Consider the following 57,671-nt stretch of genomic DNA (forward strand, 5'->3'; position numbering starts at 1 on the left):
AGCACTCGGCCAACTCTCACTGGCCTACCCCGACCGAATCAACAAATACCTATAAGCCCAACCGCCCCACTTACACAAAAAACTTGACAGGCTCGCTCCCGACGGGATGGCCTGGGTGAACCTGTTCACCACCGCCCCATTAGCGGAGACGATCTTCGACGCGATCCGGGCACAGTCGATGCGGTTGCAATCCCCGGCCGAACCCCGGACCCTGGCCCAGTTGGATGCTGACATCGTCGTTGACGGGTTGATCGAATCATTCACCGGTGAGTTCTCCACCCCCGACCCGACCGGCACCCGCATCTTCGGCACCGGCCTCGGCACCTACCGCTACAGCACCGAACCACCCACCGACACCAACACCAACACCAACAGTGACGCTGACGCTCACGTTGACGCTGACGCTGACGCTGGCACTCACGTTGACGCTGACGCTGGCGCTCACGCTGGCAGCGCTGCTGGCGGTGTGGTGTTAGGGACATCGGGGGCGACGGTGTATCGGGTGTCGTGTGCGGGGCCGGGTGTTGACCCGGTCCGGCCGTTCCGGAAGATCGTGCCGACCGTGATGGTCACCGTTCCCGTGTTGACGTTACTGGGGCAGAGTGTTGAGCCGGGGAATCTTGACGGGTACGGGCCGATCGACCCGCAAACCGCTCGGGACCTCGCCGCCCAGGCACCGGAGTTTCACCGGATGCTCACCCACCCCGAAACCGGGGTCGTGCTCTCCCTCGGCGCCACGAAATACACCCCATCAGCAGCGATGCGACGATTCCTCCGCTACCGAGACGGCTACTGCCGATTCCCGGGCTGTAACCGCAGGGCGGTGACCTGCGATATCGACCACACCGACCCATTCAGCACCGGCGGTTGCACCGATATCGACAACCTCGCCAGCCTGTGCCCGAAACACCACAAAATGAAACACGAAACCCAATGGCAGGTTCAGCAACTCGGCAACGGCACCCTGAAATGGACCTCACCCCAAGGCCGCGAATACCTCACCCACCCCGAAAACCCCGCCCGAGGACCCATCCCACCAGTGGCCACGGCCAAACCGGGCAACGGCGAAACGGTGAACTCACCGTCGAACGGTGAAACAATGACCGACGCCCAACAGGAGAAACAACGACTGCGGGGTGTTTTCACACGACTCGATGAACGCCTGAAGAAAAATAGGCACCGTCAGGACGACACATTCGATGACGGAAACGGAGACATGGTCGAGCCGAACACCCCGCCGTTCTAGACCGAAACCCAGCCGTTCAGGTTGAATGCCACGTCGATGAGAGTCACCGAAGACGAGCGAGCGAGGTGCCGATCCGATCAAAAACGTCGGAATCAACCTCGACGCCCGCTTGTCGCAAAGTGAGAACCGCGGCGCCAACGACTCCGTCAGGAGCATGTCGCACCTCAGGCGTAAATCCTTCGGCGCGCAGCGTAGCGATGACCCGGTCATGGATAACCGGCTGCGCCGTGAGCACGCTCCCGCCCAGTACCAGGGGGCCAGTGAGGTCGGCCGCAGCCATCGCAAAGAAGAGGCCAGCGAGTGCGGAAACTGCATCGTCCAGGATTGCGCGAGCGACAGCATCCGTCGTCGCTTGAAAAGCGAGCGGGGCGAACCTCGACAGCTCGATAGGGCGCAGCTGATAGAGCTTCTCCACAAGATCTCGGAGCGACAATGGCCTGCCGTCGACACCACGCTCGCGCGCATTGTCGATGCCGACGGCGTGGAGGACGAGCGGAACCAGCTCCGTCTCTTCACCGCGCCCATCGAGGCTCGCGATGGCGGCAGTGACGACCCGGTGCCCGATCCAGTAGCCAGAGCCAACATCGCCCAGCAACCAACCCAGGCCATCGGCGGTGCGTTCAACACGCCCGTCATGTACCCGAATTCCTGCCGCTCCGGTGCCCGCGACCATCGCGTAGCCGTCACGTTGCCACGTTCCTGACGAAAAAATCGCCAGCAAATCGGATGCCACGTCGACCGTGGCCGGAAAACCGCGCGCCGCCAACGGACTCGAGACCCACTCGCGCGAGCCCGACACGCTCATGCCCGCCATGGCAATCACAGTTGTGGAGACGGACGTCGGTGGAAGACCGGCAGCATCGCTCGCTGCTTCAGCGGCAGCGAGGATCGATGCGGCCGCTCGATCGGGTCCGGACGAGATCGGATTACCTCCGGCGGCAGAGCCATAACCGAGACAATGCCCTGTTGAATCGAGCAAAACTGCACGGGTGGACGTCCCGCCGGCGTCTATTGCGAGCAGGTTAATCATTCGTTACGACTTTGTGATCTTTGCATCATTGCCCTTCGAGTCCAGTAAGAATACTTTTCAAGCAAGCTCCAATCCACTGAAACGGATTTTCATGTCAACGATGACATCAGGTAGAGAGGCATTACGTATGTCGGCTCGCATTCAGGCAAATTTGCCACAGATGTCGAGCGTCATGGTGAAAATTGCCGAGCTTCTGCTCGAACACCCGACGCTCCCTTTGGAGCAGTCCATTACTGAGCTTGCCGAACAGGCGGGTACCTCGCCCGCAACCGTTACCCGGTTCTGCCGCCTCATCGGCTTCACGGGATACGTGCAATTCCGGGTGGGCGTGGCCAGTGACATCGGCCGCGGAGACGCCCACGAATCCTGGCGAGCTGACATCGGCCGTGCATTTGCGCCGGAAGACACACCCAACGAGGTGCTTGGAACCCTGCTCAACGCGCACATCCGCTCGCTTGAGACAACCGCACGGCTCATGGACCTCGACGTTGTCGTCGAGGTGGCACGCGCGATTGCCAACGCACCACACGTCGACATTTACGGCATCGGTGGCAGCGCGGGCATGGCCTCTGAGATGCAGGCACGGCTGTACCGCATCGGTATCAATGCCCACTGCTGGTCTGAGGTGCACGGTGGCCTCACGAGTGCGGCGATCCTCGGCGAGGATGCGGTGGCCATTGGCATCTCCAACACTGGTCGAACCGAAGAGACCATCCAGATGCTGTCACAGGCGAAATCGTCGGGTGCCTTCACGATTTCGCTGAGCAATAGTCCGACAACGCCCCTCGCTGAGGTGGCCGATGTCAACGTGATCACGGCTGCACCCGAGCAGTTCCTTCAGCCGGACGACCTTTCGGCGAAGCACGCGCAACTGTTCGTGCTCGACATGCTCTACCTGCTCGTCGCGCAGCAGGACTCGATCGACACCGCTGCGAAGCTCGCAGCAAGTGCCATGGCGGTGTCGGAACACCGCCGCCCGGCCCGACGGGATCTGACTCCCTCTCAATCGAAAGGCGGGGACCGATGACGGACCTTGTTCAGGACCTGCTCACCCAGGCAACCACCCGACTGGAGCGGCTCGCCGCGCTGGCCGGCTCTGGCGGCCTCGACCCCGCCGTCGACCTGCTGGTCGACGCACTCGACGCGGGCGGTGTCTTGCAGGCGTTCGGAACCGGTCACTCACAAGCCTTCGCCATGGAGATTGCCGGTCGCGCCGGCGGGCTCATTCCCACCAACCGTATTTCGTTGACCGACCTGGTGCTCTACGGCAGCCGGGACGTCTCTGATCTCGGTGGCTCGACACTCGAACGAGACCCGGCTGTGGTCGACGAGCTCTTCGACGTCTCGATCGTTCATCCGGAAGATGTCTTTCTCATCGCATCGAACTCCGGTGTGAACGGATCTATCGTCGGGTTCGCCCTCGCCGTCAAAGAACGAGGGCACAAACTCATCGCCGTGACGAGCCTCGAGCACACTCACTCGGTCGAACCCAAGCACCCGAGCGGCAAAAGGCTGAGCGACGTGGCCGATGTCGTCATTGACAACCTGGCACCGTTCGGCGACACCACGCTCGAGTTGCCGGGTGGCATTGGCGTGGGCGCGATCTCGTCGATCACATCGGCGTTCATCGCCCAGTTGCTCACCGTCGAGGTGTCTCGAAAGATCTCCGAGAGGGATGAGGTTCCACCCCTCTATATCTCGGCGAACATCCCCGCCGGGGATGCGCACAACAGCGCACTGGAAGAGAAATACCGCGGCAAGATCCGCAGAGTCGCGTAACACACCCCCCACAGCTGATCAGGGACTAACCCCGATTCAGCGAAGACAGCGAAAGAGAAGGCACACCACAATGATGAATCTAGATAACGTGGTCACCGATCGCCGGAATGTGCTCAGGGGCGCAATAGCCGCTGCAGTATTGATTCCCCTCGGTGGTTCACTCATGTCGTGCGCGACTGGCGGACCAACGGGCGGAGGCGCCGCGGGAACGGTTTCAGCGAAGAACCCGTTCGGCATGGCAGACAACTCCACGATCGACTCGGTCATCTTCGATGGCGGCTACGGCGTCGACTACGTCGAGTACGCCGCGAAGATCCTTGAGAAGAACCATGATGGCTCCACCGCCAAGGTGGCGTCGAGCACCCAGATTGGTACCGAACTCCAGCCCCGGTTCGTCGGCGGCAACCCGCCCGACCTGATCGACAATTCGGGAGCGCAGTCGATTGGTTTCAACACCATCCTCGACCAACTCGAGGACCTGCAGGATGTCATCGACGCCGACAACCTCGAAGGCGACAAGATTGCGGACACGCTCTACGGCGGAGTGCTCAAGCCGGGCACCTTCGACGGCAAGCTCGCCGCCATCAACTATGTGCTCACGGTCTACGGAGTCTGGTACTCGTCCAGCCTGTTCGAAGAGAACGGCTGGACACCTCCGACGACATGGGCCGAAGCGCTCGAACTGGGTGCAAAGGCCAAAGCGGCAGGGAAGTACCTGTTCGTCTGGGGTAAGGAAGCCGCGACGTACTACCAAACCCTCGCCATTGAGTCCGCCATCAAGGAAGGCGGCGACGAGGTCCGCCTCGCCCTCGAGAACCTCGAGGAGGGCTGCTGGTCGTTGCCTGCCGTGCAGAGTGTCTTCGAAGCGATGCACGAAGTCGTCGCGTCGGGCTACATGAAGCCGGGAGGATCGGGAACCCAGTTCACTGCGGCCCAGGCCCAGTGGAGCAACGACCAGGAAGCGCTGCTCTACCCGTCGGGGTCCTGGATTGAGAACGAGATGAAGGACAACACTGCGGAGGGCTTCGCCATGAAGGGCTTCCCGGCAATGGTCGTCAGCGAGTCCGCCGCTATGCCGGTCGAAGCGCTGCACTCAACGGCTGGCGAACCGTTTATTGTCCCTTCGCAGGGCAAGAACGTCGCTGGCGGCAAGGAACTCCTCCGCACGATGCTGTCGAAGGATGCCGCGACGAACTTCGCCAAGACGAAGCTCGCCCCAACGATTGTCAAGGGACTCGTCCCCGCCGACGGTTTCGGATCAACGGCCCTTGTCTCCCAAACCGACATGCTCGACGCTGCAGGCGAAAACATCTTCACCTGGGGCTTCGTCGACCTGTACGGCACCAACGCTGACCAGCTTGTCGTGTGGAACACGTTCCTCGACGGCAAGTCCGACGTCGCGACCCTTACATCGAGCCTTCAGGCCATCACCGACAAGGTGAGGGAAGACGACTCGATCAACAAGATCGAAATCAAATGACAGCGGCCGGTGCGGACCCAGGTGCGGCTATCGCCGCAACCCTGGGCCCCTCCGGCGGTCGAAAGGCCGCCGGGGGGCGCCGGCGCAAACTCACATTCGACTACGTGAGTTTCATGGTGGTGTTCCTCGGACTGCCGCTGGCGATCTTCCTCATCTTCGTGATCTGGCCGTTCCTTCAGGCCGTGTTCTACTCGCTGACGGACTGGTCGGGGTTCACGCCCGATATGAACCTCATCGGGGTTGAGAACTACATTCGGCTGCTCAACGACGACATCTTCATGAAGGCGCTGGGCAACAACGTCCTCCTGGCCATCGTCGTTCCCCTTGTCACGATTGTCCTCGCGCTCGCACTTGCGACGTTGGTCACCGTCGGCGGACCCAGTCACGGACCAATCCGGGGGCTGCGCAACTCCAGCTTCTATCGCGTCGTGTCGTTCTTCCCCTACGTGATCCCGGCCATCGTCATCGGCATCCTGTGGAGCCAGATCTACAACCCAGCCGGACTGCTCAACGGCCTGCTTGGGCTCATCGGCCTCGACATGTTCGACTCGTTCGCATGGCTCGGTGACGAGCGCACGGCTATGGGCGCCACGATCTTCGTCATCGTCTGGAGCTTCGTCGGTTTCTACATGGTTCTTTTCGTCGCGGCGATCAAAGGCGTTCCCGCTGAGACCTACGAAGCAGCACGCATCGACGGCGCCGGACGTATGCGCACCGCACTGTCGATCACCATCCCGCTCATTCGCGACAACATCCAGACCGCATACATCTACCTCGGAATCATGGCCCTCGACGCCTTCGTCTACATGCAGGCACTCAACCCGGGCGGCGGACCCAACAACTCCACCCTCGTGATGAGCCAGCAACTGTTCCGCACAGCGTTCAACAAAGGCGAGTTTGGCCAGGCCAGCGCCATGGGTGTCGTGCTCGCCATCGTCACCCTGATCTTCGCGGCCATCGTCTTCACAGTGAACCGCGTCACCGGCGGCAGAGAAGAAAAGGGCCGCTCATGACCACCGAAGCCATCACCACCCGTGGCGCGAACCGACACGATCGCAAGCAGCAGGCACACGAGCACAAGAGCCCGTCCTCAAGCAAGCGGACATTTGATCGCAAGCCGGTCAACACGCCCGGCGACAAGGCCGTCGGCGCACTTTCGCACACCGCCCTCGTCATCTGGTCACTCATCGTCATCCTTCCGCTGCTGTGGACATTGATGACGAGCTTCAAAACAACGAAGGAGATCTTCGCCTCCCCGTTCTCACTGCCCGCGAGCTGGAACTTCAACAACTACGTTTCGGCGTGGACCCAGGAAGGTATCGGCAACTACTTCCTCAACACGGTCATCGTTGTTGGCTTCGCCCTGGTCATCGTCATGGTGCTCGGCGCGATGTGCGCGTACGTGCTCGCGAGGTACAAATTCTTCGGCAGCCGCGCTATTTACTACCTCATGCTCGCCGGCCTCACCTTCCCGGTGTTTCTGGCGATCGTCCCGCTGTTCTTCGTCCTGCGCAACATCGGGCTGCTCAACACCCTGCCCGGCCTCATCCTCACCTACGTCGCGTTCGCACTGCCCTTCACGGTCTTCTTCCTCTACTCCTTCTTTAAGGGGCTCCCGGATGAGATCGCCGAAGCGGCAGCGATCGACGGAGCGGGGGAGTGGCGCACCTTCTTCCAGGTGATGTTGCCGATGGCGAAGCCCGGAATGGCCTCGGTTGCCATCTTCAATTTCCTCGGGCTGTGGAACCAGTTCCTGCTGCCCGTTGCGTTGAACACCAACAAGAGCAACTACGTCCTCTCGCAGGGCATGGCGTCGTTCGCCTCGTCAGCCGGTTACGCGGTCGACTTCGGTGCGCTGTTCGCGGCCGTCGTCATCACGATCGTTCCCGTTCTCGTGGCCTACGTCATCTTCCAACGTCAGCTGCAGGGATCGGTCAGTCAGGGGACGATGAAGTAGGCGTCGTTTAAGAGAAACCAGCGGATGCTTCGGCGCCCGTCAGCGAGACGGCGTACTGTCACGCAGAACGACGGTGGTTGTGATGGTGTCGTTGGCCGTGTCATCCGTTGAGAGAGCGAGCGCGATCGCACGACGTCCGACTTCGACGAGCGGAATGTTCACCGTGGACAGCGGGGGTGTGACGTCGCGCACGGTCGGAATGTCGTCGAATCCCGCTACCGCGATGTCCTCGCCCGGAACGATGCCGGCCTCACGCAGGGCCGAGAGCGCGCCCACCGCCATCACATCGCTGACCGCAAAGATGAGTTCGGTGTCGTCGAGACCCTGCGCGAGAAGGGCGTTGGCGCCGTCGAATCCGCCATCGCGGGTGAACTCGGTCGCGACGATGCGGTTTTCGGGGATCTCGATGCCGCTTTCGGCGAGCCCCTCGACGAATCCGCTCAGGCGGTCACGTGCGGTGAGCAGTGTGCGTGACCCGGTGATGGCCGCGAACCTGCGGTAACCGAGGGCGACGAGCTCACGTGCGAGCTGCTTCGCACCTTCGGCGTTCTCGATGGCAACGGTTTCGAACGGCAGCTCATGCTGGCTCACGAAAACCACGCGCCCGCCCGTCGCCTCGAACGCCTGCAGCTCGGAGATCAGGGCGTCCTGGTCGGTCTCTGTCGATGACCGCGACCCGGCGAGGATCATGACGCGGGGACGCTGGCCGCGCAGGGCCCGAACGAGCTCAAGTTCGCGAGCGGTTGAGCGTTCGGTGACAGCCATGGTGACGACGAGCCCCGCCTCCTCTGACGCCCGGATCACCCCGGCCGCGATCGACGAGAAGTAGGGGTCAGCAATGTCCGCGACGAGCAGTGCCACAGTGTTCGTGCCACCCTTTGCGACCGCCTGTGCCGAGAGATTCGGGGTGTAGTTGAGTCGCGCTGCGGCGTCGAGCACCCGGCTGCGGTACGACTCATGCACCTTGCGCTCACTGCCGTTGAGGGCACGCGACGCTGTCGCGAGCGAGACCCCGGCTTCCCTTGCCACATCGTGAAGAGTGACCGGTGCCTTGCGCGAAGCGATCTCCATGAAATTTCCTTCCGACCCGCGGTTCATCCCTCGAGCGTGCTGGATGCCATTGTGCCACGCGTGTCGGTCGGAGCAGGGGAAGCCAACCGCAAGCCGGAGAACGCTTTCCCTGTTACGCTGGCATCCAACTTCGCCGAGGAGGGCACACCGTGAGTACTGCAGCACCGACCAATTCCCCCCTGCGAGCAGCGCTCGTCGGGACCGGATCCGTCGCCCGACTGCACGCCGAAGCGCTTGCCCTCCTGCCGCACGTCGAACTCGTCGCGGCCGCCGACCCCCTACCGGGCCGGGCGGCCGAGTTCGCGTCGACCCACAGCATCCCTGCTGCCTTCGAGTCGCTCGAGGAGCTGCTGACCGCCACCGACGTTGATGTCGTGCACCTTTGCACCCCTCCCGGAGGGCACGCCAAACAGACCCGGTTGGTCTTCGAAGCCGGCGCCCACGTCATTGTGGAGAAACCGCCGGCGCTGTCACTCGCTGAGGTTGATGAGATGACGGATGCAGCCCGTACGGCAGGCAAATACCTCGCGGTCGTCTTCCAACAGCGCACCGGAACGGCGGCGACCCACGTCAAGGCGTTGCTCGATTCCGGTGCGCTCGGCCGGCCACTGCTTGCCACCTGCTCCACCCTCTGGTACCGGGGAAGCGACTACTACTCCGTACCGTGGCGCGGAAAGTGGGACACCGAGGGCGGCGGGACGACGCTGAGCCACGGCATCCACCAGGTCGACCTGCTTGCCTATCTCCTGGGTGAGTGGGCCACGGTCAACGGTCAGCTCTGGCGCCTCGCGCGCGATCTTGAAACCGAAGATGCGTCAACCGGAACCATCGTTTTCGAATCGGGTGCCGTGGCATCCGTTCTCTCCAGTGTTGTGTCGCCACGCGAGGCCAGCGTCATCCGGATCGACACCGAGAACGCCACGATCGAACTGGAACACCTGTACGGTCACGGACACGCGAACTGGCGGATCACACCCGCAGCGCACGTCAGTGAAGCGGATGCTGCGGCGTGGGAATTCCCGGATGCCGAGGAACCGAGTGGTCACGATGCGCTGCTGTTCGAGGTGTATTCCGCGCTGGCACAGGGGGACCCGCTCCCGGCGGTCGCGGCCGAACCGACCCGCGCGCTGGAGATTGTTGCGGCGCTCTACGCCTCGGCCCGGGAAGGAATCTCGGTGGACCGGAGCCGGGTCGTCGACGAGCCCGCTCTCCGCGGCGGGATGCGGTCCCCGGTCACCGACCTGCGCCCCGACGTCCGCCCGGGATTAGACACCACAGCGGACCGAGAAGTGGGCCCGGTGTGAACGAGATTCTTCGTTTTGATGGTGTGGGCGCACGCTCGTTTCGCCTCGGCGAACGTGAACTCGCCCGCTATGTGACCGAGCGCGATGCTCCGGCGCTGGAGTCGCCGCGGCCGTACCTGCACCCGATCTCGACGCTCGGTGGCACGGTGGTCAGCGGATACCGACCGGCTGATCACGACTGGCACTGGGGCCTCTCGATGGCGATTGCCAACATCGATGTTCCCGGTGAGGAGCTGCCGGTCAACCTCTGGGGCGGAGTGACCTATACCGAGCATGGCTACGTGCAGCTCGACAACAATGGTGACCAGGTGCACGAGGGCTGGGGTGAGGGTGGTGCCGAGAGCGCGGAGAGTGCCGAACGGCTGACCTGGCGGACGGCGTCCGGGCGGGCGTTCCTGCGAGAGTCCCGTACATTCGACGCCCGACGACTGGACCTGGACGACGGCAGCCGGCGGAGCGCATGGCGACTCGATGTCACGAGCGAGTGGACCAACCTCGCCGACGGCACGGTGCACTTCGGCAGCCCCACAACCGCTGGGCGCGACAACGCGGGCTACGGCGGCTGGTTCCTCCGTGCCGCACCCGAGTTCTCGACCGCATCCGTGGTGTCGCCGAGCGGTCCGGTCGACGTCGATGCGGCCATGGGGCAGCGGTTCGCCTGGCTAGCACTCGCGACCGACTCCGCAACGGTCGCGCTCGCCGCGGACCCACACAACCCCGTGGCCGAATCACCCTTCTTCGTTCGCACCGAAACGCCGATGCTCTGCGCGGCTCCGTTCTTCTTCCAGAAATGGCCACTGGACGCTGGCGCCACTGCGCTTTGGCGGTGGAGCCTGCTCGTCTCCGACGGTCGGCTTGATAGTGCGGCGATTGCCGGGCTTGTCGTTGCCTCCGCGGGATCCACAGAACCGAACGCGACCGGGGTGTGAGCGCACCGATCTTTGGCGACCCGGTCTTCGACGGTGCGACAGATCCGTCGGTGATCCGCAACGAGGCCACCCGCGAGTACTGGATGTTCTACACCCAACGCCGGACATCAGCGGTTGAGCCGGGTGTTGCCTGGGTGCACGGCAGCCGGATCGGTATTGCCGTGTCGGCCGACGCCGGCGCGACCTGGCGATACCGCGGTGTTGTCGACGGGCTCGACCCGGCCGATGCGCCCGGCCCGAACACCCACTGGGCACCCGAGGTGATCCGCGACGGCGATCGTTACCGGATGTACCTCACCTGGATCGCCGGTATTCCCACCGAGTGGGACGGGCACCGGCGGTCGATCGTCGAATTTGAGAGCACCGACCTGGAGAACTGGACCCGCATCCGCGCGATCCCGCTGAGTTCAAACCGGGTGATTGACGCCGCCATCGCCCGCACCGGCGACGGCCGATTCCGGCTCTGGTACAAGGACGAGGCCGACGACTCCACCACCTGGGCAGCGGTGGGTGACGACCTCAGCGACTGGCGCGTCGAGGGACAGGCAATCGGCGGAGCTCCGCACGAGGGACCGAACGTCTTCGAGCTGGGCGGCTGGTTCTGGATGCTGACCGACGAGTGGCGCGGCCAACGCGTTCACCGTTCGGCTGATGGACTGAGCTGGCAGCGACAGGGGCTAATTCTCGACGCAGCGGGCAGGCATCCGCTCGATCATCAGGTCGGCCGGCACGCCGACGTTGTGAATCGAGGGAACGATGCGGTGGTGTTTTATTTCACACATCCGCATTGGGATGGAAGCGAAATAGCGGATGCCACGGGGCACGACGCGAGGATCAGCGTCGTCTCGGTCGCGAGGGTCTGGGTCGACGCTGACGAGCTGCGCTGCGACCGCAACCCTGAACTTCCGCTGCTCTTGCCGTAGCTCGCGCTGGGACTAGCGTCCGAGGACCCGACGGAAGAACGCGAGGTGCTCGGCATCCTGGAATGGACCGCCGTTCTCGTGGCCGTTGTACGGATAGACCACCATCTCCTTGTCACCCGCGTACGCGTTGAATGCCGCGTACACCGTCGATGGCGGGCAAATGTCGTCGAGCAAGCCGACCGAGAACAGGGCTGGCAATGTGGCGCGTGCCGCGAAGTTGACGCCGTCAAAGTAGGACAGCGTCTCGAATGCACGCTCCTCGGAGTGTCGACGGGTGCGGAAGTAGCTCACGAGCTCGGAGTACGGTGCCGTGTTCACCAGTTCGGTGGCGCGGCGCACATGCGACAGGAATGGCACGTCAACGATGGCTGCGATTGGGGTGTGGCCGACCACGGTGGGGGACAGCGCCGCCGCTGCGAGACAGATCGCTCCACCCTGGCTGCCACCGGACAGGATCACCCGGCTCGGGTCGACAGCGGGGTGAGCCTCGACTGCCTCAACGGCGCGAACGGCATCGGTGAACAGGCGGCGGTAGTAGTAATCAGAGGGATTCTCGATGCCCATGGTGAGGAAGCCGCCGACGTGCGGGCCGCCGACACCCGGGTCCGGTGTCTCGCCGGTGCGATGACCGGCGCCCTGGCCCCGGAGATCCATCACGAAGTGCGCGATACCGGCGGACGGAATTCCGGTCCATTCGCTGAGCAAACCGCGACCGCCCCCGTAGCCGATGTAGCTCACGACGGCCGGAAGTGCCTCGGTCGCGTGGCGTGGCCGCAGCATCCAGCCCTTGATCGGGTGGCCGCCGAACCCGGCGAAAGTCACGTCCTCGGTGATCAGCTCGGTATAGCCAACGTCGACCTCGTCCCACTGAGTGTTGAGGTCGAACTCCCGTGCTTCGGCGAGGGTATCGGCCCAGAACGTATCAAAATCGCTCGGCTCCACACAGGCGGGGTTGTAGCGTTCAAGCTCGGCGAGCGGCAGATCAAAGTGCGGCATCGGGGTAGCGTAGCAGTGCACTCTGCATCGTTGTAATTCCATCGTGCGACGTGTGTGTCCGGTCTCAGTTGACGATTGGATCGATTCAACCTATAGTGACGGATAGCGCTTTCCCGAGCGCTCATCCCCCTAGCTCGGAATACAACGACGTTATCCAGGAGGACAACGATGTTCCACAAACGCACTCGGAGTACTCGACTCGCGGTCACAGCAATCACCGCCGTCGCAGCCCTCGCCCTTACTGGATGCGCAGCATCCGGCGGCGACGCTGGCAAGAGCGATTCCAACGAAAAGGTCACCCTCAACTTCACCTGGTGGGGCAATGACGACCGCGCCACCAAATACAACGACGCCATCGCGCTGTTCGAAGAAGAAAACCCGAACATCTCCATTAACGGAACGTTCACCGACTACCCGTCCTACTGGGAGAAGCGCACCACCGAAGGGGCCGGCGGTGGACTGCCCGACGTCATGCAGTTCGACTACTCCTACCTTCGTGAGTACGGCGAGCGTGGCCTCCTGCTCGACCTGACCGACACCGACATCGACACCTCGGGCATCGAAAAGTCGGTTCTGCAGACCGGTCAGCTCGACGGCCAGACGTTCGCTCTGGCAACCGGAACCAACTCCTGGGCGCTGTTCCAGAACGTTGACCTGCTCACGAGCGTCGGCGCCGAAGAGTACGCCGGCGGTACCGACTGGGCCGACTACGACAGCTTCATCGCCGACGTGACCGCGAAGGGCAACGGCACGGTCTACGGCGGCACCGACTACACCCAGCGCATCCAGATGTTCGAGCTCTGGCTGCGCCAGCAGGGCAAGGATCTCTTCACCGAAGACGGCGAGATCAACTTCACCGAGAAGGAACTGACGAAGTTCTGGGAGTCGGGCGCCGACATTCGCGACGGCGCGGGCATCCCGCAGCAGCGCCTCGAGGAGCTCAACCCGATGTCCGGACTCGGCGCGGGCGAAGCTGCAAGCGAGACCAGCTGGGACAACTTCCTGGCCGGCTACCTCGGTGACTCGGGCGCAACAAGCATCTCGATGGTTGCACCCCCCACCTCCGACGACTCGGTGAAGGACCTGTACCTCAAGCCGGCTCTGCAGATGGCAGCCTCCGCCTCGACGAAGCACCCCGACGCAGCGGCAACATTTATCGACTTCATGATCAACAACGAAGAAGTCGGAGCCATCTTTGGCGCGAGCCGTGGAATCCCCGCATCCGAGACCCAGCGTGAAGGCGCTGGCCTCGAGGGTGCAGATGCTCAGGTTTCCGAGTACGAGGACACCATCGCCGACCGTATCGGTGACGCTCCTCCGGTTCCGGTCATTGGCTACGGAGCTATCGAGCAGGACTTCTGGGACCTCGGCAAGTCGATTGGTCTCGGAGCGGTCACCGTTGAAGACGCTGTGAAGCAGTTCTTCGACGAGACCAGCATCACCCTCGGAAACTAGAACCACTCATGATCACGGAGCCGGCCACCATGCCAGACACGAACGGGATCGCCGTCTCCGGCGCTCGCCCGGCGGGAGACACCCGCCGGGCGGCAGCGCCGGGTACCCCGGCGAAACGCAGGAACAAGGTCTCCCGCGACAACCTCGCCGGATACCTGTTCCTTTCGCCATGGCTGGTCGGCTTCGTTGTCCTCACGCTCGGCCCCATGCTCGTGTCGCTGTACCTGTCGTTCACGAGCTACAACCTCTTCACCGCACCGCAGTGGATCGGTTTCGACAACTTCACACGGATGGCCCAGGACGATAAGTTCTGGCAGTCCGTTCGTATCACCCTGATCTACGTGCTCATCGGCACCCCGATCAAACTGGCGGCCGCACTCGGCGTCGCCATGCTGCTGAACTACCGCAGCAAGGGCTCCGGTTTCTTCCGCTCGGCCTTCTACGCTCCGAGCCTCATCGGCGCGAGCGTCAGCGTCGCCATTGTCTGGCGCGCCATGTTCTCCACCGACGGCCCGGTCGACGGGGCGCTCAACATCTTCGGCATCGACATCGGTGGCTGGGTCGGGATCCCGTCGATGATCCTGCCCATGATGATCCTGCTCGCGGTCTGGCAGTTCGGTGCCCCGATGGTCATCTTCCTCGCCGGTCTCAAGGGTGTTCCGCCGGAACTCTACGAAGCCGCATCGATGGACGGTGCCGGCGCCTGGCGCCGCTTCGTGAGTGTGACCCTGCCGATGCTCTCACCGGTCATCTTCTTCAACCTGCTCCTCGAGATGATCAACGCGTTCCAGGTCTTCGCCTCTGCATACATCATCGGATCGGGAACCGGTGGACCGGCAGGGGCCACCAACTTCTACACCGTCTACCTCTACACCCGCGCGTTCACCAACAACCAGATGGGTTATGCCTCTGCCATGGCCTGGGTACTGCTGCTCGCCGTCGGAGTGATCGCCTTCTTCCTGTTCCGTTCGTCCAAGGGATGGGTCACATACGCAGGAGACACAAAATGACCGCAACAGAACTTCCGGTTGCAACACCTCCAGCCGTTCCGGTTGCACGGCGTCGTCGCAGCCCGCGCAAGACCGGTGCGACGATCGTGTGGATCGTGGCCATGGTGCTGCTCGTTGCTCTCGTGCTCTACCCGCTGGTGTGGATGCTTTCGGCATCGTTCAAACCGAACGTGGAGTTCGGCGGCAACAACAACTTCTTCCCCGAGAACCCAACGATCAACAACTACCTCAAGGTGCTCGAGGGCATCGCAGGTATCCCGCTCTGGAAGTTCTTCTGGAACTCGCTGCTGCTCGGCCTCGGCGCGGTCGTGGGAACCGTCATCTCGTCATCGATGGCCGCGTACGCCTTCGGCCGGATTGAGTTCAAGGGACGCCCGGTCTACTTCGCCATCATGATCGGTACGCTCCTGCTGCCGTTCCACGTGCTGATCATCCCGCAGTACATGATCTTCCGGAACCTCGGCATGATCGACACCTTCTGGCCGCTGCTGGTTGGCAAGTTCCTCGCCACCGAAGCCTTCTTTGTTTTCCTCATGGTGCAGTTCATCCGCAACCTGCCCCGGGAACTCGACGAAGCAGCCCGCATCGACGGAGCAGGACACCCGAGGATCTTCTTCTCGATCACCCTGCCGCTCATCAAACCGGCGATCATCACGTCGTCCATTTTCGCGTTCATCTGGAGCTGGAACGACTTCCTCGGCCCGCTGCTCTATCTGAACTCACCGGAAAAGTACCCACTGCCCCTGGCGCTCCGGATCTACAACGACCAAACCAGTACCTCGGACTATGGAGCAACCATTGCCATCTCGGTCCTGGCCCTGCTGCCGGTGATGCTCTTCTTCATCATCTTCCAGCGGTTCCTCGTCGACGGTGTCGCGACGCAGGGGCTCAAGGGATAATCAGTTCATGTCGAGACGATCAGCGGATGTCGCGGCCCGCGCCGCGCGAGCAGACGGGTCCGCTGCCCGATGGCCAGGAGCGGCCGGTGCGTTCGCGCTCTTCGGTGAGGTGCTGTGGGTCGGCGTCCTCGTCACCGTCTCGGGAATCTTCGTACTGACCCTCCCGGCAGCGTTGGCTGCGGGAAGCGGACACCTGCGGCGATATCTCGCCGCGGAGGAGGCATCCGTTCGAATCTTCTTCCGTGACCTGAAGAAGGCGTTCGTCGGCTCCCTGGCGATCGGTGCGATCGCCGTTGCGGCGGTGCTGCTGTTGACCCTCGACCTGGCCCTCTCGCTCAGCGGACTGCTGCCGGGAAGCCAGCTGGTCTTCATCGCCGGGCTGATTGGGCTCGTCCTGGTCGGGCTCGTGCTCGTTCGCTCGGCCGCGCTGTGGCGAGCAGAGGCGGGCTGGCCGACCGCTCTGCGCGAAACGTTGCCGTCGCTCGGCGCAGATCTCGTTGGCGCGCTGTATCTCGTCGTCGCGCTGGGGCTCGCCGTTCTGTTGACCTGGCAACTCGCGCCGCTCGTGATCGCCGGGGTGGGCTGCCTGGTCTTCGCCTCGGTCGTCGTTCTCGAACGCAAGCGCGCACGTGATGAGGCGCGCGCCGCGCTCGATGTCTAGTCGGTGGTCGTCGCGTGGGCTTCCCGCCAGATGACACTGCGGGTGAGAGTGGCGCCGCTGATGCCATCGAGCGGGTGCAGTGCCTGCCGTCGTCGTCGATCGGCGTCCGCCGGCAGGTGAATCGGCGACTCCGGTGACAACGGCACGATCTCGACGGTGAGCATCGCGTCGGCGGGGATGTCGGAAAGAAGCACCGTCCACTCGGATCCGTCCCAGAACCGGTCGGCGATGACCGTGCCGTCGACGGCCAGCCGGCCCACGTCTCCTTCCCATTGCAGGGTAAGCACGAGGTTGACGCCGTCGTCTGGCCGCCGGGCATCCGGGGGAAACTCAAGCAGGTATGTCGACGCGGGCGCTTGATCGTCCGGGGCCGATGAGCGACCCGACACACTGCCGTATTCGGTCGGAGGGGGTGGCGCCTGCGTGAGCGGGGTCACGACGGCCTCCGTCATGAACGGGGCAGCATCGCTGTGCGCGGAGAACGCGACGAAAACCAAGGTCCGCTGCGCCGGCACGTAGCGCTCCACGGCAGGGCGATCGGAACTCCGTGCCACGAGTCCGTCGGCATCGGTCCAGATCGGTTCGGCGCTCAGCACGAGTTCGCGGCCGGTGTCGGACTCGAGAACCCAGGCGTCAGCTGCGCGGGCGGCGGGCAGGATGAGGATGTCAGCTGAGCCGTCGTTCACCGTGAGGGTGACGCAGTCGCTGCTGTCGAGCGTCCAGTAGTTCCCACAGTGCTCGATCGAACCGACCGACTCGGGCGCTACGGCGAGGGAGGCGTCGCCGGTAAGGGCGAGCTGCACCGGGATGCCCGGTTCTGCCTGAAGGACGAGGGTGGGCCGGTTGCCGTCCTGGTCGAGGAGCGTCAGGAGAGACGCCGTCGCCCACTCGAGGCGCTCAGAGCCGATGTGAAACCGCAGCGGCCAACGTGCCAGCGTGCCCGACGGAATGTCGATCGGTCCGGTGGGGAAGGTGACCCGGTCGTTACCGAGATTGATATCGAACTGCACACCCGGTACCGGTGGCAATGGCACGTGTGGCTGGTGCCACCCGATGAACAGCACTCCGCTCGCTCCGTCACTTCGCAGGGCCCAGCGCAACGTTGTCGTGTCGTCGACGTCGCGAGGACGGACGTCGGGGAGGGTCGATGGCATCGTCGACAGTGAACCGCCGAAGGCTCGCAGAAAGGCGTGCTGGGAGCGGAGAGCCGCGAAGCTTTCGTTGAGCTGACCGGAGGCGGAGATCGGCGCCGCGAAGTCGTAATCGAATCGCGGCAGGTCATTGGGATAGCCGGTGGCATGGCTTTCCTGCATACCGGAGATTCCAGCGGGGTTCGTTCCACCCGCGAACATGTAGTAGCCCTGCCAGGCTGAACCATTACCGATCTTGGTCTGAGCGACGGCCGCGATGTCGAGAGCCGACGGTCGGGGGCGACGGTGGTACGCGGTCGCCATTCCGCCACCAATTTCACAGGTGGCCGGCGGGAACACGGTGCCAATGAGAGCCTCACTGCCTCCAGTCTCCTCCACAGCGACGTTCCGGAGGTCAGCACCAATGCCCGGGTCATCCCACGTGTGGGAGAAGAAGTAGTGTGCGCGAAACGTTGGATCCCACGGGGAATCTGCGTCCACCCAGAACCCGTCACCGTACCCGCCGTACAGGGGAAGGACCTCACCGGTGGGAAGCTGGGCGCTTCCCCACGCCGTCGCCGTCCAGACGGGAGCGTTGAGTCCTGCCTTGCGGGCCAGGTGCTTGAGCGTCCGGATGTGCTCGGGCTGGTCGTAGAGCTCGTTCTCGAGCTGGATTCCGATCACCGGTCCGTCGGTAGCACAGAGGGGAGCGAGCTCGTCGCCCAGCGCGCTGAACCAGCTGCGCACGAGCTCGAGGTAGGCGGGGTCATCGGTGCGGAGCCCCACGCCCGAGGCCTGGACCCAATCGGGGAAGCCGCCATTGCGCACCTCTCCGTGGCACCACGGCCCGATTCTCAGGACCACGTCGAGTCCGATTTCGCCGCAGAGCTCGACAAAAGCGGCGACGTCGAGATTACCGTCGAACCGCACGTTGCCCCGGGTTTCCTCATGGTGGATCCAGATGAGGTACGTGGCCACAACGGTGATGCCCCCCGCCTTCATCAGACGGAGCCTCTCCTCCCACTGGTCGCGCGGAATGCGGCTGTAGTGAATCTCGCCCGACACAGGAATTGACGGGATGCCATCGATTTCGACGAAGTGATTGCTCAAGCGAATGTGCTCGGAACGGTCTACCTCAGTGGTCATAGCCGGCCTGCTGAGGGCCCTTCGTCGGGGGCGATACGTCGCGGTGTGCAGCTGCGAACTCCGTGGCATCCGCTCTCTTCCTTCGTGAATAAATGTCCGGCGACGTCAGCGTCATCTGGATGGTCGGCGCTGACCTAACGGGTAGGCTTGATGAATCGATTCACGACCATAGTGACAGACATTTCACCTCAATGACGAAGGGCAGTGCCGACATGCATTACGGCGGAGATTACAACCCCGAACAGTGGCCGGAGGCGATCTGGCCCGACGACGTCGCTCGGATGCGCGAGGCCGGTGTCACCATGGTCAGCCTGGGAATCTTCGCCTGGTCCCGCATCCAGCCCGAGGAGGGCGTGTTCGACTTCGACTGGCTCGACCGGGTCATCGACCTGTTGCACGAGGGCGGCATCGCCGTCGACCTAGCGACCGCGACCGCATCGCCGCCGCCCTGGGCGAGCGCGAAGTATCCGGAGATACTGCCGCAGGACGCCAACGGTGCGACCTACTGGCCGGGAAGTCGCCAGCAGTTTGCCCCGTCGTCGCCGGTCTATCGCCGACTGGCCGCAGAACTGGTGACCGCGATTGCGGAACGCTACGCCGAGCATCCGGCCGTCGTCATGTGGCACGTGAACAACGAGTATGGCTGCCACCTGAACGCCGACTTCTCGGACGCTGCGCGTGATGCGTTTCGGGCCTGGCTCGAGGTGCGCTACGGCAGCATCGACGCCCTCAACGATGCCTGGGGCACCTTCTTCTGGTCACAGCGCTATGGCTCGTTCGGCGAGATCTATCCGCCTCGGAAAGCGCCATACAGCCACAACCCCGGTCAGCTGCTCGACTTTCACCGGTTCACCTCCGACGCGCTGTTCGAGTGCTACCTCATGGAGAAAAACATCATTCGGGCGGCCGGGGCTGTGCAGCCGATCACCACAAATTTTATGGGTGCGTTCAAGCCGGCGAACTACTGGCAGTGGGCCCCGGAGATGGACGTCATCACCGACGACGCGTATCCCGACCCCAACGATCCCGAATCGTTCCGGGCCTCGGGCTTCCAGCGAGACCTCATGCGCTCGCTCAAGCCCGACGTGCCCTGGCTGCTGATGGAGCAGGCCACGAATGCGCTCAACTGGCGGCCGACCAACGCACCGAAGGCACCGGGCCAGATGGCAGCGCTGAGTATGCAGGCTGTCGCGCGCGGGGCAGACGGGATCCTCTTCTTCCAGTGGCGGCAGTCGCAGGCAGGGGCGGAAAAGTTCCACTCCGCGATGCTTCCGCACGCCGGCACCCGCACCCGCACCTGGCGTGAGGTGGTCGCTCTCGGTTCAGAACTCGCCGAGCTGCCCGCGCTTCCTGCCGGCTTCCGTGACGCCCGCGTTGCGATCGTCTTCGACTGGGAGAACTGGTGGGCGATCGAGAGCACCGATCACCCGATCGTTCTCAACTACCTCTCACTCGTGCAGGGTTGGTACAACGCGGCATCGAAGCTGCACGTGCAGATCGACTTCGTGCGCGCGTCCGACGACCTCCGCGGGTACCGGGTCGTCGTCGCGCCGCAGCTCTACCTGTTGACCGATGCGGGAGCCGCGAGCCTGCGTGCCTTCGCCGAGGCCGGCGGAGACCTGCTCGTCACCGCGTTCAGCGACGTCGTCGACGAAGCAGACCGGTTCCGTGACGGCGGCTACCTCACCCAGCTCGGCGAGGCCCTCGGCATCTGGCTCGAGGACTTTGGCGCCCTGGTCCCGGTCGGATCCGCCGGCCTCGGCCAGCAGCTCGCGCCGATCACGACGGAGTTCGGAGAGATCACCGGCACCCTCCTCGCCGAGGAAATCCACGTGGACACCGCAACGGTGGTGGGCGCCTTCACCGGCGGTCGCCTCGATGGCCAGCCCGCACTCACCCGGAATGCGGTTGGATCAGGCCGCGCGTGGTATCTCGCGACGATTCCGGATGCCGCTGGCACAGCATCCGTTCTGGGTCACGTTTTGGAGGCGGCGGAGATCGCACCGCTTCTCGACGGGCTTCCTGACACCGTTGAGGTGGCCCAGCGGGGCGACGTGCTCACTGTGATCAACCACGGAACCGAGGCTGTGACGGTGTCGGCGAAGGGCACGGTCGACTTGCTCACCGGCGACACGGTGACGGCGTTCGAGCTCGAGCCATTCGAATACCGGATGGTGCGCCGCTAGGGCTGTCTCGCGTTCAGCCGGTGGGGGTGCCGGATTCGCACAGGCACGGCGCAACCCGGCCTGACGGTGTTCCAGTGCCGCGACGACACCGGGGGAGCTGTCTCTGGACGTCACCCGCGTCACTGGGACAGCGCAGTTCGTTCGAGCTAGGCCGTTCACATGCCGCAAAACCGCGTTATGCCCCGGGCACAGCGCGGTTTTGCGGCATCTGAACGCGGCGGGGCGCCCGGGCCGAGCTGTTATCGGCCCGGTGTGAGTGCCCAAGCTCAGTGCGCGCGGTACTGCTCCCGAATCACCGGACGGAAGTCGACGGGCGGCTCGGCCGTGATTGACAACGGCCAGTTTGGTCGCTGACCGGTCAGCGCCCACGCGGCCTGCGCCGCAGCACCGGTTGCGACGTACTCACCGGGCTTCGGGATGACAACGGGCACATCGAACACCTGCGCGGCAATCTGCTGCACGGCCGGGTTCTGCGCCGCGCCGCCGACGATGAGGATGCGCTGGGCATCGACGCCCTGTGCCCGAACAGCGTCGAGTCCGTCCGCGAGCCCACAGAGCAGGCCCTCGATCGCGGCGCGAGCCAGGTTGGGCCGGGTCGTCGAACCGAGGGTCATGCCGAACAAGGTCGCCGTCGCGTCGGGCCGGTTCGGCGTGCGCTCACCCTCAAAGTAGGGCTGGAGCACGAGTCCATCAGCGCCGGGTTCGGCGGAGAGCGCGAGTTCACCGAGGTCATCGTGGCTCACGCCGAGCAGGCCGGCGATCGAGTCGAGGATCCGCGCGGCGTTGAGTGTGGCGATCAAGGGCAGGAAAAGCCCCGACGCATCGGCGAATCCGGCAACGGTGCCCGAGGCATCCATTGCCGGAGTGTCGGTGACGGCAAAGACCGTGCCACTGGTTCCGATGGAGACGACGACGTCGCCAGCCGCAGCGCCGAGGCCGAGTGCCGCGCCCGCGTTGTCGCCGGCGCCTGGCCCGACCAGGGTGCCGTTGGTCATCAGTCCGGCCTGCTCGCCCGGTCCGAGCACTCGAGGCAGAATCGCCGAGTGCCCAAGCGCGCGCACAAAGAAGGCGAGGTCGTATTCACCGGTGACCGCGGACCAGTATGCGGTCCCCGACGCGTCGGAGCGGTCAGTGGTCAGTTCTTCAAGCACCGGACCGAGTTCGGACTCGTCGACAGGGCCGAACCCGCGCAAGCGCCAGGTCAGCCAGTCGTGGGGGAGGGCGACGGCGGCGACACGGGCCGCGTTCTCCGGCTCGGCATCGCGCAGCCAGCGCAGCTTGGTCGCCGTGAACGACGCCACCGGCACGACCCCGAGTCGCGACGCGTAGACGTCGGCGCCCACCTCGGCGATGAGGTCCCGCGCGGCCTGTGCACTGCGGGTGTCGTTCCAGAGCAGTGCGTCGCGAATGACGCGGCCGTCGTCATCGAGCACCACCATGCCGTGTTGCTGGCCACCAACGCTGATCGCGGCCACGTCGTCGAGACCCCCGGCGTCGGCGATCGCACTCTGCAGTGCGTCCCACCAGGCGGAGGGCGCCACCTCCGTGCCAGCCGGGTGCGAGGCGCGGCCCTGCCGCACGATTTCGCCGGTATCGGCATCCGTAACAACGATTTTGCAGCTCTGTGTCGACGAATCGACTCCCGCGACGAGGGTCATGGGGTCCCTTTCACACATGAGAGTGCGGACTCCGACGCCAGGTGCTCGCCACAGCGTCGAAATCCGCAACTCGATCTATATAAGCAGAGCGGATGCCACGCCAGATTCCGTTATAAAATCTGCCGCGGCATCCGTTTCGCGTGACTTACCGAGCGTTCAGCAGGTGCTCGAGAGCGAGCTGCTGAAGACGCACGAAGCCGAAGCCCTTGCCGTTGAAGTAGGCGTTGGGGTCGAAGTCCTCGTACGCCGAACGGTCGGCGATGAAGTCGTCGTAGCTCTCGCCGTCGCCGAGTGTCGGGGTGGCAAGCTCGGTGACGCGCGATGCCGCAAGCGCCTCCTGCACCTCGGGGTCTGCGCGGAACGCGGCAGCGCGCTCCTTGAGCAGGAGGTAGGTGCGCATGTTGGCTGCTGCTGAGTCCCAGACGCCGTTCTCGTCTTCGGTGCGGCTCGGCTTGTAGTCGAAGTGACGCGGGCCGTCGTACGCCGGTCCACCGTTGGGGCCGCCGTTTTCGAGCAGGTCAACGAGCGAGAATGCGTTCTGCAGGTCACCGTGACCGAAGACGAGGTCCTGGTCGTACTTGATGCCGCGCTGGCCGTTGAGGTCGATGTGGTAGAGCTTGCCTGCGTCGAGCGCCTGGGCGATTCCGGCGGTGAAGTTGAGCCCGGCCATCTGCTCGTGGCCAACCTCGGGGTTCACACCGACGAGTTCGGGGCGGTCGAGCGTGTTGATGAACGCGATCGCGTGGCCGAGGGTCGGCAGCAGGATGTCGCCGCGTGGCTCGTTCGGCTTCGGCTCGATGGCGAAGCGGATGTCGTAGCCCTTGTCTGTGACGTAGTCGCCGAGCAGGTTGACGGCCTCGCGGTAGCGGGCCAGTGCCTGGCGGATGTCCTTGGCTGCGTCGTACTCGGCGCCCTCGCGGCCACCCCACATGACGAAGGTCTTGGCGCCGAGCTCGGCGGCCAGGTCGATGTTGCGCAGCACCTTGCGGAGGGCGAAACGACGCACGTCGCGGTCGTTGGAGGTGAAGCCACCGTCCTTGAAGACCGGTGCGCTGAAGAGATTGGTGGTGACCATCGGAACGACGAGGCCGGTGTCGGCCAGTGCGCCCTTGAGGCGGTCGATCTGCGTCTGGCGCTCGGCGTCGGTCGAGCCGAAGGCGAAGAGGTCGTCGTCGTGGAAGGTCAGGCCGTAAGCGCCAAGCTCAGAGAGCTTTTCGACGGCGTGAACCACGTCGAGGTTGGCGCGGGTCGGTCCACCGAACGGGTCGGTTCCGTTGTAACCAACGGTCCAAAGTCCGAAAGAGAACTTGTCGTCGCGGGTGGGGGTAAGACTCATGGTCGTGCTCCGATTCAGCATCGTTGATGATTTGTTGGATGTAAGAACATATTACATGACGGATGTGATTCGGCTAGCCCCGCAGGCGGCATCCGTCCGAAAAGTTCCAGCCCAAAACATATCCCCTCTTCGGGTGCCAACGGCGGTTCCGAGCAATCGACTGCGGGAAAGGGCTTTCATCACGATTGGGTTTGTTGCGGCGAGTTTTTCCGGAAATCAGTGGATTAACCGTCGCGGCATGGGATATGTTCTCTCCGTCAACAAAGGTCGCTGAGCGGCCCGAGCATCACAGCGATGTCCCGTTACAAGGAGGTAACCCCACGACAGTTGTGCCCATGGACGTTCGCGTCGATGGTCAGAACGATGTGGACACGCCTTCTGTTGATGCCACCGCCCGGCGGTGCATCGACACGAACTGGCAGCATTCAGAGAGGAAAGCAACCACAATGTCCATGACCCGTAAACTTCTCGCCGTTGCGGCAACAGGAGCAGTACTCCTGTCGCTCGCGGCGTGTTCAAGTGATTCCGGCTCCACCGGCGGCGGCGACGCAGCCGAGGGCGGCACCGAGTGCAACGTCGGCATCTCCATGCCCACCCGCAGCCTTGAGCGCTGGATCAACGACGGCGAGCAGCTGCAGAAGGCGCTCAAGGACGCCGACTGCACCGTTGACCTGCAGTACGCAGACAACAAGACCGACCAGCAGATCAGCCAGATCCAGAACCAGATCGCCGGCGGTGCCAAGATTCTCGTGATCGCAGCCATCGACGGTGAAGTTCTTGCACCGGTCCTCGAAGAGGCCAAGAAGCAGGATGCAACGGTCATCGCATACGACCGCCTGATCAACGGCACCGAGAACGTCGACTACTACGCGACCTTCGACAACTACAAGGTCGGCCAGCTGCAGGGTGAGTTCATCGCCGACCAGCTCGACCTCGCCGGCGGCGCTGGTCCGTTCAACCTCGAGCCGTTCGCCGGAAGCCCCGACGACAATAACGCCAAGTTCTTCTTCTCCGGTGCCTGGGATGTTCTGCTTCCCTACGTCGAGAAGGGACAGCTCGTTGTTCCGTCCGGCAAGGCTCCCAAGTCGAACGACGAGTGGGCATCGATCGGAATCCAGGGTTGGGCATCTGACAAGGCACAGTCCGAAATGGACAACCGTCTCTCGTCCTTCTACTCGGGCGACCAGAAGGTTGACGTCGTTCTCTCCCCGAACGACAGCCTTGCCATCGGCATCATCGCGTCGCTGCGTTCCGCTGGATACGCACCGGGTGAGGACTACCCGATCATCTCCGGTCAGGACGCCGACAAGGCCAACGTCAAGGCCATCCTCGACGGTGAGCAGTCGATGACCGTCTGGAAGGACACCCGCACCCTCGGTGAGCGCGTCTTCACCATGATCGAGTCGATTGTTGCCGGCGAAGAGGTCGAGGTCAACGACGAGGAAACCTACGACAACGGTGAGAAGGTCGTTCCATCCTTCCTCCTCGACCCCGAGGTTGTCGTGAAGGACGACGTGCAGTCGAAGCTCGTCGACTCCGGATTCGTCAAGGCAGGGGACGTCGGGCTCTAACCCGAACGCACTCGCGGCCGGTCCCGTCTTCGGCGGGACCGGCCGTTTCCCCTGACCCGGATGCCGGGTCACAGCTTTAGAACAGGAGGCAGCCATGGCTGGAACGACCATCCTCAAGATGAACGACATCAGCAAGGACTTCAGCGGGGTCAAAGCACTCGATGGCGTATCCATCGAGGTTCGACGCGGTGAGGTTCACGCGATCTGCGGTGAGAACGGAGCGGGCAAGTCCACGCTCATGAAGGTGCTGTCCGGGGTCTACCCGGCGGGCAGCTTCGACGGAGATATCGAGTTCGAGGGCAAGAAGGTTGCCTACCGAACCATCAACGACAGTGAAGCCGACGGCATCGTCATCATTCACCAGGAGTTGGCTCTCAGCCCCTACCTGTCGATCGCCGAAAACATCTTCCTCGGCAACGAGAACCAAAAGAGGGGAGTCATCGACTGGAACAAGACCAATCGTGAGGCCGCCCTTCTCATCGCCCGAGTGGGCCTCAGTGAGAACCCAGCCACGAAGATCCTCGAACTCGGCGTTGGTAAGCAGCAACTGGTCGAGATCGCCAAGGCGCTCTCCAAACAGGTCAAGCTCCTCATCCTCGACGAGCCCACTGCGGCGCTCAACGATGAAGACAGCGCCCACCTGCTGAGCCTGATCGAACAATTGCGCGGCCAGGGCATCACCTGCATCATCATCTCCCACAAACTCAAGGAGATTAAGCGCATCGCAGACACGGTCACCGTCATCCGCGATGGCAAGACCATCGAAACCATCGATATGGCGGGACCGGATGCCACGGAGTCACGAATCATTCGATCGATGGTTGGGCGTGACCTCAATAATCTTTTCCCCCCGCGCGACCCAAAGATCGGCGAGGAAGTGCTTCGCGTCGAAAACTGGACGGTGTTCCATCCCGTCGATACCGCCCGCAAGGTGGTCGACGACGCGTCCTTCACCGTGCGCGCCGGCGAAATCGTCGGCTTCGCCGGGCTGATGGGCGCCGGTCGCACCGAGCTCGCGATGAGCCTCTTCGGTCGGTCGTACGGCACCAACATCTCGGGCACCGTCTATAAGAACGGTCAGGAAATCCAGATGCGCACTGTCGACGAGGCGATCCGCAACGGGTTCGCCTACGCGACCGAAGACCGCAAGCGCTACGGGCTCAACCTCATCGGGGACATCACCCAGAACGTGTCTGCCGCCGCGCTCGGCAAACTGGCCCAGCTCGGCGTCATCGACCGCAATCGCGAGTACAAGGTCGCCGACTCCTACCGCTCCAAGATGAACATTAAGGCGCCAAGCGTCTCGTCGATCACCGGCAAACTCTCCGGCGGCAACCAGCAAAAGGTCGTGCTCTCGAAGTGGATCTTCACCGGTCCGGACGTGCTCATCCTCGATGAGCCCACGCGTGGCATCGACGTCGGCGCCAAGTACGAGATCTACGGCATCATCAACGAGCTCGCCGCCCAGGGCAAAGCCGTCGTGGTGATTTCGTCCGAACTGCCCGAACTGCTCGGACTCGCCGACAGGATCTACGCCATCTCCGAAGGCAAACTCACGGGAGAGGTGTCCCGCGAGGACGCATCCCAGGAAACACTGATGCACTACATGACCGCGGGAAAGGACTGAGCCCGATGAGTACCACCACCACACCCACCCCTGCACCGACAAAACGCAGGATCCCCAAACTGTCTGTAAACCTGCGCCAGTACGGAATTCTCGCGGCGTTGGCCATCATCGTCATCCTGTTCCAGGTCATGACCGACGGGCGCCTCCTGCTGCCGGGTAACGTCAACAACCTGATCCAGCAGAACGCCTACGTTCTCATCCTCGCCATCGGCATGGTCATCGTCATCATCGCCGGACACATCGACCTTTCGGTCGGTTCCGTGGTGGCCATGGTCGGCGCGGTCGCCGCGATCAGTATGAACACCTGGGGGCTGCCCTGGTGGGCGGCCGTCGTTCTCTCACTCGTCGTCGGTGCAGTCGTCGGCGCCTGGCAGGGATTCTGGGTCGCCTTCGTCGGCATACCGGCATTCATCGTCACCCTCGCGGGCATGCTCATCTTCCGCGGCCTCACCCTCGTCCTGCTCACCGGTGGAACGATCTCCGGCCTGCCGCGCGAGTTCCTCGCCATCGGTGGCGGCTGGCTTCCCGCCTTCCTCGGCGAGGTCGCCGGACGCGATGTCCTCACCCTCGTCCTGGGTCTCCTGACCGCAGCGGCCCTCATCCTGCAGCAGCTCCGCAGCCGTGCCGTGCTCAAGAAGCTCGAACTGCCTCGTGAACCGCTCGTGTCGATGTGGGTGAAGAACGGTATTGCCGCTGTGGCCATCCTCTGGTTCGCCTGGCTGCTCTCCGACTACAGCGGAACGCCGATCATCCTCATCATCCTGGCCGTGCTCATCCTGCTCTACACCTTTGTGCTCAACCGCACGGTGTTCGGCCGTCACGTCTACGCGATGGGTGGCAACCTGTTTGCTGCCGTCATGAGCGGTGTGAAGACGAAGTGGATCAACTTCTTCATCTTCGTCAACATGGGCGTCCTCGCCGGCCTCGCCGGTGTCGTCTCCACAGCCCGTGCGGGCGGCGCCGTCGCTTCGGCCGGTCAAAACTACGAGCTCGACGCAATTGCCGCCGTCTTCATCGGTGGGGCCGCCGTTCAGGGTGGCGTTGGTACCGTGGTCGGGGCCGTGATCGGTGGTCTCGTCATGGGTGTGCTCAACATGGGTCTCTCGATCCTGTCGGTGGACGCCGCCTGGCAGCAGACAATTAAGGGGCTCGTTCTCCTGCTCGCCGTCGCGTTCGACATCTTCAATAAGCGGCGTTCGGGCGGCAACTAGTCGATTCGAAACGTCGAGCCGGCACAACGACATACCGAGGGGTGGTGAGTGGTGATGAGTATCGCGCCACCAACCCTCGGTATTCGCGGCGGCACCTCAAACGACCAGCTTCGGCGCTACAACCTGTCGATGGTCATGACGATGCTCCACCACGCGGGAGGTTGCTCCCGCGCTGAACTCACGCGGCGCACCGGCCTCAACCGATCGACGATCGCCGCACTGGTGGCCGAACTCAGTGAACTCGGCATGGTCTACGAGGGCGAACCGGAGAGCGCTGTCGGTCGAGTGGGGCGACCGAGCCTGCAGGTCTTTCCGAACCCCGGAATCGCCGCGATCTCCGTCAACCCCGACATCGACGCCATCACGGTCGGGCTGGTCGGGCTGGGGGGCGAGGTGATTCGTCGCATCCGCTTCGATACTGCTCGCGTGCCGACTGTGCACGAAACGGTTAACGCCGTTAAGGCCATCGTCGATGGCATGCGCGGCGAGATCGACAAGAGCTACCGGATCGCGGGCGTCGGTGTCGCCGTTCCGGGCCTGGTCAATGCGTCAGACGGGCGCGTGCTCGTGGCCCCGCACTTGGGCTGGCGCGACGCTGGGCTCGCCAGCGCACTTCAGAAAGCGCTCGGATATACCGTCTACGCCGGTAACGACGCGAGTCTCGGCGCGATTGCCGAGAGCCTATTCGGCGTGGCGCAGGACATCGACGACCTCGTCTACCTCAACGGCAGCGCGTCGGGCATCGGCGGTGGCCTGATCATCGGCGGCGCCCCGTTGCGCGGCACGAGCGGCTACGCGGGCGAACTCGGTCATACCCTCGTCAACAGTGTTGGCTCGCGCTGCCACTGTGGGCGCATCGGATGCCTCGAAACCGAAGTCAGCCTGGCGCGCCTGCTGGCAGTGCTCGGTTTGCCCCGCGCTGACCAGGATGAACTCGACATTGCGCTCGGCGTCTCACGTGACCCGGCCGTCATGGCCGAGGTGCGCCGACAGATCGACCTGCTCAGTGAGGCGATCTCGAATTTCGTGAACATGTTCGACCCCGAGATGGTGATCCTCGGCGGGTTCCTCGGCTCGCTACTGTCCGTGGGCCGGGAGCGTCTCGCCGACGCCGTGAGCGTTCGCTCGATGTCGAGTGTCGGCCACACCGTGGTGATTGAACGAACTAGCCTCGGCTCCCGCCTGCTCATGGTCGGCGCGGCCGAACTCGCATTCGCAGGGCTGCTCGACGACCCGGCCGGCTTCGTACGGACCCGGGCCGCCGCCCGCAGCCACCGCTCCTGAGGGTTAGGCGGCGACCACCGAGCGGAAGAACGCGAGCGCCCGCTGCAGGTCGATGACCCCGCCACCTTCGTGCCCGTTGAACTGCCACAGCGACATCGAGCGCTCGCCGCCATAGACGTTGTACGCACCGTGGATGGTCGACGGTGGACAGGTGGCGTCCATCAGGCTGGCCGAGAACAAAGCGGGCGCGGTCGCGCGCTTGGCAAAGTTCACACCGTCAAAGTACGGGAGTACCTCGGCAACTGTGCCGACCTTGTGCCGGTGAACGGCCAGGAAATCGCGGATCTCCTTGTACGGATAGGAATCGGTCATGACCGTCGCCCGCGGAAAGTCACAGAGGAACGGCACGCAGGGCGCGACAGCCGCGAGCCCGGGAACCAGTCCAGCGACCGCGAGCGCGATGCCGCCGCCCTGGCTGATGCCAAACACCGACACCCGCGATTCGTCGACCTGGGGCAGCTCCCGCACGGTTTCGACGGCCCGAACGGCGTCGGTGAACAGGCGCCGGTAGTAATAGGTCTCCCGGCTCTCGATGCCCCGCGTCATCACGCCCGGATACTGCGGGCCACCGCTGCCATCGGCGTCGGCGGTGTCACCCATTGACCAACTGCTTCCCTGGCCGCGCGTGTCCATCTGAAAGTGCGCGAACCCCGACGATGCGAAGAGAAGATTGTCGAGGAAGTGGCCCCGCCCACCGCCGTACCCGACGAATTCGACGATCGCCGGCAGTGCAGCCGTCGCGCCCTTGGGCATCCGCAGCCACGCTTCCACGGGCTGACCGCCCCATCCCGAGAACGTGACGTCGAAAACATCGATCGTCGTCAGTCCCGAATCCACCGGTTCAATCCGAACAGCGGATGCCTCAGCGCGCGCCGTCGATAACGTTGCGTCCCAAAAATCATCGAAGTCGGTCGGATCGACCTGGCTACTGCGGTAATCGGGGAGCTCGGACTCGGGCATATCGACGTACATCATTGGACCTCTCGAAGTGGCGGAAACCGGATCAAGACTAGCGACCTCGCGTGGGTGCCGAGGGGCGAACACGCACGAGAGAAACGGATTTGTGGCTGAAAACCACATATCTCTTGCGCACGGGAACAGATCGACTTAGGCTGTCCGACGAGGCAATCGAAACGTTTCGCCTCGCGTCTCAAGAAGATCAACCCACCAGACAATGGAGTCCCGCATGGCCACCATTCACGACGTCGCTCGTGTCGCCGGTGTGTCCATTTCCACGGTCTCCTACGCACTCAGCGGGAAGCGTTCAATCGCTGATTCCACCCGCCAACGCATCGACGACGCCGTGCAGCAGCTCGGTTACCTACCGAACGCCGGCGCGCGGATGCTCAAAGGCACCCGCACAAACATCCTCGCGGTGAGCGCTCCGCTCCACGCGGGCACCTACGCTCCAGCCCATATGACGTTCGTTCTGTCGGTCGCCACCGCGGCACGGGAGTACGACTACGACGTCCTCCTCCTTACCCAGGACGAGGCAACCAGCGGAATCAGTCGCGTCGCGCAAAGCTCGCTGGTCGACGGCATCATCCTGCTCGACGTGTCGAATGAGGACCCGCGCACCGATCTCGTTCGCAGGCTCGGCCTGCCCGCAACGGTCGTCGGCGTGCCTGCCGAAACTGATGGTCTCACCTGCGTTGACCTCGACTTCGAGCGAGCTGCCGAGATGTGCGTTGAGCGCTTGGTCGACCTCGGCCACACCGATATTGGCCTGCTGGGCCAGGCCCCGCTCGTTTACAAGCGGGGGTCAAACTTCCCGCCGCGCTTCCGCAGCGCCTTCGCGCAGATGGGAGCACGGCTCGGCGCCCACACCACCTTCGCGCCGACCGACGAGGACTCCGCGAGCGTCGTGGCGGCGTTCGACAGGATCAGTGCGGCGCTTCCGGAGATGACCGCGCTCGTCATGCATTGCAACGAACCGGTGCAGTCGATGGTGCTGGAGATCCTGCGGCAACGCGGAATCCGGGTGCCTGAAGACCTCTCCATCATTTCGGCCTGTTCCACCTTTGATACCGACCACCTCAACCCGCCCCTCGACGTCATCCCGCTTCCCGCTGACAAGTCATGCACGCGCGCGATTGCGCTCACCATGGAGCAGCTCGCAGGTAACGTCGACCCGCACGTCGAGCTCATCGAGCCGACATACGTCGAGCTGGGCTCGACGTCCTCCGTAACCCACTAGCCCCACCGATCACCGTGACAAGACCATTTTCCGCATAATCGAAACGTTTCGACGATTTCGCTAAACCTGTATCACCCCGCGGATTCGTCCGCCCTACAAGGAGGTAGTACCCGTGAGAATCAAGAAGAAGTATCTGGGTGGCGTCGCAGCCCTCGGAATGAGCGCCCTGTTGCTGAGCGGTTGCTCGTCGAGCGGCTCCGAATCGGACTCGAACACCCTCAAGCTCTGGCACTTCGAAAGCGAAACCAGCGCGATGGGCATCGCGTGGGACGAAGCCATCAAGATCTTCGAGGAGGAGACCGGAGCCACTGTGGAGTTCGAGGCCAAGAGCTTCGAACAGATCCGCTCGACCGCCAGCCAGGTGCTGAACTCCAACGAGGCGCCCGACCTGCTCGAATACAACAAGGGAAACGCCACAGCAGGGCTGCTCGCCAGCCAGGGCCTCCTCGCTCCGCTCGACGACGCGGTGGAGGAGTTCGGCTGGGATGACAAGCTGGCGCCGTCGCTGCAGACCACGGCCAGGTACGACGAAGACGGCATCATGGGATCCGGCTCCTGGTACGGCGTCCCGAACTACGGCGAGTTCGTCGAGGTGTACTACAACAAGGACATGTTCGCGGCGAACGGACTCGAGGTCCCGACCACGGTTGCCGAACTCGAGACGGTCATGCAGTCCTTCGTCGACAAGGGCATCACCCCCCTGGCTGAGGCTGCTGCCGAGTACCCCCTTGGTCAGCTCTGGTACCAGCTGGCCTTGACCCAGGCAGACCGATCCTGGATCGACGACTACCAGCTGTACACGGGTGACATCGACTGGCAGGGCCCAGAGATCTCCTACGCCACCGAGACCCTCGCCGACTGGACTGAATCCGGATACATCTCGAAGGACTCAACGGGGCTGAAAGCAGAGGACGCAGGAACCGCCTTCATCAACGGAACGTACCCGATCTTCTTCTCGGGCAGCTGGTGGCACAACCGCTTCACGACCGAAGCGAGCGGTTTCGAGTGGGGAACGTTCCTCTTCCCTGAGGCGGAGTTCTCGCCGGGATCCGCAGGCAACATGTGGGCCGTTCCGGAGAACGCCACGAACAAGGAACTCGCCTATGAGTTCATCGACATCACGATGCGTCCGGAGATCCAGGCGCTCATCGGAAACAACGGCGGAATCCCCGTCGCGGCCGATACCGCAGACATCACCGACCCGAAGAGCCAGGAGCTCATCGGCAACTTCAACACGCTGACCGAGCAGGACGGTATCGCCTTCTACCCTGATTGGCCCACCGCAACGTTCTACGACGAATTGAACGCCGCTCTTCAGGAGCTCGTCAACGGTTCCAAGTCCGCCACGGAGGTTCAGACCCAGCTTGGCGAGGACTACCAGTCGGGCGTCGACGACATCGTCGGCTAACAGCAGGCACCCAGCGGGGGCCGGCCGATTCCGGCCCCCGCTCATATCCCGCACGAAAGGACCCAGCATGGCGACAGCACTTCCCGCTGCCCCCGCACGTGCACGACAGAAACGACCGGCTCAGAGCCTGATCCCCGGAAGCAGATCGACAGCCTTTTGGCCGTACCTGATTCCCGGCCTGGCGCTCCTGACGGTGATTATCCTGGTGCCACTGGTCTGGAACATTTACCTGACCTTCACCTCATACCGCGGCATCCGTCCACCCGAGTGGATCGGTCTGGACAACTGGGTGAAGCTCGCGGGGGACCAGACGTTTTGGACCTCGTTTGGCAACTCGGTCGCCATGATCCTGGCCATGGTGATCGTTCCGACCCTGCTCGGACTTGTTCTCGCCGCCATGCTGTTCGACCTCATCGGCAAGAAGTTCGGCGGTAAGCTCGCAAGCTTCCTCCGAGCAACCTATTACCTTCCCCAGATCCTGCCCGCGGTGATCGCGGCCATCGTGATCGGCTGGATCCTGCGTCCGCAGAACGGTGCACTCAACCAGATCCTTGAGGGCATCGGCCTCGGCGGACTCGCTCACAACTGGCTCGGCAGCCCTGACACCGCCCTGCCCAGCATCATGGTCATCATGATCTGGGTTCAGCTCGGCTACCCGATCGTCATCTTCATGGCCGCGCTCCAGAGAGTCGATCCGGAGCTCTATGAAGCGGCAGAGCTGGACGGTGCTAACTGGTTCCAGCGATTCCGTGCCATCACCGTCGGCATCATCCGACCAGAAATCTTTGTGGTCACCCTGACCTGCACCATCGCGGCGCTCAAGGTCTTCGGGCCCATTTACGCCCTTACCGGTGGTGGCCCCGGAACGTCGACCATCGTGCCCGCGTACTACGCATACAGCGAGTTTTTCCAGTCGCAGCAGGTCGGATACGGCGCGACGATCGCCACGGCACTCACCATTGTCATCGCCGCCGTCTCGATCGTCTTCGTGATCGCGCAGTCGCGGCTCGAGCGTAAAGATGAGGAACGCTGATGTCGACAACCCTGACACCGCAGCAAACCGTTCTCCCGCCGAAGAATGTCACTAAACCGCGGGGCGGAATGAAGAAAAAGACGGCGGGCGACTGGGCCATCCTGGCCGTGGCCATCCTGCTTGGACTGCTCATCGCGGTCCCGTTCTTCCTCATCCTCATCAACTCGTTCAAGTCGCCGACTGACTACAACCAGTCGGGTCCGTTGTCGCTCCCCACCGAGCTCTACGTCGATGGCATCGTCAACTTTTGGGAGCGGGTGAACTTCCCGGAGAAGTTGTGGAACAGCTTCTTCATTTCCTCGGTCGTTGCGGTACTTGCCGTTGGCATCTCGATGCTGAACGCGTTCGCGCTCGGGATCGGACGCGTCAAGGGACGGACGTGGATCGTCCTCGTCGTGCTCCTCGCCAACATGCTCCCGCAGGAAGTCCTGCTTTACCCGCTCTACTTCATGTTCAAGTCAGTGGGCCTCTACGACAACCAGTGGGCGGTCATCATCATCTTTGTGGTGATCCAGAGTGCATTCGGAACGTACCTTCTGGCATCCGTTTATGGCACGTTCCCGAAAGAAATTCTCGAGGCTGCCGCGATTGATGGAGCGAACCGGTGGACCATTTTGTGGAGAGTTGTATTCCCGATTTCCCGCCCCACCCTGAGCGTGCTGCTCATTTTCTTCTTCATCTGGACCTGGAACGAGTTCCTCATTCCGTTGACCTTCTTGGTCTCGAATGCTGCTCAAACCGTGCCGGTGTCCATTGCGGTGTTGCAGGGTGACCGGATGATGGACGTCACAACGACAAGTGCGTCAGCCTTGCTCGGACTGTTGCCGACGCTCATCTTCTTCCTGATCTTCCAGCGGACGCTCACGCGGGGAATCACGGCGGGAGCGGTGAAGTAATGCAGGCACGCTCGACGTTCTTCTCCCGCTCCACTGACCTGGCCGCACCGACCGAATTCCGCCGCATTTCAGACGGATTCGCATTCGGAGGCGACTACAGCCCCGAGCAGTGGCCCGAAGAAGTCTGGCTCGAAGACATCGAGCTTATGCGCCGCGCTGGCGTCAACTCGGTCAACCTGGGCGTCTTTTCCTGGGGCCTGATCGAAGTTGCGGACGGTGTCTTCGACTTCGGCTGGCTCGACCGCATCATGGACCTGTTGCACGAGGGCGGAGTGGGTGTGAACCTGGCCACGCCGACCGCTGCACCTCCGATCTGGCTGCACAAGGCGCATCCGGAGATCCTGCCGGTCGATGACCACGGCATTCGCAAAGCGCAGGGCGGCCGGCTCGGCTGGTCTCCCAGCTCAGCGACATTCCGGCGTTACGCCCTTCGCATGGTGGAAACGCTTGCGGAACGATACGGAAAACATCCGGCCCTTCGTCTCTGGCACGTCAGCAATGAACTGGGCAATGAGAACGCCCAGTGCTTCAGCGACGAGACCGGACAGGCGTGGCAGCAGTGGCTTGAACGAAAATTCGGCACCGTGCAGGCGCTCAACGACGCGTGGGGGACCGCCTTCTGGGGTCACCACTACACGGCGTTCGACCAGATCCAGCCGCCGCGCTACAGCGGCACGGGCCACAATCCGGGCCTGCTGCTCGACTTCGAACGGTTTAGCTCGGACGCCCTGCTCGAGCACTACCGTGCCGAGCGCGAGGTCCTTCGACGGATCACTCCCGACGTACCCATTACCACCAATTTCATGGTGCAGAACCACCCGGGTGTTGCGGACTACCGCGGCTGGGCGGCCGAGGTCGACCTCGTCTCAAACGATCACTACACGATCGGCACCGACCCGGAACGGCACGGCGAACTCGCCTTCTGCGCCGACCGGGTGCGCGGCATGGCGAGCGGCGACCCGTGGCTCCTCATCGAGCACTCGACCTCTGCGGTCAACTGGCAACCGCGTAATCGCGCAAAGTCCCCGGGCGAACTGACGCGCAACAGCCTCGCGCACATCGCTCGGGGTGCCGAAGGCGCCCTGTTCTTCCAGTGGCGGCAATCGACCGCGGGGAGCGAGCAGTTCCATTCGGCCGTTGTGCCGCACGGGGGAGCCGACACCAAGGTGTATCGCGAAGCCGCCGCGCTGGGAGCCACGCTGAAGGCAATCGCCGAGGTTGCCGGCAGCCGAGTCGAGAAGGCATCCGTTGCGATGCTCTTCGATTACGACGCGGCAACGGCGCTCCGCTCCGGCCGCAAACCCTCGGTTGACCTCGACTCGGTCGCCGTTCCGCTCGCACTGCACCGCGCGCTCACCGCCCGGGGGATCGCGGTCGACGTGCTGCATCCGTCGGACGATCTCACCGGATATGCGGCTGTCGTCGTACCCACCTTGTTCCTGATGACCGCAGACGATGCTGCCCGGCTCGCCGCCTGGGTCGAAACGGGTGGGCACGCGATCGTCACCTACTTCTCGGGCATCGTCAACGAGCACAACCGCGTCCACGGACAATACCCGGGCGTCCTCCGTGACCTGCTCGGTGTGAGGGTTGAGGAGTTCTTCCCGCTGTTCGAGAACGAGGCTGTGACCCTCGACAACGGCTGGACCGGCTCTCTCTGGACCGAGCTGATGCATCTCGATGGCGCCAACGCGCTGGCCAGCTACGCCACCGGCGAACTCACCGGAGTGCCGGCCGTCACTCTCAACACGGTCGGCGCAGGCACCGCGCAGTACGTCGCCACTCACCTCGACGCCCGGTCGACCGGCGCGCTCATCGACGACCTCATCGAGCGTGCCGCATTGCGCCCCGTCGCCGTGGCCGATCACGGACTGGAACTCGTCCGTCGTGTCAGCCCGACCCAATCCTGGCTCTTTGCCCTCAACCATTCATCGGAGCCCCTGCAGCTCGAGGCCTCCGGCATCGACCTGGTCTCCGGCACCACATTCACGCCCGGCCCTGTCGCCGCCGGCGCCGTCATCGTTCTTCGAGAGGACACCCCGTAATGAAATTCACCGACGGATTCTGGCTCGCCCGCCCAGGCGTCACGCCGCTCTACGCCGCCGAGGCCTACGACATCGAACGCGACAGCGATGTCGTCCGCATTTCAGCACCGACCAAGGTGATCGAGCGCCGCGGCGACGTCCTCAACCGTGCCATGCTGACCGTCAGCCTGTCCTCCCCGCTCGACGGCATCGTTCGGGTTCGCATCGAGAAGAACACCGGAGCGGCCACCGGTCCGGGTTTCGAGCTCGTGGGGGCGACCGATCCCGATATCGATATTTCGATAACGGATGCCGGTGGCTCACTCACCACAGGGCCGCTGACGGCCCGCATCGCGCAGGGAGCACCGTGGAACCTGAGCTTCGAGGCTGACGGGCGCACGATCACGTCGAGCGGCCACAAGTCGATCGGCCACGTCACCCTGGCTGACGGCGCACCGGTCACCACCGAACCCGCAGGCGTTTCCGGCGTCACGACCACCGGCCTGGCACCGGCATCCGAGTACATCCACGGCCGGTTGTCGCTCGGGGTCGGCGAGCTCGTCTACGGCCTCGGCGAACGGTTCGGCCCGATCGTGAAGAACGGGCAGACCGTCGACATCTGGAACGCCGACGGCGGCACCTCGAGTGAACAGTCCTATAAGAACGTGCCGTTCTACCTCACCAACCGTGGTTACGGCGTGCTCGTCAACCACCCCGAGCACGTCTCGTTCGAGGTCGGCACCGAGAGCGTTGAAGAGGTGCAGTTCTCGGTCGCGGGCGACGCTCTCGAGTACTTCGTGATCTACGGCCCCACCCCAAAAGACGTGCTCGAGCGCTACACCCGCCTCACCGGGCGTCCCGCCCACGTGCCGGCCTGGTCGTACGGGCTCTGGCTGTCCACCTCGTTCACCACCCAGTACGACGAGGCCACCGTGTCGAGCTTCATCGACGGCATGGCCGAACGCGACCTGCCGTTGAGCGTCTTCCATTTCGACTGCTTCTGGATGCGCGAGTTCAACTGGACAGACTTCGAGTGGGATCCCCGCGTCTTCCCCGACCCGGAAGGGATGCTCAGCCGCCTGCACGACAAGAACCTCCACGTCTCCGCGTGGATCAACCCGTACATCGGCCAACGCGCCGCCATCTTCGCCGAGGCCCGCGACGCCGGATACCTGGTGAAGAAGGCCAACGGCGACGTCTGGCAGTGGGACATGTGGCAGGCCGGTATGGGACTCGTCGATTTCACGAACCCGGATGCAACGGCATGGTTCCAGGCCAAGTTACGTCGCCTGTTCGAACAGGGCGTCGACGCCATCAAGACGGACTTCGGCGAGCGCATCCCCACGGATGTCGTCTGGCATGACGGCACCTCGCCCGACGTCATGCACAACTGGTATACCCAGCTCTACAACAAGGCCGTCTTCGAGGTGCTCGAGGAGTACCGCGGGAAAGGCGACGCCGTACTGTTCGCCCGCTCCGCAACCGTCGGCGGCCAGCAGCAGCCGGTGCACTGGGGCGGCGACAACTCGTCGAGCTTCGAGTCGATGGCCGAGACCCTGCGCGGCGGACTCTCGCTCGCGTTCAGCGGCTTCGGCTACTGGAGCCACGACATCGGCGGGTTTGAGGGTATGCCCGACGCCGCCGTGTTCAAACGCTGGGTCGCGTTCGGCCTCATGTCGAGTCACTCCCGCCTGCACGGTTCAACGAGCTATCGCGTGCCGTGGCTGTTCGACGACGGCACCGAGGCGCCGGGGCAGAGCGCGGTCGACGTGACCCGCAGGTTCACGACGCTCAAGCTTGAGCTCATGCCCTACCTCTACTCGGTTGGCCTCGAGGCACATACAACGGGCACCCCGTTCATGCGACCGATGCAAGTCGAGTTTGACGGTGACCCCGCCGTCGACTACCTCGACCGGCAATACCTGCTCGGCCCAGACCTTCTCGTCGCGCCCGTGTTCAGCGCATCGGGCGACGTGGAGTACTACCTGCCGGCGGGCACCTGGACCAATTACCTCACCGGTGAATCGGTCACAGGTCCACTCTGGCGGCGCGAGACGCACGCGTTCGACAGCATCCCGCTCTGGGTGCGGGAAGGCGCTGTTCTGGTGACCGGCTCCCGCTCCGACCGGCCCGACTACGACTACAGCGACAACCCCCTCGTCACCGTGTATCCCGGGGTGACTGGAACGACAACGGTGGCCGTTGCGAATCCGCTGGACGGAACATCCGTCAGCCTCACAATCACCGCGAACGGCGACGCTGTCACGGTGACAAGTGATGCTGACACTGTGTTCCGCGCTCGCCGTGCCGGTGGCGACATCGTCACGTCGAACGATCGCACCGTCGTGCTCTAAGGCTGCCCGGTGGGCAGGCGCGCCGCGGCGAAATACGGTGCTCCCACCAGTTTCGGTATCGTTCGAGTGAACCATTCGACGTCCACACGCCTGCCCATCGACAGTGCACCCCGGCACACCCACCGTGCCGGAGCCACAGAATTCAGAGCTGACAGTGAATAATCGCGGCACCAACCTCGACACCGTGCGCCAGTACAACCTGTCGCGCATCCTCGGGCTTGTGCACTCCGAGGGCGCGGTGTCACGGTCAACACTCACCCGCGAGACCGGGCTCAACCGGTCGACGGTTGCCGCGCTCGTGACCGAGCTCGCCGCTTTGAGACTCGTCGTGGAGTCAGAGCCAGATGTCAACCGCGGTGTCGGTCGGCCGTCGCCCGTCGTACACCCGCACCCGGACTGCGTCGCCTTCGCGGTGAACCCCGAGCAGGACGCCATCAGCGTCGGCGTCGTTCGGATGAACGGTGAGGTCGTCGATCGGGTCCGGCACGAGGTCGATGCACCACTCGGCGTCGACGAAACCGTGCGCGTCACCGCCGGGATCATTGCGTCGCTGCGCGCTGGACTGCCCGCGGATGCCGTGGTGGCGGGCGTCGGTGTGGCCGTGCCGGGATTGGTCCGCTCCGGCGATGGCCTCGTGCGCCTCGCGCCGCACCTTGACTGGGTCGATGAACCCGTTGCGTCCTTATTGACGGATGCCACGGGGTATGCGGCGCGTGCAGCAAACGATGCGAGCCTGGGCGCGCTGGCAGAGCACACCTTCGGCGCCGGACGAGGCGTGAACGACCTCGTCTACCTCAACGGTGGTGCGAGTGGAATCGGCGGCGGCGTCATTGTGAACGGCGCTCCGCTCCGCGGGGTCGCCGGATACGCGGGTGAGTTTGGCCACAACCTGGTCACGGCGCCCGACGGACCTGGTCAGCCGTCCACCGGCGGAGCCCTCGAAGATGAGGTCAATCGAACCCGACTGCTCGAGCTGCTCGAGCTGCGTTCGGCCGACCCCGCGCAATTTGAGGAGGCCCTGCTCTCATCGACGTCGACCGAGCTGCGCACCGAAGCCGTGCGTCAACTCGGAATCCTGAGCATCGCCCTCCGCAACGCGATCAACGTGCTCAACCCCGAATTGGTCGTGCTCGGCGGGTTCCTCGCGTCACTGCACGCTTTCGACCCCGACCTGCTCGAGTCGCTCGTTGCCGAGCAGACACTCGCTGCCGCGTTCGAGTCTGTGACCATCGTGCGCGCGCAACTCGGCCCCGACCTGCTCCTCATCGGAGCAGCGCAATTGGCGTTCGAGCGGCTCATCGACGATCCGGCGCGCCTCGGCACCATGACGGTGTAACTGCCCGTCCCTTATAAATTCGGCGACCCACTGACGTCAAGGGTTTCCCGCGGTCGAATCGATTCGATAGCATTGCTCGCGTTGGGAATAACCGATCGATCCGCTCTGGTTAGGGTCAGGGTCCCGACACCTCGTCCGTGGGATGCTCGGCCCGCTCGCTTGACTCTAGGATTCCTTCTTCGTGACTACCACCGTTCTGCATCCCGGCGACTCCCTGACCCGACGTCAGCGACTCGTCTACATCCTTGTTCTCGGCGCGCTCACCGCACTGGGCCCGTTCACGATCGACCTCTACCTCCCGGCCTTTCCGGTACTGGAAACTGAACTCGACGTCCCGGCCTCGCTCATCCAGCTCACGCTCACCGGCACGACAGTCGGGTTCGCGCTCGGCCAGCTTTTTATGGGACCGTGGAGCGACAAGGTCGGCCGCCGCCTGCCGCTCATCCTCGCGACGAGCGTGCACATCATCGCGAGCGTCGGCGCTGCCTTCGCCCCAGACATCCTCTGGCTCGGTGTTTTCCGCGTGCTTCAGGGCGCAGGTGCCGCGGCCGGTGGTGTCGTGGCCATGGCTATGGTTCGCGACCTCTTTGGCGGAAAACCTTTGGTGCGGATGCTGTCACGCCTTGCCCTCGTCAACGGTCTCGCACCCATTCTCGCGCCGGTAATCGGTTCGCAGTTGTTGCTCTTCCTCGACTGGCGTGGCTTGTTCTTTTTCCTGGCCCTCTACGGCATCCTCGTCATCATCGCGGTCTCGGTTTTCATCGTTGAGACGCTTCCTGCGGAGCGTCGTCATGGTTCCGGCCACTCGACGGTTCGGGATCGGTATCGCTCCGTCTTCACGGACCGGGTCTTCGTCGGCGTTGCCCTCATCGGTGGCATGAGCTTTTCCGGTCTCTTCGCCTACCTGTCGAGCTCATCGTTCCTGTTTCAAGAGCTGTACCAGTTGAGCCCCCAGCAGTACGGCGTGCTCTTCGGTATCAACTCGATCGGCATCGTCATCGGTGTCCAGGTGTCATCGCGGCTCATGCGCACCATCGGGCCGCAGTGGATCCTTGCCGTCACCACCGCCGTGCAGGCACTCGCCGCGTTGACGATCATCGTGCTCACCGAGTCCGGCGGAGGCTTCCTCGGTGTGCTGATCCCACTGTTCTTCTTCATCATGGCGGCCGGTTTCGGTTTCCCGACCGTCCAGGTGCTCGCACTCGTCAACCACGGGCACGAGGCAGGAACAGCAGCGTCGCTGCTCGGTGCGCTCAACTTCGGTCTCGCCGGGCTGATCTCACCCATCGTCGGTGTGCTCGGCATGGACTCGGCCGTACCGATGGCCTCGGTCATGCTCGTCACGGCACTGGTCTCGATTGCATCGCTGTGGTTCATCGTTCGTCCGCGATCCGTCCCGGCGCTCACCAACTAGGTCGCCCGGTCGCGATCTGTCGCGGCGCACACCGGGGACGTTGCCCCCGTTAGGGGGAGGCGCGTTGTAGCATCGGAGTCACCCGTTCGAGGGCGAACGGGACAGGATCGACAACTGATTCGAGGGGTTCCCATGGGCAACGACGCCGACCGCAGCAGCGGTCAACGACACACGGCACGCCGGAACGCTGGTGGCACCGGCATTCCGGACTCGAGCGCTGCAGACGCTCCCGTGCTGCAGCAAGATCCGAACCTTCCCCCTGTCGCGGTCCCCGACGACGAACGAGAAGCGGACGAGCGACACTGGACGCCGCCGAAGATCATCCTCTGGGTGGCTATCGCGCTCCTCGGCGGCCTGGCCTGGGTGATGCTCGCACTGGTGCGTGGTGAGACGGTCAACGCCATTTGGTTTGTTTTCGCAGCGGTGTGCACCTACCTCATTGCGTACCGGTTCTACTCCAAATTCATCGAGCGCGTGATCGCCCGACCCGATGACCGGCGTGCCACTCCGGCCGAATACAACGCCAACGGCAAGGACTACGTCCCCACCGACCGTCGTGTGCTCTTCGGCCACCACTTTGCGGCCATCGCTGGCGCCGGCCCACTCGTTGGCCCCGTACTCGCCGCCCAAATGGGCTACCTCCCTGGCACCCTCTGGATCATCGTGGGCGTCATCCTGGCCGGTGCGGTCCAGGACTACCTCGTGCTGTTCTTCTCCACCCGCCGTGGTGGGCGTTCGCTCGGCCAGATGGCCCGCGACCAGCTGGGGCGGGTCGGCGGCATCGCGGCCATCCTGGCGACGCTCGTCATCATGGTGATCATCGTCGCGATCCTCGCGCTCGTCGTCGTGAACGCCCTGGGCGAGAGCCCGTGGGGCGTGTTCAGCGTCTCCATGACCATCCCCATCGCCCTGTTCATGGGCGTCTACCTCCGCTTCCTCCGCCCGGGCAAAATCACCGAGGTGTCGATCATCGGATTCGTCCTGCTGCTGGCCGCGATCATCGGTGGCGGCATGGTCGCAGACACCGCGTGGGGCGCAGCGGTCTTCACCCTCGACCGCACAACCATCGCCTGGGGCATCATCATCTACGGCTTCATCGCCGCGATCCTCCCGGTCTGGCTGCTTCTGGCCCCGCGGGACTACCTGTCGACGTTCATGAAAATCGGCACCATCCTCATGCTCGCGCTCGCCATCGTTCTCGTCCGGCCCGAGATCAACGTTCCGGCATTCAGCGAATTCGCGAGCGACCCGGCCGGTGGCCCCGTCGTCCCAGGATCCCTGTTCCCGTTCCTCTTCGTCACCATTGCCTGCGGCGCGTTGAGCGGATTCCACGCCCTCATCGCGTCGGGCACCACACCGAAGCTCCTCGAGAAGGAGCGCCAGAGCCGGTTCATCGGCTACGGCGGCATGCTCATGGAGAGCTTCGTGGCCATCATGGCCCTCGTCGCGGCCATCTCCATCGACCGCGGACTGTACTTCGCCATGAACATCTCGGCGGCCAATACCCTCGGCACGGTTGAGGGGGCTGTTGCCTACGTGAACTCGCTCGGGCTCAGCGGCGTCAACCTCACCCCGGGCCTGCTCGAAGAAACGGCCCGCAACGTGGGCGAGGAGAGTGTGGTCTCACGCACCGGTGGTGCCCCAACCCTCGCGGTGGGTCTCGCGCACATCATGCAGCAGCTCTTTGGCGGCACCGCGCTGATGAGCTTCTGGTACCACTTCGCCATCATGTTCGAGGCGCTCTTCATCCTCACGGCTGTCGACGCTGGAACCCGGGTGGCCCGGTTCATGCTGCAAGACTCGATCGGCAACATCTTCCCGAAGTTCAAGGACACGAGCTGGACCCTCGGTGCCTGGATCTGCACGGCCATCATGGTGGCAGCGTGGGGAGCAATCCTCATCATGGGCGTCACCGATCCCCTCGGCGGCATCAACACACTGTTCCCGCTCTTCGGCATCGCCAACCAACTGCTCGCGGCCATCGCGCTCGCGGTTTGCCTGGCCATCGTGGCCGACCGCGGGTACTTCCGCTACCTCTGGATTGTCGCCGTTCCGCTCGCCTTTGCCACCGCGGTCACCGTGACGGCGTCGCTGTTCAAGATCTTCTCGCCCGTTCCCGCTGTTGGATACTGGGCACAGCACAATGCGTTCCGCAACGCGTTGGCCTCGGGGGAGGAGACCTTCGGAACCGCCACGAGTCGCGAAGCGATGGAAGCGGTGGTGCGCAACACCTTCGTGCAGGGCACGCTGTCGATTCTCTTCGTGGTGCTGACCCTCATCGTGATCGCCGTTGCCGTCTACCGCACGATCCGTGCCTTCTCGAACGGCGGCGGCGTGAACACCGAAGACCCGGCGCAGCCATCACGCATCTTCGGCCCCTCAGGTCTGATCACCACGAAGGCAGAGAAGCGCATCCAGAAACAGTGGGACGCACTGCCGGCTGGCCAGCGTCGCGAAAAGTCGAGGCACTGATGGCCACGATCGCGCTTCGCGAGGCTCTGGCCTCGGTCGGACGTTACGTTCACGCGGTGATGGGCGACAACGCCTACGAGGTGTACCTCGCCCATCACCGCGCCGCTCACCCCGACGTTCCGCCGATGCCCGAGAGGGCGTTCTGGCGCGAGCGCGACGACGTTCAGGACCGGGAGCCCCAGGGTCGCTGCTGCTGACCAGCTGTCTGTGTACCGTTCTCACCCTTTTGAGAACGGATGCCACAGCATCCGTCTCGCAGATTGATTCGCTTTTTCCTTGCGGCGCCGCGTGACGTTCAGTCCTACAACGTTGTAGGTTCGTAGAGCGGCGCGCAGCGCTGTGCACGGAGAAGACGGGACTGCCATGGCCACGACACTGCACGATGTCGCCACCCTGGCTGGGGTGTCGATCAAGACGGTGTCGAACGTGGTCAATGACTACGCACACATCCGTCCATCGACGCGCGAGAAGGTCTTGAAGGCCATCGCTGAACTGGGCTACCAGCCGAACCTGTCTGCTCGGAGCCTCCGCTCGGGCCGTACCGGAGTGATCGGCCTCGCACTGCCCGAACTGAGCCTCAGCTACTTTGCTGAGCTGGCCGATGCGGTCATTCGCGCGGCGGAGCGGCACGGGCTCGTCGTGCTGATCGAGCAGACCGGTGGCGGTGACCGCTCGCGAGAGATTGAGATGCTGTCAAGTCCCCGGCTTCAGCTCACTGACGGGCTGCTGTTCAGCCCGCTCGGCATGGGGCAGGACGATGTCGAGCTGCTCAACGTGTCGTATCCGCTTGTGCTTCTTGGCGAGCGAATCTTCGGCGGGCCGACCGACCATGTCACGATGCGCAATGAGGAAGCAGCGAAGGCGGCGACGACGCATCTGATTGAGGGCGGGCGGCGGCGCATTGCCGTGCTCGGTGTGCACGAGGGCGAGCGGGTCGGCTCTGCTGGTCTGCGGCTCAAGGGGCACCGTGAGGCTCTGGACGAGGCCGGTATCGAGTTCGATGAACGGCTGATGGGGCGAGTCGATCGCTGGCACCGGCTCGATGGTGCGGAGACGATGCGGCGCATTATCGAGTCTGGCGTTGAGTTTGATGCGGTGTTCGGGCTCAATGACACCCTCGCCCTTGGTGCCATGAGGGTGTTGCAGGAGGCCGGGTTGCGGGTTCCGCAGGACGTTGCCGTAATGGGCTTCGACGGGCTCGATGAGGCGAAGTACTCGTTGCCGACGCTGTCGACGGTGGATCCGGGTCGCGATGAGATTGCCGAGACGGCGGTGCGGGTGCTCGCGGAGCGAATCGAGAACCGGGGGAAGCCTTATACACGTGAGCGGCATCTGACCACCTTTGAGGTGATCGCCCGGGAGTCGACCGCCGTTTCCTGACGGATGTCCGACCGAATGTCCTATGCCATGCGTTCCGAACAAGCGCCCCTACCCCAAACGCCTGTTCGGAAACGCCTGCGGTTCCCGGCGGAAGCAGCTCCCGCAGGAAGGTCTCCTACGGAAAGTGCCTCTACCGGAAGTAGGGCTTGCGGCGCAGGGGTTCCGCGATGGTGACCTTCGGTTTGCCCCGCACCATGGTGACGGTGAAGACGCCGAGATCGATCATCCGATGATGGAACCAACAGAAGAGGGCTCCGTTGGCGATGTCCGTTGGGCCGCCCTCGCTGTATCTCAGAATGTGATGTGCTTCACATCCGGAGGCAGGGATCTGGCAGTCGGGCATACAGCAGGTGGGGCCGTCACGGGCGATCATGCCCATGCGTTGCATCCGGTTGAATTTGCGTTGCATGTTGCCGAGGGCGACGACGGCTCCATCGGGATCGATGAACACCGGAACCACCGTCGCGTCGCAGAGAACCTGGCGAATGGTGCTCGCGGGAACCGGGGCGTTCACACCGACAAGCTGCCCGGAACCGCGCCCTGATTCGAGCGCCTCCACGGGGATGGTCACCACGACGGTAGGGGAGGCGCCGGTGACGGTGGGAACGTCGGCGGAGCGTGCGAGCGCATCGATCATCGCCGCGAACACATCGGCGCGCTTCTGTCCGGCGGTGCGGTGGTCATCAAGCTTCGTCGAGGCCGATTCCGGGTCTGTGGAGTCGCCAGCAGTGGTGTTCGGCAGGGTGCGGTCACCGATTCCGTCGTTTCCACCGTAGCCGTCGTTGTCACGGCTGTCTTCGGAGGGGACATACCGTGCATCGGCGTGTGGGCTCAAAATGGCGTCGAGGAGCGCATGCAGTTTCGCGCCGACGTCGATGGTGACCTGTCCGCCGACCTTGAGCAGACCGTCTACCGGTTGGCGGGCTATCCAGAACTCGCGTCTGTCGAACGCCTGCTTCTCGCGCAGTTCGGCGCCGTCTTCGTCGAGCCGGTCACGCCACTGTCTGGCCTGAATGGAGATGAGATCGGTGGAGAGCGGCAGGCCCTCGCGCCATCCGGCACCAACCGCTTGACCGACGAGCGCCTGCTCTGCGATCGACAGGTTCTCGACGGTCGTCCGCGGTGCCGCCAGTGAGAGTTCTCTCGTGATGGCTTCTGCCGTCTCCACGCCAATCAGCCCAGCGCTGAGCGCCTCGCCGACCGCCGGAAAGAGAGGCGGGAGCGGCAGACCCGAGTCGCTGACGCGGGGGCTGGTGCGTGAGCCCACCCGAATCAATCGACCGGCGGTCACCGATGACACCCCGGTGATGGCTTCGATCAACTGGGACGGGCGCTGGTAGGTGTGACGGGCGGCAAGCCCGTCAGCGCCGTGCACCGGGTCGGAGCGGACCGCGACCTCGGCACTCGTCGCTGCGAGTGCCGCTTCGGTGCCGCGGAGCACATGCGAGAGCTGGCTCATCTGCATGAGCAACTGGTCGTTCGTCAGGCGCTGAAGTCGAGTGAGATCGAGGGTGTCGAGCACGTCGCCCAGGTGGGAGAGCAAACCGGTGAGCGCTGCTTCTCCGTCAGACCCGAAGGTCGACGGGAAGTCGCTCACCGCCAGAGTCATGAGAGCCGGTCACCACCGCGGGTCGATGAGGCGACCGTGCGGCGCAGATGCCTCGCTCCGCCTCGATCGCGGACTGTGGGCCGAACTTCTTCGTTCATAGAATCAGTACACCACCCACCACTGACATCGCTCCGCCGGGGCTTCACCGCCCGCCGCGCACGTGCTCGCTCGAGGTGTGCGGGTCCGGGATTGTTGTCATTGCGCCAGTGCACCACCATCATCCGACAGGGTTCGAAGCAATTTCGCCGGGCGGGGTTGACCGAACTCCCTTCTCACCCCAATATGGAGGAAGCGTTTACAACGTTGTAGAGAAAAGGAAGCTATCCACGTGACCACCGCACGAATCGCCATCGACCGCACCGCGGTCGTCGCCCCCCTCAACCGCCGCATTTTCGGCTCCTTCGTCGAGCATCTCGGCCGCTGCGTGTACGACGGGATCTATGAACCCGGCCACCCCACAGCAAACGAAGACGGCTTCCGTCTCGACGTCGTCGAACTGGTCAAAGAACTCGGTTCGTCCACCATTCGGTACCCCGGCGGCAACTTTGTCTCCGGCTACCGCTGGGAAGACGGCGTCGGTCCCAAGGAGAACCGCCCGGTGCGCCGTGACCTCGCCTGGCACTCGCTCGAGTCGAACCAGGTCGGCACGGATGAGTTCGCTCGCTGGTGCAAGCTCACCGGTTCCGAACTGATGATGGCCGTCAACCTGGGCACGCGCGGCATCGAAGCCGCGCTCGACCTGCTCGAGTACGCCAACCACCCGTCGGGCACTGCCTTGAGTGATCAGCGCATCGCGAACGGTTCGCCCGAGCCGCACGACATCAAGATGTGGTGCCTCGGCAATGAGATGGATGGCCCGTGGCAGACCGGATACATGACGGCCGACGACTACGGCAAGCTCGCAGCTCGCACCGCACAGGCGATGAAGGCCGCGGACAGGAACCTCGAGCTCGTCGTCTGCGGCTCGAGCGGCTCGAGTATGCCGACGTTCGGCGACTGGGAGCGTACGGTGCTCGAGCACAGCTACGAGCACGTTGACTATATCTCCTGCCACGCCTACTACCAGGAGCGTAAGGGCGACCTCGGATCGTTCCTGGCCTCATCGCTCGAGATGCAGTACTTCATCGAAACCGTCGTCGCGACCGCCGACCACGTCGGCAACAAGCTGCGCAGCAAGAAGAAGATCCAGCTCTCCTTCGACGAGTGGAACATCTGGTACCTCGAGGAGCACCAGGCGTCAGACGAAGTGAACGACGAGTGGCGGTTTGCACCACGTCAGCTGGAAGACGTCTATTCGGTAGCGGATGCTGTCGTGCTGGGAAATCTGCTGATGACGCTGTTAAAAAATCACGACCGTGTGACATCCGCTTCTCTGGCCCAGCTGGTGAATGTGATCGCTCCGATCATGACCGAGCCGGGCGGTGACGCATGGCGGCAGACCACGTTCTTCCCGTTCTCGGTCACCTCGCGGCTGGCCAAGGGTGACGTGCTGCGCCCGCGCATCGAGGTGGGAACCTACGAGACCGAGGTCTACGGTGCAGCGCCGCTCGTTGACGCCGTTGCGACCGCTGACGCGGAATCGGGCACGAGCGCGTTGTTCCTCGTCAACCGCAGCCAGACCGACTCGATCGAGGTGACCGTCGACCTCGCGTCGCTCGACGCTTCGTCGATCACCGAGGCTGTCACCCTGCACGATGATGACGTCTACGCCAAGAACACGATTGACGACCGCGAGCGGGTGGGACTGCGCGAGCTGTCCGGCGCGTCGCTCGCCGACGGCGTACTCACCGTGACGCTTCCGCCGGTGTCCTGGTCGGCCCTCGCCTTCGCCTAAGAACTCTCAAGAACACGGGCTTTCCGCGTGCGAACTTCGGTTCGAGGCGGGAAGCCCGTGTCGTTTTTGCGGAATGTGCGTGGGCGTTCGTTACGCCGTCGCGGGGGTTGCGCGGGTCGCGGCGGTCGCCGGCGGAGCGGTGGTCGCCCGCCGCACGAGGGCCGTTGGCAGGCGAATGTGCATCTCACTCGGCTGGTCACCCTCCATGAGAGCGAGCAGCAACCCAACCGCTTCCTCGCCCAGCTGTTGCATGGACTGGCGGATCGTGGTCAAGGGGGTCGAGAGCCTCGCCGCCTCCGGGACGTCGTCGAATCCCACAACGGAGAGGTCGCCGGGGACTGTCAGCCCGAGGGATGCTGCACGCTCGATCACGGCGATGGCGGAGAGGTCGTTGGCCGCAAAGATCGCCGTAGGGCGCTCTGGCCCACTCAGCAGAGAGCCCGTGCTCTCCTTGGCGGTGTCTGGCAAATACAGACCCACGCGCACGAGGTCTTGGCGAAACGGGATGCCCGCCTCCAGAAGAGCCCGGCAGTAGCCAGCCTCGCGCAGCTGGGAGGAGCGGAGGTCCGGTCGGCCGGCCACGAATCCGACCCGGCGGTGGCCCAGCTGGATCAGGTGCCGGGTGGCGAGCAACGCACCGCCGAAGTTGTCTGACTCGACCGTTGGCAGGTCGGCTGGACCGGCGTGCGGGTCGATCGCGACGATGGGGATGTCGGACGAGGCCTTGACCACGGTGGGGGTGACCATGATGGCACCGTCGATGAGCGTGCCGCTGAGTCTCGACAGCGACCGTCGTTCCCAGCCGGTGCTGTCGCGCTGGCGGGAGCCGCTGTAGGCGAGCAGGTCGAACTCGGACTCACGAAGCGCGATGCTCACACCCTTGAGGATCTCGGCGCTGAACGGCTCAAAGTCGGCCACGAGCACGCCGATTACCCCGGTGCGGCGTGACCGCATGCTGCTCGCAACGAGGCTCGATGCATAGCCGAGCTTGTCGACCGCTTCCATGACCCGGCGTGAGGTTTCGACGGCGATGCCATATCGCCCGTTCACAGCTTTGGACACGGTAGCCACCGAAACGCCGGCTTCATTGGCTACGTCGTGGATCGTCACGCGTCGACTCATACCGCTGAGACTAGCACCCATGGAAAAGGTTTTCGAAAACGTTTGACACAATCCTTTTCGCTTGTAAAACTTCGAGAGTTCGTTCACACAGCATGAGAGCGATCGGTCGATCTCGGTGAAGAAATCGTCCGAACCGCCGCACGTGCTGCCAGACGAGCCGACCCGTCGCATCCACAGCAAAGGACCGCGGCATGTACGCCGGCCCACGGCCGGTGATGCACCAACGGCGTCCTCGACGGGCGTCGCTCAACGAAGAGAACAGGTGAGAAATGAAGGCAAGAAAAGTCCTCGCCGGGTCCGCAGTCATGATGGCTGCAGCACTCGTGCTGAGTGCCTGCGCTGGTTCCGATAGCGGTTCCAGCAGTGACGGATCCGTCGAAATGACGCTTTGGCAGAACTCGACGACCGGTCCAGGAAAGGAATTCTGGAAGAAGACGGCCGCCGACTTCGAAAAAGCAAACGACGGCGTCACCATCAAGGTCCAGTCGATCCAGAACGAAGACCTCGACGGAAAGCTCCAGACGGCGCTCAACTCGGGTGACGCTCCGGACATCTTCCTCCAGCGCGGAGGCGGAAAGCTGGCGGCCATGGTGGCAGCCGGACAGGTGATGGACCTGACCGACAAGCTCTCCGACACCGCCACCGAAGAGATCCCCGAAGGATCGTTCAAGGCGAACACACTCGACGGCAAGGTCTACGCAATGCCCGTCGCCGTGCTTCCCGGTGGACTGTTCTACAGCCAGGACGTCTTCACCGCAGCGGGAATCACCGAGACGCCGAAGACGATCGACGAGCTCGAGACCGCCGTTGGCCAGCTCCGCGACAGCGGTGTTGAGCCGATCGCCCTTGGCGCCAAGGACGCATGGCCGGCAGCGCACTGGTACTACCACTTCGCACTCCGCGCCTGCTCGCCTGACACCCTCGCCAAGGCGCAGGATGAGAAGGACTTCAGCGCACCGTGCTGGGAAGACGCTGCCCAGCAGCTCGCTGACTTCGCGGGCACTGAGCCGTTCAACAAGGGCTTCCTGACCACCTCCGCTCAGCAGGGCGCCGGTAGCTCGGCTGGACTCCTCGCCAACCACCAGGCTGGCATGGAGCTCATGGGCGCATGGAACCCGGGTGTTATCGCTTCGCTGACCCCCGACGAGAAGCCCCTTCCTGACCTCGCATGGTTCCCGTTCCCGGAGATCCCCGGTGGCGACGGCGAGCCCGGCTCGGTGCTCGGTGGAGTCGACGGATACTCGTGTGGCGCAAACGCACCGGCCGAGTGTGTTGACTTCCTCAACTACCTCGCGACGGCCGACGTTCAGAAGGCGTACTACGCAGCCTTCAACGCTCCTCCGGTGAACACTGTTGCGCAGGAAGCAGTCCAGGAGCCGTACCTCAAGCAGATCCTCGAGGCGTACAACGCAGCACCGTACGTGTCCCAGTGGCTCGACACGGTCTACGGCCTCAACATCGGTAACGCTCTGAACGTCGCCGTTGTGGACCTGCTCGCCGGTAAGACTGACGCCAAGGGACTTGTCTCGGCAGTCAACGACGCAGCCAAGAAGGGCTAGGTTCGCCACACTATGACCACTCGCACTCAGCCACCCGCAGTACCTCGGGTGAGCGCGGGTGACGATTCGACCGGAGGCGGCGTCATGTCGCCTCCGGTTGGTCGGCGAAAGATGAGTTGGGCGACCCGCATTGAGATCGCCCTTCTCGTCGGGCCCGCCCTGATCGTCTTCCTCGCCTTTGTCATCTTCCCTGTCGTGATGGCCGCGTACTACGGCTTCTTCCGCTGGCAGGGTTACGGCCCAGCAACCGACTTCGTTGGGTTCCAGAACTACATCACCATCCTCCAGGACCCCACGTTCCTGGACGCATTGCGCCACAACGGCATCATCGTCGTCCTCTCGCTCGTGCTGCAGGGACCGGCCGCCATTGTGCTGGCCCTCCTGCTCAACCGCAAGATGCGTGGACAGTCGATCATCCGTGTGCTCATCTTCGTGCCATACGTCATCTCTGAAGTTGTCGTCGGCACCGGCTGGAGCCTCATGCTTCAGTCCAATGGAGCACTCAACGGCATGCTCGAGAAGCTCGGCCTCGGATTCCTCCAACAGGACTGGTTGAGCGACCCGAATATCGCCATGTGGACGTTGATGCTCATCATCACGTGGAAGTACATCGGCTTCGCGGTCATCCTCTTCCTCGCAGGTCTCCAGGGCATCCCCGAGGAGCTGACCGAAGCCGCACAGATCGACGGTGCGTCGTTCTGGCAGATTCAGCGCCGGATCACGCTTCCCCTTCTCGGACCGACACTGCGCATCTGGGCGTTCCTGTCCATCATTGGATCGCTGCAGCTCTTCGACCTCGTCTACATCATCTGGGGCCAGTACATCGCGTCAACAGCGGGAACATCGACCATGGCGACCTACATGGTCGCGAACGGGCGCACATCAGGCAACTTCGGTTTCGGTAACGCTGTCGCCGTCGTCCTGTTCCTCATCTCCCTTGCCGTTGCCCTGATCTACCAGCGCTTCGTCCTGCGTCGCGACACCGACGGTGCCCTCACCGAGAAGAGCAGTAAATGACCACCACCGCCGCTCCCACCGCATCCCGCCCCGTCCTGCGCACCAAATTCCGGTCGAAGCTGCCGTGGGGTCACCCCGGCATCTACGTGCTCGCAGCCGTCGTCGTCATCCTCATGCTGGCGCCGATCGCCTACATCATCCTCGGTGGCTTCCGCACGAACGCGCAGATTTCCACCGACCCGTCCGGGTTCCCGGCGCCGTGGAACATCGGCAATTACATCGACGTCCTCGTTGGCTCGGTGTTCTGGCGCCAGGTGCTCAACTCCACCATCGCGGCCGGCACAACCACCATTGGCGTCGTTGTGCTCGGACTCATGGCGAGCTACGTCATCGCCCGGTACAAGTTCAATGCGCGCGGCATTCTCTACTCGCTGTTCGCCGCTGGACTGATGTTCCCGATGACCGTCGCGATCACGCCGCTGTACCTCGTGATCAAGAACCTCGGCCTGATGAACAACCTCGGCGGCATTATCCTGCCGCAGATTGCATTCGCGTTGCCGACGACGATCATCATCCTCGTTCCGTTCCTCCGTGCCATTCCCGACGAGATTGAGGAAGCAGCATTCATTGACGGATGTTCGCGGCTCGGATTCTTCTGGCGGATGGTTGTTCCTCTTGCGGTTCCCGGTGTCATCACCACGGGCATCCTGGCCTTCATCGGCAGCTGGAACGGCTATATCCTGCCGCTGTTCATCCTCAACAACGAGGCTTCGTTCACGTTGCCGCTCGGGGTGCAGTCGTTCGCCTCGCAATATTCAGTGGACACCGCGAAGGTGCTCGCATTTACCTCGCTCTCGATGATTCCGGCGCTGATTTTCTTCAGCCTGTTCGAGCGACGCATCGTCGGCGGGTTGACGGGCGCCGTCAAGGGATAACGCCGGTCGGGTCGCATCGCGGCCCACGGCATCCGCTCATCACGAATTGAGAAAGAAGACAGTAATGGGATATTCAGGCATGCCTGAAACGTCGGCGCGAGTGCGTGAGCTGCACGCGCAGATGACGCTGGAAGAGAAGCTGGCGCAACTCGTCGGCTTTTGGGTCGACCAGGGCCCCGACATCGTCGCCCCGATGCAGGGCGAGATGGCCAGCTCCGGCAAGTATGCGGATGCCACCCAGCACGGGCTCGGACACCTCACGCGGGTTTATGGCACGCGACCGGTTGAACCGATCGAGCGCGCGAACTGGTTGTGGGCCGAGCAGCGCCGGCTCAAGGAAGAGACCCGACTGGGAATTCCGGCGCTCGTTCACGAGGAGTGCCTGACCGGGCTCGCTGCGTGGCAGGCCGCGACCTTCCCGACGCCGCTGGCCTGGGGTGCATCATTCGACCCCGAGCTGGTGGAGGAGATGGGCCGGCTGATCGGTGAGTCGATGCGTTCGCTCGGAATTCACCAGGGCCTCGCTCCGGTGCTCGATGTGATTCGCGACCCTCGCTGGGGACGCGTGGATGAGTGCATCGCCGAGGACCCCTATGTGGTCGGAACACTCGCTACCGCGTACGTTCGTGGGCTGCAGTCCGAGGGCGTGCACGCGACACTCAAGCACTTCGTCGGCTACTCCGCGTCGCAAAGCGGCCGGAACCACGCCCCGGTGCACGCCGGACCGCGCGAGATCGCTGATGTGCTGCTGCCTCCGTTCGAGATGGCTGTGCTCGACGGTGGTGTGCGCTCGGTGATGAACTCGTACGCCGAGATCGATGGTGTGCCGATGGCCGCAGACGACACCTACCTCACCGAGGTGCTTCGCGAGAAGTGGGGCTTCGACGGTGTTGTGGTCTCTGACTACTTCTCGGTCGCCTTCCTCCACGTCATGCACGCTGTCGCCGAAGACCTGGGGCACGCCGCCCAGCTCGCGCTCCAGGCCGGTATCGACATCGAGCTGCCGACCGGAGACGCGTTCCTCGAGCCACTGGCAGAACGGGTGCGGTCAGGGAAGACCGATGTGGCCATCGTCGACCGCGCCGTTCTTCGGCTGCTCGCGGAGAAGGAAGACCTCGGCCTGCTCGACGAGACCTTCGACGCGCCACCGCAGTCGATCGACCTGGACTCACCGGCGCACCGGGACGTTGCCCGCCGCCTGGCCGAGGAGTCGATCGTGCTGCTGACCAACGACGGGACCCTGCCTCTCGGGACCGGTGCCAGCGCGCCGAGTCGCGTCGCGCTGATCGGGCCGAACGCCGAGTCGTCCGAGGCGCTCATGGGCTGCTACTCGTTTGCCAACCACGTGCTCGCACACCACCCCGAGGTGCCGCTGGGACTCGAGATCCCGTCGTTCGCTGACGCCATCCGCGCCGAACTGCCGGCGAGCGACATCACCGTCGTGCGCGGCTGCGCGGTGGACGGCGACGACCGCTCCGGACTCGATGAGGCGGTTGAGGCCGCACGCAACGCCGAGGTGGCCCTGATTGTCGCCGGTGACCGTGCCGGGCTCTTCGGCCGCGGCACGGTCGGCGAGGGCAACGACGTGGAGAGCCTTGAACTGCCCGGTGTGCAGCGCGAGCTCATCGAGCGCGTCGTCGCTACAGGAACTCCGGTTGTGCTCGTGCTGCTCACCGGCCGACCGTACGCCATCGATTGGGCGATCGCGGGCGAGTCTGCTCCGCGTGCCGTGGTGCAGGCGTTCTTCCCGGGCGAAGAGGGCGGCGGAGCGATCGCCGGAGTCGTCAGCGGTCGCGTCGTCCCGTCGGGTCGTCTCCCGGTGACCCTGCCCCGGTCGGCCGGCGCGCAGCCGTACTCGTACCTGCACCCCATTCTCGGCGGACCGTCGGAGATCACGAGTGCGTCGAGTACCCCCGTGTTGCCGTTTGGGCACGGACTCTCGTACACGTCGTTCGAACACAGTGAACTCACCGTCGATTCGGCCGAGGTCGAGGCGGGCGCAGCCTTCACGGCGCGCGTGCGTGTGCAGAACACCGGAGCGCTCGCGGGCGCTGACGTCGTGCAGCTCTATGCCCGGGATGTGCAGGCGAGTGTCACTCGACCGGTCGCGCAGTTGCTCGGTTACTCACGGGTGACCCTGGCCGCTGGCGAGGCGGTGACCGTTGAGTTCGAGGTCCCGACGACGCGGCTGGCGTTCTCCGACGCGAAAATGCGGCGCATTGTGGAGCCCGGAGCCGTTGAGCTCTGGGTCGGGCCGTCGTGCGACGAGCGCGAGACGGAAACCCGGATCGACATCACCGGCGACGTCGCTCCGGTCGGTCTTGACGCGGAACGCTTCGTGCGGGTCGAGGTCACCGGGCTGAGCCTCGCCGAAACGGTGGGCTAACCCGGCACGAAGGCTCAACTGATACAGCAGCGCTGGCCATGGAGTTCCCTCGCAAAGGGGCCTACATGGCCAGCGTCGTTCTGTCAACGGTCCTGCATCACGGGCGCAATCCCGGTGCCCACGGCAGAATAAAGAAATGTCAGAGAGAAACGCAGACCCGAGCGCTCGGCGCGTCACCAATCGCTGGCCGTACATCTCCGGTGGCATCACGCTCGTCCTCGGGGTGGTGCTCGGCCTGCTCATCCTGCAACGCGGCAACACTCTTCCGTTCATGATCGACTCGGAGTGGAGTGAAGAGGTCTTCGATGAAAACAGGCTCCCGTTCCTGGAGTGGCTCTCGTACGGCATGAACTGGCTCGGCGGCGGCATTTTCGGTGCCTACATCCTGCCCATCCTGATCGTGATTGTGCTCCTCCTGATTAAGAGGCCGTGGTCAGCGTTGTTCTTCGCTGTGGCGTCGCTCGCGAGCGTTGGAGTGGTGCAACTCCTGAAAACCATCGTGGGGCGCGCGCGCCCTGAAGAGATGCTCGTGACGAGCGACTTCGGTTCATTCCCGTCAGGGCATAGTGCAAACGCGGCCACGATGGCCGTCGCCCTCGGCATCATTTTCCCGCGGGTCTGGGTCTGGGCTGCCGGTGCCATCTGGGTGGCGCTCATGATGTTCTCCCGCACCTACCTCGGCGCGCACTGGCTCACAGACACCATCGGCGGGGCGCTACTCGGCGCCGGTGTTGTGCTTATCCTCTGGGCACCGTTCGCCTCACGGATTTCCGGTGAACCGAAACATAAAAAGTCAGCGGCCGTACCCGATCGCGAGGAACCCGTTCTGTGACGGACGCCCGGGTTCAGGCACAGTCGGCGGCGGA

45 protein-coding genes (1 of these 45 running past the window's edge) are annotated in these 57,671 nt (G+C 63.8%); 36 read left to right on the forward strand and 9 right to left on the reverse strand.

Translation table 11 applies throughout. The features are described 5' to 3' along the window. The first annotated feature begins 106 nt into the window (after positions 1 to 106). The gene (locus L1277_RS10345; RefSeq protein WP_253376313.1) at positions 107 to 1,246 is read left to right on the forward strand and encodes an HNH endonuclease signature motif containing protein; all 1,140 of its coding nucleotides are present in this window, start codon (positions 107 to 109) and stop codon (positions 1,244 to 1,246) included. A gap of 43 nt (positions 1,247 to 1,289) precedes the next feature. Here L1277_RS10345 and L1277_RS10350 read toward each other — a convergent pair whose 3' ends face one another. Next, positions 1,290 to 2,276 (reverse strand): N-acetylglucosamine kinase, encoded by a 987-nt coding sequence (locus L1277_RS10350; RefSeq protein ID WP_253376314.1) that lies wholly within the window; start codon positions 2,274 to 2,276, stop codon positions 1,290 to 1,292. A gap of 127 nt (positions 2,277 to 2,403) precedes the next feature. Between L1277_RS10350 and L1277_RS10355 the strand changes: the two genes are divergently transcribed. From L1277_RS10355 to L1277_RS10375, 5 genes are all read left to right on the forward strand, one after another. Next, positions 2,404 to 3,303 carry a MurR/RpiR family transcriptional regulator gene (locus L1277_RS10355; RefSeq protein ID WP_253376315.1) on the forward strand — a complete coding sequence of 300 codons (900 nt, stop codon included), beginning with the start codon at positions 2,404 to 2,406 and terminating at the stop codon, positions 3,301 to 3,303. Continuing rightward, the gene (locus L1277_RS10360) at positions 3,300 to 4,055 is read left to right on the forward strand and encodes a sugar isomerase domain-containing protein (protein WP_253376316.1); all 756 of its coding nucleotides are present in this window, start codon (positions 3,300 to 3,302) and stop codon (positions 4,053 to 4,055) included. The genes L1277_RS10355 and L1277_RS10360 overlap by 4 nt, the downstream gene beginning before the upstream one ends. Before the next feature lie 73 nt (positions 4,056 to 4,128). Further along, a complete protein-coding gene (gene ngcE, locus L1277_RS10365; RefSeq protein WP_253376561.1) occupies positions 4,129 to 5,535 on the forward strand; it encodes an N-acetylglucosamine/diacetylchitobiose ABC transporter substrate-binding protein in 1,407 nt (468 codons plus the stop codon). Then, a complete protein-coding gene (locus tag L1277_RS10370) occupies positions 5,532 to 6,548 on the forward strand; it encodes a sugar ABC transporter permease (protein ID WP_308215092.1) in 1,017 nt (338 codons plus the stop codon). The genes ngcE and L1277_RS10370 overlap by 4 nt, the downstream gene beginning before the upstream one ends. Further along, positions 6,545 to 7,492: a carbohydrate ABC transporter permease gene (locus L1277_RS10375; protein WP_253376317.1), complete on the forward strand. Its 948-nt coding sequence runs from the start codon at positions 6,545 to 6,547 to the stop codon at positions 7,490 to 7,492. Before L1277_RS10370 ends, L1277_RS10375 begins: the two co-directional genes overlap by 4 nt. Positions 7,493 to 7,531: 39 nt before the next feature. Here the strand turns inward: L1277_RS10375 and L1277_RS10380 are convergent, their stop codons facing one another. Beyond that, a complete protein-coding gene (locus tag L1277_RS10380) occupies positions 7,532 to 8,563 on the reverse strand; it encodes a LacI family DNA-binding transcriptional regulator (protein WP_253376318.1) in 1,032 nt (343 codons plus the stop codon). Positions 8,564 to 8,712: 149 nt separating this feature from the next. Between L1277_RS10380 and L1277_RS10385 the strand changes: the two genes are divergently transcribed. The 3 genes from L1277_RS10385 to L1277_RS10395 are packed head-to-tail and all read left to right on the forward strand — an operon-like array spanning position 8,713 to position 11,719. Beyond that, positions 8,713 to 9,867, forward strand: coding sequence for a Gfo/Idh/MocA family protein (locus L1277_RS10385; RefSeq protein ID WP_253376319.1), 1,155 nt, complete (start codon positions 8,713 to 8,715; stop codon positions 9,865 to 9,867). Further along, positions 9,864 to 10,796, forward strand: coding sequence for a DUF6807 family protein (locus tag L1277_RS10390; protein ID WP_253376320.1), 933 nt, complete (start codon positions 9,864 to 9,866; stop codon positions 10,794 to 10,796). The genes L1277_RS10385 and L1277_RS10390 overlap by 4 nt, the downstream gene beginning before the upstream one ends. Continuing rightward, the gene (locus L1277_RS10395) at positions 10,793 to 11,719 is read left to right on the forward strand and encodes a family 43 glycosylhydrolase (protein ID WP_253376321.1); all 927 of its coding nucleotides are present in this window, start codon (positions 10,793 to 10,795) and stop codon (positions 11,717 to 11,719) included. Before L1277_RS10390 ends, L1277_RS10395 begins: the two co-directional genes overlap by 4 nt. A 12-nt stretch (positions 11,720 to 11,731) precedes the next feature. Here L1277_RS10395 and L1277_RS10400 read toward each other — a convergent pair whose 3' ends face one another. After that, complete coding sequence (locus tag L1277_RS10400; RefSeq protein ID WP_253376322.1) at positions 11,732 to 12,715, reverse strand: acetylxylan esterase; 984 nt, start codon at positions 12,713 to 12,715, stop codon at positions 11,732 to 11,734. Positions 12,716 to 12,883: 168 nt separating this feature from the next. Here L1277_RS10400 and L1277_RS10405 point away from each other — a divergent pair, with 168 nt between their 5' ends. The 4 genes from L1277_RS10405 to L1277_RS10420 are packed head-to-tail and all read left to right on the forward strand — an operon-like array spanning position 12,884 to position 16,740. Further along, complete coding sequence (locus L1277_RS10405; protein ID WP_253376323.1) at positions 12,884 to 14,170, forward strand: ABC transporter substrate-binding protein; 1,287 nt, start codon at positions 12,884 to 12,886, stop codon at positions 14,168 to 14,170. A gap of 29 nt (positions 14,171 to 14,199) precedes the next feature. After that, entirely contained in the window at positions 14,200 to 15,180 is a 981-nt protein-coding gene (locus tag L1277_RS10410; RefSeq protein WP_253376324.1) for a carbohydrate ABC transporter permease, read from the forward strand. Continuing rightward, positions 15,177 to 16,079: a carbohydrate ABC transporter permease gene (locus tag L1277_RS10415; RefSeq protein WP_253376325.1), complete on the forward strand. Its 903-nt coding sequence runs from the start codon at positions 15,177 to 15,179 to the stop codon at positions 16,077 to 16,079. The genes L1277_RS10410 and L1277_RS10415 overlap by 4 nt, the downstream gene beginning before the upstream one ends. A gap of 7 nt (positions 16,080 to 16,086) precedes the next feature. Then, on the forward strand, positions 16,087 to 16,740 hold the full coding sequence (locus L1277_RS10420) for a DUF624 domain-containing protein (RefSeq protein WP_253376326.1): 654 nt from the start codon (positions 16,087 to 16,089) through the stop codon (positions 16,738 to 16,740). Here L1277_RS10420 and L1277_RS10425 read toward each other — a convergent pair. Further along, positions 16,737 to 19,016 (reverse strand): beta-galactosidase, encoded by a 2,280-nt coding sequence (locus L1277_RS10425; protein ID WP_253376327.1) that lies wholly within the window; start codon positions 19,014 to 19,016, stop codon positions 16,737 to 16,739. The two genes, L1277_RS10420 and L1277_RS10425, sit on opposite strands and share 4 nt — an antisense overlap. 191 nt (positions 19,017 to 19,207) lie before the next feature. Here L1277_RS10425 and L1277_RS10430 point away from each other — a divergent pair, with 191 nt between their 5' ends. Further along, positions 19,208 to 21,202: a beta-galactosidase gene (locus L1277_RS10430; protein ID WP_253376328.1), complete on the forward strand. Its 1,995-nt coding sequence runs from the start codon at positions 19,208 to 19,210 to the stop codon at positions 21,200 to 21,202. Positions 21,203 to 21,468: 266 nt separating this feature from the next. Here the strand turns inward: L1277_RS10430 and xylB are convergent, their stop codons facing one another. Next, on the reverse strand, positions 21,469 to 22,860 hold the full coding sequence (gene xylB, locus L1277_RS10435; RefSeq protein WP_253376329.1) for a xylulokinase: 1,392 nt from the start codon (positions 22,858 to 22,860) through the stop codon (positions 21,469 to 21,471). A gap of 145 nt (positions 22,861 to 23,005) precedes the next feature. After that, positions 23,006 to 24,196: a xylose isomerase gene (gene xylA / locus L1277_RS10440; protein ID WP_253376330.1), complete on the reverse strand. Its 1,191-nt coding sequence runs from the start codon at positions 24,194 to 24,196 to the stop codon at positions 23,006 to 23,008. Between the two features lie 446 nt (positions 24,197 to 24,642). Between xylA and chvE the strand changes: the two genes are divergently transcribed. From chvE to L1277_RS10460, 4 genes are all read left to right on the forward strand, one after another. Further along, the gene (gene chvE, locus L1277_RS10445; protein WP_253376331.1) at positions 24,643 to 25,767 is read left to right on the forward strand and encodes a multiple monosaccharide ABC transporter substrate-binding protein; all 1,125 of its coding nucleotides are present in this window, start codon (positions 24,643 to 24,645) and stop codon (positions 25,765 to 25,767) included. 94 nt (positions 25,768 to 25,861) lie between these two features. After that, complete coding sequence (gene mmsA / locus L1277_RS10450; RefSeq protein ID WP_253376332.1) at positions 25,862 to 27,394, forward strand: multiple monosaccharide ABC transporter ATP-binding protein; 1,533 nt, start codon at positions 25,862 to 25,864, stop codon at positions 27,392 to 27,394. 5 nt (positions 27,395 to 27,399) lie between these two features. Further along, complete coding sequence (gene mmsB / locus L1277_RS10455) at positions 27,400 to 28,605, forward strand: multiple monosaccharide ABC transporter permease (RefSeq protein ID WP_253376333.1); 1,206 nt, start codon at positions 27,400 to 27,402, stop codon at positions 28,603 to 28,605. Positions 28,606 to 28,659: 54 nt separating this feature from the next. Further along, positions 28,660 to 29,889: an ROK family transcriptional regulator gene (locus L1277_RS10460; RefSeq protein WP_253376334.1), complete on the forward strand. Its 1,230-nt coding sequence runs from the start codon at positions 28,660 to 28,662 to the stop codon at positions 29,887 to 29,889. A 3-nt stretch (positions 29,890 to 29,892) separates the two neighbouring features. Here the strand turns inward: L1277_RS10460 and L1277_RS10465 are convergent, their stop codons facing one another. After that, positions 29,893 to 30,864 (reverse strand): acetylxylan esterase, encoded by a 972-nt coding sequence (locus L1277_RS10465; RefSeq protein WP_253376335.1) that lies wholly within the window; start codon positions 30,862 to 30,864, stop codon positions 29,893 to 29,895. A 211-nt stretch (positions 30,865 to 31,075) separates the two neighbouring features. Between L1277_RS10465 and L1277_RS10470 the strand changes: the two genes are divergently transcribed. The 11 genes from L1277_RS10470 to L1277_RS10520 all read left to right on the forward strand — a co-directional run bounded on the left by L1277_RS10470 (position 31,076) and on the right by L1277_RS10520 (position 46,403). Further along, positions 31,076 to 32,086, forward strand: coding sequence for a LacI family DNA-binding transcriptional regulator (locus L1277_RS10470; RefSeq protein WP_253376336.1), 1,011 nt, complete (start codon positions 31,076 to 31,078; stop codon positions 32,084 to 32,086). A gap of 157 nt (positions 32,087 to 32,243) precedes the next feature. Next, entirely contained in the window at positions 32,244 to 33,494 is a 1,251-nt protein-coding gene (locus L1277_RS10475) for an extracellular solute-binding protein (protein WP_256481643.1), read from the forward strand. A gap of 67 nt (positions 33,495 to 33,561) precedes the next feature. Beyond that, positions 33,562 to 34,527: a carbohydrate ABC transporter permease gene (locus L1277_RS10480; RefSeq protein ID WP_253376337.1), complete on the forward strand. Its 966-nt coding sequence runs from the start codon at positions 33,562 to 33,564 to the stop codon at positions 34,525 to 34,527. A 68-nt stretch (positions 34,528 to 34,595) separates the two neighbouring features. Further along, entirely contained in the window at positions 34,596 to 35,423 is an 828-nt protein-coding gene (locus L1277_RS10485) for a carbohydrate ABC transporter permease (protein WP_253376565.1), read from the forward strand. Further along, positions 35,423 to 37,468: a beta-galactosidase gene (locus tag L1277_RS10490; protein WP_253376338.1), complete on the forward strand. Its 2,046-nt coding sequence runs from the start codon at positions 35,423 to 35,425 to the stop codon at positions 37,466 to 37,468. Before L1277_RS10485 ends, L1277_RS10490 begins: the two co-directional genes overlap by 1 nt. Further along, positions 37,468 to 39,801: an alpha-xylosidase gene (yicI, locus tag L1277_RS10495; protein WP_253376339.1), complete on the forward strand. Its 2,334-nt coding sequence runs from the start codon at positions 37,468 to 37,470 to the stop codon at positions 39,799 to 39,801. The genes L1277_RS10490 and yicI overlap by 1 nt, the downstream gene beginning before the upstream one ends. 154 nt (positions 39,802 to 39,955) lie before the next feature. Continuing rightward, the gene (locus L1277_RS10500; RefSeq protein ID WP_253376340.1) at positions 39,956 to 41,137 is read left to right on the forward strand and encodes an ROK family protein; all 1,182 of its coding nucleotides are present in this window, start codon (positions 39,956 to 39,958) and stop codon (positions 41,135 to 41,137) included. A 181-nt stretch (positions 41,138 to 41,318) separates the two neighbouring features. Beyond that, positions 41,319 to 42,551 (forward strand): multidrug effflux MFS transporter, encoded by a 1,233-nt coding sequence (locus tag L1277_RS10505; RefSeq protein WP_253376341.1) that lies wholly within the window; start codon positions 41,319 to 41,321, stop codon positions 42,549 to 42,551. Positions 42,552 to 42,683: 132 nt separating this feature from the next. Continuing rightward, a complete protein-coding gene (locus tag L1277_RS10510) occupies positions 42,684 to 45,023 on the forward strand; it encodes a carbon starvation CstA family protein (RefSeq protein WP_253376342.1) in 2,340 nt (779 codons plus the stop codon). Continuing rightward, on the forward strand, positions 45,023 to 45,220 hold the full coding sequence (locus tag L1277_RS10515) for a YbdD/YjiX family protein (RefSeq protein WP_253376343.1): 198 nt from the start codon (positions 45,023 to 45,025) through the stop codon (positions 45,218 to 45,220). Before L1277_RS10510 ends, L1277_RS10515 begins: the two co-directional genes overlap by 1 nt. 166 nt (positions 45,221 to 45,386) lie before the next feature. Then, positions 45,387 to 46,403, forward strand: a complete 1,017-nt coding sequence (locus L1277_RS10520; RefSeq protein ID WP_253376344.1) for a LacI family DNA-binding transcriptional regulator — start codon at positions 45,387 to 45,389, stop codon at positions 46,401 to 46,403. Between the two features lie 130 nt (positions 46,404 to 46,533). On the opposite strand, the gene L1277_RS10525 is transcribed toward L1277_RS10520, so the two are convergent. Next, positions 46,534 to 48,012, reverse strand: a complete 1,479-nt coding sequence (locus L1277_RS10525) for an HNH endonuclease signature motif containing protein (protein ID WP_253376345.1) — start codon at positions 48,010 to 48,012, stop codon at positions 46,534 to 46,536. Between the two features lie 328 nt (positions 48,013 to 48,340). On the opposite strand from L1277_RS10525, the gene L1277_RS10530 reads away from it, so the two are divergent. Further along, positions 48,341 to 49,846, forward strand: coding sequence for an alpha-N-arabinofuranosidase (locus L1277_RS10530; protein WP_253376346.1), 1,506 nt, complete (start codon positions 48,341 to 48,343; stop codon positions 49,844 to 49,846). Positions 49,847 to 49,936: 90 nt separating this feature from the next. Here L1277_RS10530 and L1277_RS10535 read toward each other — a convergent pair whose 3' ends face one another. Next, positions 49,937 to 50,968, reverse strand: a complete 1,032-nt coding sequence (locus tag L1277_RS10535; protein WP_253376347.1) for a LacI family DNA-binding transcriptional regulator — start codon at positions 50,966 to 50,968, stop codon at positions 49,937 to 49,939. Between the two features lie 269 nt (positions 50,969 to 51,237). Between L1277_RS10535 and L1277_RS10540 the strand changes: the two genes are divergently transcribed. The 6 genes from L1277_RS10540 to L1277_RS10565 all read left to right on the forward strand — a co-directional run. Next, positions 51,238 to 52,527, forward strand: coding sequence for an ABC transporter substrate-binding protein (locus L1277_RS10540; protein WP_253376348.1), 1,290 nt, complete (start codon positions 51,238 to 51,240; stop codon positions 52,525 to 52,527). Between the two features lie 12 nt (positions 52,528 to 52,539). Next, a complete protein-coding gene (locus L1277_RS10545; RefSeq protein WP_374110216.1) occupies positions 52,540 to 53,544 on the forward strand; it encodes a carbohydrate ABC transporter permease in 1,005 nt (334 codons plus the stop codon). After that, the gene (locus L1277_RS10550) at positions 53,541 to 54,419 is read left to right on the forward strand and encodes a carbohydrate ABC transporter permease (RefSeq protein WP_253376349.1); all 879 of its coding nucleotides are present in this window, start codon (positions 53,541 to 53,543) and stop codon (positions 54,417 to 54,419) included. Before L1277_RS10545 ends, L1277_RS10550 begins: the two co-directional genes overlap by 4 nt. A 79-nt stretch (positions 54,420 to 54,498) precedes the next feature. Beyond that, positions 54,499 to 56,805 carry a glycoside hydrolase family 3 N-terminal domain-containing protein gene (locus L1277_RS10555; protein ID WP_253376350.1) on the forward strand — a complete coding sequence of 769 codons (2,307 nt, stop codon included), beginning with the start codon at positions 54,499 to 54,501 and terminating at the stop codon, positions 56,803 to 56,805. 136 nt (positions 56,806 to 56,941) lie between these two features. Further along, a complete protein-coding gene (locus L1277_RS10560; RefSeq protein WP_253376351.1) occupies positions 56,942 to 57,637 on the forward strand; it encodes a phosphatase PAP2 family protein in 696 nt (231 codons plus the stop codon). Next, positions 57,634 to 57,671, forward strand: partial view of a hypothetical protein gene (locus L1277_RS10565; protein ID WP_253376352.1) — the 5' end (the start) only. The gene runs 724 nt beyond the window's last position; 38 of the gene's 762 nt are visible here — the first part of the coding sequence; its start codon is at positions 57,634 to 57,636; its stop codon lies beyond the right edge, outside the window. The genes L1277_RS10560 and L1277_RS10565 overlap by 4 nt, the downstream gene beginning before the upstream one ends.

Source organism: Okibacterium sp. HSC-33S16 (assembly GCF_024171565.1).
Lineage (GTDB): Bacteria > Actinomycetota > Actinomycetes > Actinomycetales > Microbacteriaceae > Mycetocola_A.

Excerpts from the sequence above, each read along its gene's own strand:
- L1277_RS10550 (WP_253376349.1), top strand. The coding sequence starts at position 53,541 with ATGACCACCACCGCCGCTCCCACCGCATCCCGCCCCGTCCTGCGCACC.
- L1277_RS10370 (WP_308215092.1), top strand. The coding sequence starts at position 5,532 with ATGACAGCGGCCGGTGCGGACCCAGGTGCGGCTATCGCCGCAACCCTG.
- chvE (WP_253376331.1), top strand. The coding sequence starts at position 24,643 with ATGTCCATGACCCGTAAACTTCTCGCCGTTGCGGCAACAGGAGCAGTA.
- L1277_RS10545 (WP_374110216.1), top strand. The coding sequence starts at position 52,540 with ATGACCACTCGCACTCAGCCACCCGCAGTACCTCGGGTGAGCGCGGGT.
- L1277_RS10410 (WP_253376324.1), top strand. The coding sequence starts at position 14,200 with ATGCCAGACACGAACGGGATCGCCGTCTCCGGCGCTCGCCCGGCGGGA.
- L1277_RS10465 (WP_253376335.1), bottom strand. The coding sequence starts at position 30,864 with ATGATGTACGTCGATATGCCCGAGTCCGAGCTCCCCGATTACCGCAGT.
- L1277_RS10345 (WP_253376313.1), top strand. The coding sequence starts at position 107 with ATGGCCTGGGTGAACCTGTTCACCACCGCCCCATTAGCGGAGACGATC.
- L1277_RS10535 (WP_253376347.1), bottom strand. The coding sequence starts at position 50,968 with ATGAGTCGACGCGTGACGATCCACGACGTAGCCAATGAAGCCGGCGTT.
- mmsB (WP_253376333.1), top strand. The coding sequence starts at position 27,400 with ATGAGTACCACCACCACACCCACCCCTGCACCGACAAAACGCAGGATC.
- L1277_RS10520 (WP_253376344.1), top strand. The coding sequence starts at position 45,387 with ATGGCCACGACACTGCACGATGTCGCCACCCTGGCTGGGGTGTCGATC.
- xylA (WP_253376330.1), bottom strand. The coding sequence starts at position 24,196 with ATGAGTCTTACCCCCACCCGCGACGACAAGTTCTCTTTCGGACTTTGG.
- L1277_RS10380 (WP_253376318.1), bottom strand. The coding sequence starts at position 8,563 with ATGGAGATCGCTTCGCGCAAGGCACCGGTCACTCTTCACGATGTGGCA.
- L1277_RS10350 (WP_253376314.1), bottom strand. The coding sequence starts at position 2,276 with ATGATTAACCTGCTCGCAATAGACGCCGGCGGGACGTCCACCCGTGCA.
- ngcE (WP_253376561.1), top strand. The coding sequence starts at position 4,129 with ATGAATCTAGATAACGTGGTCACCGATCGCCGGAATGTGCTCAGGGGC.
- xylB (WP_253376329.1), bottom strand. The coding sequence starts at position 22,860 with ATGACCCTCGTCGCGGGAGTCGATTCGTCGACACAGAGCTGCAAAATC.
- L1277_RS10420 (WP_253376326.1), top strand. The coding sequence starts at position 16,087 with ATGTCGAGACGATCAGCGGATGTCGCGGCCCGCGCCGCGCGAGCAGAC.
- L1277_RS10355 (WP_253376315.1), top strand. The coding sequence starts at position 2,404 with ATGTCGGCTCGCATTCAGGCAAATTTGCCACAGATGTCGAGCGTCATG.
- L1277_RS10480 (WP_253376337.1), top strand. The coding sequence starts at position 33,562 with ATGGCGACAGCACTTCCCGCTGCCCCCGCACGTGCACGACAGAAACGA.
- L1277_RS10485 (WP_253376565.1), top strand. The coding sequence starts at position 34,596 with ATGAAGAAAAAGACGGCGGGCGACTGGGCCATCCTGGCCGTGGCCATC.
- L1277_RS10400 (WP_253376322.1), bottom strand. The coding sequence starts at position 12,715 with ATGCCGCACTTTGATCTGCCGCTCGCCGAGCTTGAACGCTACAACCCC.
- yicI (WP_253376339.1), top strand. The coding sequence starts at position 37,468 with ATGAAATTCACCGACGGATTCTGGCTCGCCCGCCCAGGCGTCACGCCG.
- L1277_RS10475 (WP_256481643.1), top strand. The coding sequence starts at position 32,244 with ATGAGCGCCCTGTTGCTGAGCGGTTGCTCGTCGAGCGGCTCCGAATCG.
- L1277_RS10560 (WP_253376351.1), top strand. The coding sequence starts at position 56,942 with ATGTCAGAGAGAAACGCAGACCCGAGCGCTCGGCGCGTCACCAATCGC.
- L1277_RS10425 (WP_253376327.1), bottom strand. The coding sequence starts at position 19,016 with ATGACCACTGAGGTAGACCGTTCCGAGCACATTCGCTTGAGCAATCAC.
- L1277_RS10515 (WP_253376343.1), top strand. The coding sequence starts at position 45,023 with ATGGCCACGATCGCGCTTCGCGAGGCTCTGGCCTCGGTCGGACGTTAC.
- L1277_RS10415 (WP_253376325.1), top strand. The coding sequence starts at position 15,177 with ATGACCGCAACAGAACTTCCGGTTGCAACACCTCCAGCCGTTCCGGTT.
- mmsA (WP_253376332.1), top strand. The coding sequence starts at position 25,862 with ATGGCTGGAACGACCATCCTCAAGATGAACGACATCAGCAAGGACTTC.
- L1277_RS10360 (WP_253376316.1), top strand. The coding sequence starts at position 3,300 with ATGACGGACCTTGTTCAGGACCTGCTCACCCAGGCAACCACCCGACTG.
- L1277_RS10470 (WP_253376336.1), top strand. The coding sequence starts at position 31,076 with ATGGCCACCATTCACGACGTCGCTCGTGTCGCCGGTGTGTCCATTTCC.
- L1277_RS10375 (WP_253376317.1), top strand. The coding sequence starts at position 6,545 with ATGACCACCGAAGCCATCACCACCCGTGGCGCGAACCGACACGATCGC.
- L1277_RS10490 (WP_253376338.1), top strand. The coding sequence starts at position 35,423 with ATGCAGGCACGCTCGACGTTCTTCTCCCGCTCCACTGACCTGGCCGCA.
- L1277_RS10555 (WP_253376350.1), top strand. The coding sequence starts at position 54,499 with ATGCCTGAAACGTCGGCGCGAGTGCGTGAGCTGCACGCGCAGATGACG.
- L1277_RS10540 (WP_253376348.1), top strand. The coding sequence starts at position 51,238 with ATGAAGGCAAGAAAAGTCCTCGCCGGGTCCGCAGTCATGATGGCTGCA.
- L1277_RS10430 (WP_253376328.1), top strand. The coding sequence starts at position 19,208 with ATGACGAAGGGCAGTGCCGACATGCATTACGGCGGAGATTACAACCCC.
- L1277_RS10460 (WP_253376334.1), top strand. The coding sequence starts at position 28,660 with ATGAGTATCGCGCCACCAACCCTCGGTATTCGCGGCGGCACCTCAAAC.
- L1277_RS10525 (WP_253376345.1), bottom strand. The coding sequence starts at position 48,012 with ATGACTCTGGCGGTGAGCGACTTCCCGTCGACCTTCGGGTCTGACGGA.
- L1277_RS10510 (WP_253376342.1), top strand. The coding sequence starts at position 42,684 with ATGGGCAACGACGCCGACCGCAGCAGCGGTCAACGACACACGGCACGC.
- L1277_RS10405 (WP_253376323.1), top strand. The coding sequence starts at position 12,884 with ATGTTCCACAAACGCACTCGGAGTACTCGACTCGCGGTCACAGCAATC.